This is a genomic window from Sporosarcina saromensis, assembly GCF_033253735.1.
Lineage (GTDB): Bacteria > Bacillota > Bacilli > Bacillales_A > Planococcaceae > Sporosarcina > Sporosarcina saromensis.
In genome coordinates, this window is record NZ_JAUBDI010000004.1 from 1 (window position 1) to 57,054 (window position 57,054).

The 57,054-nt window shown below is 41.3% G+C and carries 64 protein-coding genes, 1 riboswitch and 2 other annotated features (1 of these 67 only partly in view); of the genes, 39 read left to right on the forward strand and 25 right to left on the reverse strand.

The features are described 5' to 3' along the window. Window positions 1-214: 214 nt before the first annotated feature. Window positions 215-391 carry an IS66 family insertion sequence element accessory protein TnpB gene (tnpB, locus tag QT711_RS06015; protein WP_317943005.1) on the reverse strand — a complete coding sequence of 59 codons (177 nt, stop codon included), beginning with the start codon at window positions 389-391 and terminating at the stop codon, window positions 215-217. 10 nt (window positions 392-401) lie between these two features. After that, a complete protein-coding gene (locus QT711_RS06020) occupies window positions 402-584 on the reverse strand; it encodes a hypothetical protein (protein WP_317942626.1) in 183 nt (60 codons plus the stop codon). 221 nt (window positions 585-805) lie between these two features. On the opposite strand from QT711_RS06020, the gene QT711_RS06025 reads away from it, so the two are divergent. Further along, window positions 806-1,354, forward strand: coding sequence for a hypothetical protein (locus QT711_RS06025; RefSeq protein WP_317942627.1), 549 nt, complete (start codon window positions 806-808; stop codon window positions 1,352-1,354). A gap of 255 nt (window positions 1,355-1,609) precedes the next feature. Here QT711_RS06025 and thpR read toward each other — a convergent pair whose 3' ends face one another. Beyond that, window positions 1,610-2,146 (reverse strand): RNA 2',3'-cyclic phosphodiesterase, encoded by a 537-nt coding sequence (thpR, locus tag QT711_RS06030; protein WP_317942628.1) that lies wholly within the window; start codon window positions 2,144-2,146, stop codon window positions 1,610-1,612. A 136-nt stretch (window positions 2,147-2,282) separates the two neighbouring features. Here thpR and QT711_RS06035 point away from each other — a divergent pair, with 136 nt between their 5' ends. Both QT711_RS06035 and QT711_RS06040 read left to right on the forward strand, forming a co-directional pair. Continuing rightward, window positions 2,283-4,325, forward strand: coding sequence for a catalase (locus tag QT711_RS06035; protein WP_317942629.1), 2,043 nt, complete (start codon window positions 2,283-2,285; stop codon window positions 4,323-4,325). Window positions 4,326-4,393: 68 nt separating this feature from the next. Then, complete coding sequence (locus tag QT711_RS06040) at window positions 4,394-5,194, forward strand: HAD family hydrolase (protein ID WP_317942630.1); 801 nt, start codon at window positions 4,394-4,396, stop codon at window positions 5,192-5,194. 452 nt (window positions 5,195-5,646) lie between these two features. Here the strand turns inward: QT711_RS06040 and serA are convergent, their stop codons facing one another. Together serA and QT711_RS06050 are read right to left on the reverse strand one after the other, a co-directional pair. Further along, window positions 5,647-7,233 (reverse strand): phosphoglycerate dehydrogenase, encoded by a 1,587-nt coding sequence (gene serA / locus QT711_RS06045; RefSeq protein WP_317942631.1) that lies wholly within the window; start codon window positions 7,231-7,233, stop codon window positions 5,647-5,649. Next, window positions 7,233-8,393 (reverse strand): pyridoxal-phosphate-dependent aminotransferase family protein, encoded by a 1,161-nt coding sequence (locus QT711_RS06050; protein ID WP_317942632.1) that lies wholly within the window; start codon window positions 8,391-8,393, stop codon window positions 7,233-7,235. The genes serA and QT711_RS06050 overlap by 1 nt, the downstream gene beginning before the upstream one ends. 58 nt (window positions 8,394-8,451) lie before the next feature. Beyond that, window positions 8,452-8,677, reverse strand: a binding site (T-box leader). 206 nt (window positions 8,678-8,883) lie between these two features. Next, window positions 8,884-9,109: a binding site (T-box leader), on the reverse strand. A 167-nt stretch (window positions 9,110-9,276) separates the two neighbouring features. On the opposite strand from QT711_RS06050, the gene QT711_RS06055 reads away from it, so the two are divergent. Together QT711_RS06055 and QT711_RS06060 are read left to right on the forward strand one after the other, a co-directional pair. Next, entirely contained in the window at window positions 9,277-9,777 is a 501-nt protein-coding gene (locus QT711_RS06055) for a DUF3231 family protein (protein WP_317942633.1), read from the forward strand. Between the two features lie 98 nt (window positions 9,778-9,875). After that, a complete protein-coding gene (locus tag QT711_RS06060; RefSeq protein ID WP_317942634.1) occupies window positions 9,876-11,912 on the forward strand; it encodes a prolyl oligopeptidase family serine peptidase in 2,037 nt (678 codons plus the stop codon). A gap of 47 nt (window positions 11,913-11,959) precedes the next feature. Here QT711_RS06060 and QT711_RS06065 read toward each other — a convergent pair whose 3' ends face one another. Beyond that, window positions 11,960-12,934 carry a M23 family metallopeptidase gene (locus QT711_RS06065; protein WP_371389661.1) on the reverse strand — a complete coding sequence of 325 codons (975 nt, stop codon included), beginning with the start codon at window positions 12,932-12,934 and terminating at the stop codon, window positions 11,960-11,962. Between the two features lie 183 nt (window positions 12,935-13,117). Between QT711_RS06065 and QT711_RS06070 the strand changes: the two genes are divergently transcribed. After that, window positions 13,118-13,435 carry a thioredoxin family protein gene (locus tag QT711_RS06070; RefSeq protein WP_371389252.1) on the forward strand — a complete coding sequence of 106 codons (318 nt, stop codon included), beginning with the start codon at window positions 13,118-13,120 and terminating at the stop codon, window positions 13,433-13,435. A gap of 293 nt (window positions 13,436-13,728) precedes the next feature. Here the strand turns inward: QT711_RS06070 and QT711_RS06075 are convergent, their stop codons facing one another. Both QT711_RS06075 and QT711_RS06080 read right to left on the reverse strand, forming a co-directional pair. Beyond that, the gene (locus tag QT711_RS06075) at window positions 13,729-14,451 is read right to left on the reverse strand and encodes a glycerophosphodiester phosphodiesterase (protein ID WP_317942637.1); all 723 of its coding nucleotides are present in this window, start codon (window positions 14,449-14,451) and stop codon (window positions 13,729-13,731) included. A 146-nt stretch (window positions 14,452-14,597) separates the two neighbouring features. Beyond that, window positions 14,598-14,876: an AbrB/MazE/SpoVT family DNA-binding domain-containing protein gene (locus QT711_RS06080; RefSeq protein ID WP_317942638.1), complete on the reverse strand. Its 279-nt coding sequence runs from the start codon at window positions 14,874-14,876 to the stop codon at window positions 14,598-14,600. Between the two features lie 198 nt (window positions 14,877-15,074). Here QT711_RS06080 and QT711_RS06085 point away from each other — a divergent pair, with 198 nt between their 5' ends. From QT711_RS06085 to QT711_RS06095, 3 genes are all read left to right on the forward strand, one after another. Next, window positions 15,075-15,932: a YitT family protein gene (locus QT711_RS06085; RefSeq protein ID WP_317942639.1), complete on the forward strand. Its 858-nt coding sequence runs from the start codon at window positions 15,075-15,077 to the stop codon at window positions 15,930-15,932. Between the two features lie 53 nt (window positions 15,933-15,985). Further along, window positions 15,986-16,092, forward strand: a riboswitch (SAM riboswitch). Between the two features lie 70 nt (window positions 16,093-16,162). After that, window positions 16,163-17,071 (forward strand): homoserine O-acetyltransferase MetA, encoded by a 909-nt coding sequence (metA, locus tag QT711_RS06090; RefSeq protein ID WP_317942640.1) that lies wholly within the window; start codon window positions 16,163-16,165, stop codon window positions 17,069-17,071. A 204-nt stretch (window positions 17,072-17,275) separates the two neighbouring features. Beyond that, a complete protein-coding gene (locus QT711_RS06095; RefSeq protein WP_317942641.1) occupies window positions 17,276-17,986 on the forward strand; it encodes a DUF421 domain-containing protein in 711 nt (236 codons plus the stop codon). 1 nt (window position 17,987) lies between these two features. On the opposite strand, the gene QT711_RS06100 is transcribed toward QT711_RS06095, so the two are convergent. Continuing rightward, a complete protein-coding gene (locus QT711_RS06100; protein ID WP_317942642.1) occupies window positions 17,988-19,184 on the reverse strand; it encodes an NAD(P)-dependent malic enzyme in 1,197 nt (398 codons plus the stop codon). Between the two features lie 243 nt (window positions 19,185-19,427). Between QT711_RS06100 and QT711_RS06105 the strand changes: the two genes are divergently transcribed. From QT711_RS06105 to QT711_RS06115, 3 genes are all read left to right on the forward strand, one after another. Next, on the forward strand, window positions 19,428-20,003 hold the full coding sequence (locus QT711_RS06105; protein WP_317942644.1) for a TetR family transcriptional regulator: 576 nt from the start codon (window positions 19,428-19,430) through the stop codon (window positions 20,001-20,003). Window positions 20,004-20,108: 105 nt separating this feature from the next. After that, window positions 20,109-20,459: a DMT family transporter gene (locus QT711_RS06110; RefSeq protein WP_317942646.1), complete on the forward strand. Its 351-nt coding sequence runs from the start codon at window positions 20,109-20,111 to the stop codon at window positions 20,457-20,459. Continuing rightward, window positions 20,459-20,773, forward strand: a complete 315-nt coding sequence (locus tag QT711_RS06115) for a DMT family transporter (protein WP_317942648.1) — start codon at window positions 20,459-20,461, stop codon at window positions 20,771-20,773. Before QT711_RS06110 ends, QT711_RS06115 begins: the two co-directional genes overlap by 1 nt. 2 nt (window positions 20,774-20,775) lie before the next feature. Here QT711_RS06115 and QT711_RS06120 read toward each other — a convergent pair whose 3' ends face one another. Further along, complete coding sequence (locus tag QT711_RS06120; protein WP_317942650.1) at window positions 20,776-21,444, reverse strand: HAD family hydrolase; 669 nt, start codon at window positions 21,442-21,444, stop codon at window positions 20,776-20,778. A 107-nt stretch (window positions 21,445-21,551) separates the two neighbouring features. On the opposite strand from QT711_RS06120, the gene QT711_RS06125 reads away from it, so the two are divergent. Beyond that, a complete protein-coding gene (locus QT711_RS06125; protein ID WP_317942652.1) occupies window positions 21,552-22,451 on the forward strand; it encodes an RluA family pseudouridine synthase in 900 nt (299 codons plus the stop codon). 32 nt (window positions 22,452-22,483) lie between these two features. Here QT711_RS06125 and QT711_RS06130 read toward each other — a convergent pair whose 3' ends face one another. Beyond that, the gene (locus tag QT711_RS06130) at window positions 22,484-23,113 is read right to left on the reverse strand and encodes a spore coat protein (RefSeq protein ID WP_317942654.1); all 630 of its coding nucleotides are present in this window, start codon (window positions 23,111-23,113) and stop codon (window positions 22,484-22,486) included. A 154-nt stretch (window positions 23,114-23,267) separates the two neighbouring features. Between QT711_RS06130 and QT711_RS06135 the strand changes: the two genes are divergently transcribed. Next, the gene (locus QT711_RS06135) at window positions 23,268-24,551 is read left to right on the forward strand and encodes a LysM peptidoglycan-binding domain-containing protein (protein ID WP_317943007.1); all 1,284 of its coding nucleotides are present in this window, start codon (window positions 23,268-23,270) and stop codon (window positions 24,549-24,551) included. Between the two features lie 110 nt (window positions 24,552-24,661). Here QT711_RS06135 and QT711_RS06140 read toward each other — a convergent pair whose 3' ends face one another. Continuing rightward, entirely contained in the window at window positions 24,662-24,802 is a 141-nt protein-coding gene (locus QT711_RS06140; protein ID WP_317942656.1) for a hypothetical protein, read from the reverse strand. Between the two features lie 517 nt (window positions 24,803-25,319). Between QT711_RS06140 and gdhA the strand changes: the two genes are divergently transcribed. From gdhA to QT711_RS06155, 3 genes are all read left to right on the forward strand, one after another. Then, entirely contained in the window at window positions 25,320-26,690 is a 1,371-nt protein-coding gene (gdhA, locus tag QT711_RS06145; RefSeq protein WP_317943008.1) for an NADP-specific glutamate dehydrogenase, read from the forward strand. Between the two features lie 294 nt (window positions 26,691-26,984). Continuing rightward, complete coding sequence (locus tag QT711_RS06150) at window positions 26,985-28,199, forward strand: argininosuccinate synthase (RefSeq protein WP_317942657.1); 1,215 nt, start codon at window positions 26,985-26,987, stop codon at window positions 28,197-28,199. Window positions 28,200-28,400: 201 nt separating this feature from the next. Continuing rightward, window positions 28,401-28,982, forward strand: coding sequence for a YdcF family protein (locus QT711_RS06155; protein WP_317942659.1), 582 nt, complete (start codon window positions 28,401-28,403; stop codon window positions 28,980-28,982). Window positions 28,983-29,039: 57 nt separating this feature from the next. Here QT711_RS06155 and QT711_RS06160 read toward each other — a convergent pair whose 3' ends face one another. Beyond that, a complete protein-coding gene (locus tag QT711_RS06160; RefSeq protein ID WP_317942661.1) occupies window positions 29,040-29,825 on the reverse strand; it encodes a histidinol-phosphatase HisJ family protein in 786 nt (261 codons plus the stop codon). A gap of 102 nt (window positions 29,826-29,927) precedes the next feature. Between QT711_RS06160 and hisZ the strand changes: the two genes are divergently transcribed. The 10 genes from hisZ to rlmN all read left to right on the forward strand — a co-directional run bounded on the left by hisZ (window position 29,928) and on the right by rlmN (window position 38,238). Beyond that, entirely contained in the window at window positions 29,928-31,139 is a 1,212-nt protein-coding gene (gene hisZ, locus QT711_RS06165; protein ID WP_317942663.1) for an ATP phosphoribosyltransferase regulatory subunit, read from the forward strand. Beyond that, window positions 31,127-31,756, forward strand: coding sequence for an ATP phosphoribosyltransferase (gene hisG / locus QT711_RS06170; protein ID WP_317942664.1), 630 nt, complete (start codon window positions 31,127-31,129; stop codon window positions 31,754-31,756). The genes hisZ and hisG overlap by 13 nt, the downstream gene beginning before the upstream one ends. Then, a complete protein-coding gene (gene hisD, locus QT711_RS06175; RefSeq protein WP_317942665.1) occupies window positions 31,753-33,033 on the forward strand; it encodes a histidinol dehydrogenase in 1,281 nt (426 codons plus the stop codon). The genes hisG and hisD overlap by 4 nt, the downstream gene beginning before the upstream one ends. After that, complete coding sequence (gene hisB / locus QT711_RS06180; RefSeq protein WP_317942668.1) at window positions 33,030-33,614, forward strand: imidazoleglycerol-phosphate dehydratase HisB; 585 nt, start codon at window positions 33,030-33,032, stop codon at window positions 33,612-33,614. Before hisD ends, hisB begins: the two co-directional genes overlap by 4 nt. A gap of 13 nt (window positions 33,615-33,627) precedes the next feature. Continuing rightward, complete coding sequence (gene hisA, locus QT711_RS06185; protein ID WP_317942670.1) at window positions 33,628-34,344, forward strand: 1-(5-phosphoribosyl)-5-[(5-phosphoribosylamino)methylideneamino]imidazole-4-carboxamide isomerase; 717 nt, start codon at window positions 33,628-33,630, stop codon at window positions 34,342-34,344. Continuing rightward, window positions 34,341-35,102 (forward strand): imidazole glycerol phosphate synthase subunit HisF, encoded by a 762-nt coding sequence (gene hisF / locus QT711_RS06190; RefSeq protein ID WP_317942672.1) that lies wholly within the window; start codon window positions 34,341-34,343, stop codon window positions 35,100-35,102. The genes hisA and hisF overlap by 4 nt, the downstream gene beginning before the upstream one ends. Window positions 35,103-35,108: 6 nt before the next feature. Further along, on the forward strand, window positions 35,109-35,744 hold the full coding sequence (gene hisIE, locus QT711_RS06195; protein ID WP_317942676.1) for a bifunctional phosphoribosyl-AMP cyclohydrolase/phosphoribosyl-ATP diphosphatase HisIE: 636 nt from the start codon (window positions 35,109-35,111) through the stop codon (window positions 35,742-35,744). Further along, window positions 35,737-36,792, forward strand: a complete 1,056-nt coding sequence (gene hisC, locus QT711_RS06200; RefSeq protein WP_317942678.1) for a histidinol-phosphate transaminase — start codon at window positions 35,737-35,739, stop codon at window positions 36,790-36,792. Before hisIE ends, hisC begins: the two co-directional genes overlap by 8 nt. Window positions 36,793-36,868: 76 nt before the next feature. Next, window positions 36,869-37,060 (forward strand): hypothetical protein, encoded by a 192-nt coding sequence (locus QT711_RS06205; RefSeq protein WP_317942680.1) that lies wholly within the window; start codon window positions 36,869-36,871, stop codon window positions 37,058-37,060. A gap of 107 nt (window positions 37,061-37,167) precedes the next feature. Further along, on the forward strand, window positions 37,168-38,238 hold the full coding sequence (gene rlmN / locus QT711_RS06210) for a 23S rRNA (adenine(2503)-C(2))-methyltransferase RlmN (protein WP_317942682.1): 1,071 nt from the start codon (window positions 37,168-37,170) through the stop codon (window positions 38,236-38,238). Between the two features lie 397 nt (window positions 38,239-38,635). On the opposite strand, the gene QT711_RS06215 is transcribed toward rlmN, so the two are convergent. From QT711_RS06215 to QT711_RS06245, 7 genes are all read right to left on the reverse strand, one after another. Next, window positions 38,636-40,066: a tyrosine phenol-lyase gene (locus QT711_RS06215; protein ID WP_317942684.1), complete on the reverse strand. Its 1,431-nt coding sequence runs from the start codon at window positions 40,064-40,066 to the stop codon at window positions 38,636-38,638. A 249-nt stretch (window positions 40,067-40,315) separates the two neighbouring features. Next, complete coding sequence (locus QT711_RS06220; protein WP_317942685.1) at window positions 40,316-40,696, reverse strand: hypothetical protein; 381 nt, start codon at window positions 40,694-40,696, stop codon at window positions 40,316-40,318. A 112-nt stretch (window positions 40,697-40,808) separates the two neighbouring features. Beyond that, window positions 40,809-41,129, reverse strand: coding sequence for a general stress protein (locus QT711_RS06225; protein WP_317942686.1), 321 nt, complete (start codon window positions 41,127-41,129; stop codon window positions 40,809-40,811). Window positions 41,130-41,211: 82 nt separating this feature from the next. Beyond that, window positions 41,212-41,523 carry a hypothetical protein gene (locus QT711_RS06230; RefSeq protein ID WP_317942687.1) on the reverse strand — a complete coding sequence of 104 codons (312 nt, stop codon included), beginning with the start codon at window positions 41,521-41,523 and terminating at the stop codon, window positions 41,212-41,214. A gap of 69 nt (window positions 41,524-41,592) precedes the next feature. Then, on the reverse strand, window positions 41,593-42,162 hold the full coding sequence (locus QT711_RS06235) for an SCO family protein (RefSeq protein ID WP_317942689.1): 570 nt from the start codon (window positions 42,160-42,162) through the stop codon (window positions 41,593-41,595). Continuing rightward, window positions 42,155-43,468 carry a sensor histidine kinase gene (locus QT711_RS06240; RefSeq protein WP_317942691.1) on the reverse strand — a complete coding sequence of 438 codons (1,314 nt, stop codon included), beginning with the start codon at window positions 43,466-43,468 and terminating at the stop codon, window positions 42,155-42,157. Before QT711_RS06240 ends, QT711_RS06235 begins: the two co-directional genes overlap by 8 nt. A 110-nt stretch (window positions 43,469-43,578) precedes the next feature. After that, window positions 43,579-44,256: a response regulator transcription factor gene (locus tag QT711_RS06245; RefSeq protein ID WP_317942693.1), complete on the reverse strand. Its 678-nt coding sequence runs from the start codon at window positions 44,254-44,256 to the stop codon at window positions 43,579-43,581. Between the two features lie 160 nt (window positions 44,257-44,416). On the opposite strand from QT711_RS06245, the gene QT711_RS06250 reads away from it, so the two are divergent. The 4 genes from QT711_RS06250 (at window position 44,417) to QT711_RS06265 (ending at window position 47,126) form a co-directional block, all read left to right on the forward strand. Further along, the gene (locus tag QT711_RS06250; protein ID WP_317942695.1) at window positions 44,417-45,208 is read left to right on the forward strand and encodes a FixH family protein; all 792 of its coding nucleotides are present in this window, start codon (window positions 44,417-44,419) and stop codon (window positions 45,206-45,208) included. A gap of 163 nt (window positions 45,209-45,371) precedes the next feature. After that, the gene (locus tag QT711_RS06255) at window positions 45,372-45,704 is read left to right on the forward strand and encodes an ASCH domain-containing protein (RefSeq protein WP_317943009.1); all 333 of its coding nucleotides are present in this window, start codon (window positions 45,372-45,374) and stop codon (window positions 45,702-45,704) included. A gap of 8 nt (window positions 45,705-45,712) precedes the next feature. Further along, complete coding sequence (locus QT711_RS06260; protein ID WP_317942697.1) at window positions 45,713-46,153, forward strand: hypothetical protein; 441 nt, start codon at window positions 45,713-45,715, stop codon at window positions 46,151-46,153. Between the two features lie 121 nt (window positions 46,154-46,274). Further along, complete coding sequence (locus QT711_RS06265) at window positions 46,275-47,126, forward strand: GNAT family N-acetyltransferase (protein ID WP_317942698.1); 852 nt, start codon at window positions 46,275-46,277, stop codon at window positions 47,124-47,126. A gap of 246 nt (window positions 47,127-47,372) precedes the next feature. Here the strand turns inward: QT711_RS06265 and QT711_RS06270 are convergent, their stop codons facing one another. The 4 genes from QT711_RS06270 to QT711_RS06285 all read right to left on the reverse strand — a co-directional run bounded on the left by QT711_RS06270 (window position 47,373) and on the right by QT711_RS06285 (window position 51,781). Further along, window positions 47,373-48,551 (reverse strand): pyridoxal phosphate-dependent aminotransferase, encoded by a 1,179-nt coding sequence (locus QT711_RS06270; RefSeq protein ID WP_317942700.1) that lies wholly within the window; start codon window positions 48,549-48,551, stop codon window positions 47,373-47,375. A gap of 147 nt (window positions 48,552-48,698) precedes the next feature. Next, window positions 48,699-49,433, reverse strand: coding sequence for a hypothetical protein (locus QT711_RS06275; protein WP_317942701.1), 735 nt, complete (start codon window positions 49,431-49,433; stop codon window positions 48,699-48,701). Between the two features lie 135 nt (window positions 49,434-49,568). Further along, the gene (gene pepF, locus QT711_RS06280; RefSeq protein ID WP_317942702.1) at window positions 49,569-51,386 is read right to left on the reverse strand and encodes an oligoendopeptidase F; all 1,818 of its coding nucleotides are present in this window, start codon (window positions 51,384-51,386) and stop codon (window positions 49,569-49,571) included. Between the two features lie 89 nt (window positions 51,387-51,475). Next, complete coding sequence (locus QT711_RS06285) at window positions 51,476-51,781, reverse strand: hypothetical protein (protein ID WP_317942704.1); 306 nt, start codon at window positions 51,779-51,781, stop codon at window positions 51,476-51,478. 61 nt (window positions 51,782-51,842) lie between these two features. On the opposite strand from QT711_RS06285, the gene QT711_RS06290 reads away from it, so the two are divergent. After that, complete coding sequence (locus QT711_RS06290) at window positions 51,843-52,256, forward strand: NUDIX hydrolase (RefSeq protein ID WP_317942706.1); 414 nt, start codon at window positions 51,843-51,845, stop codon at window positions 52,254-52,256. 114 nt (window positions 52,257-52,370) lie between these two features. Then, complete coding sequence (locus QT711_RS06295; protein WP_317942708.1) at window positions 52,371-52,817, forward strand: NUDIX hydrolase; 447 nt, start codon at window positions 52,371-52,373, stop codon at window positions 52,815-52,817. A gap of 564 nt (window positions 52,818-53,381) precedes the next feature. Here the strand turns inward: QT711_RS06295 and QT711_RS06300 are convergent. Beyond that, the gene (locus QT711_RS06300) at window positions 53,382-53,825 is read right to left on the reverse strand and encodes a hypothetical protein (protein ID WP_317942709.1); all 444 of its coding nucleotides are present in this window, start codon (window positions 53,823-53,825) and stop codon (window positions 53,382-53,384) included. A gap of 228 nt (window positions 53,826-54,053) precedes the next feature. Between QT711_RS06300 and QT711_RS06305 the strand changes: the two genes are divergently transcribed. The 6 genes from QT711_RS06305 to QT711_RS06330 all read left to right on the forward strand — a co-directional run. Further along, window positions 54,054-54,536: a PaaI family thioesterase gene (locus QT711_RS06305; RefSeq protein ID WP_317942711.1), complete on the forward strand. Its 483-nt coding sequence runs from the start codon at window positions 54,054-54,056 to the stop codon at window positions 54,534-54,536. A 142-nt stretch (window positions 54,537-54,678) separates the two neighbouring features. After that, complete coding sequence (locus QT711_RS06310) at window positions 54,679-54,909, forward strand: hypothetical protein (RefSeq protein ID WP_317942713.1); 231 nt, start codon at window positions 54,679-54,681, stop codon at window positions 54,907-54,909. A gap of 17 nt (window positions 54,910-54,926) precedes the next feature. Next, a complete protein-coding gene (locus QT711_RS06315; RefSeq protein WP_317942714.1) occupies window positions 54,927-55,316 on the forward strand; it encodes a DnaJ family domain-containing protein in 390 nt (129 codons plus the stop codon). Window positions 55,317-55,411: 95 nt separating this feature from the next. Next, window positions 55,412-56,569, forward strand: coding sequence for a beta-N-acetylhexosaminidase (gene nagZ / locus QT711_RS06320; RefSeq protein WP_317942715.1), 1,158 nt, complete (start codon window positions 55,412-55,414; stop codon window positions 56,567-56,569). 56 nt (window positions 56,570-56,625) lie between these two features. Further along, on the forward strand, window positions 56,626-56,931 hold the full coding sequence (locus QT711_RS06325; RefSeq protein ID WP_317942717.1) for a DUF4870 domain-containing protein: 306 nt from the start codon (window positions 56,626-56,628) through the stop codon (window positions 56,929-56,931). Between the two features lie 24 nt (window positions 56,932-56,955). Next, a protein-coding gene (locus QT711_RS06330; protein WP_317942719.1) for a hypothetical protein crosses the window boundary here: on the forward strand, window positions 56,956-57,054 show its beginning. The gene runs 348 nt beyond the window's last position; only the first 99 of its 447 coding nucleotides appear in the window; its start codon is at window positions 56,956-56,958; the stop codon falls past the right edge of the window.

The window sequence follows — 57,054 nt, forward strand, 5'->3', positions numbered from 1 at the left end:
GGGTCTGAAAGACTTGAATCACTTGTATGAGCGTCGGTACTTAAGTTATTGAACCGCCGTATACCGAACGGTACGTACGGTGGTGTGAGAGGACGGGAGTTAATCACTCCCTCCTACTCGATTTATTTCTCATAATTTCCATAGTGAAAATCCTATAAAGGTAAGCCCGAAACGTTCGTTTCTTGTCCATTGTAGGGTTCCACTATCCAATCGCTTATAACATAGCAAAGCCATCACCATCGAAATAAAGACATTTATACCGGTCCTTTTTCAATCCTGCAAAAAGGAAAATGGAATCGCTGTACGGATTAAGCTCAAAAGAGTCTTGAATAAGCGTAGCTAGTCCGTCAATTCCTTTTCTCATATCTGTTTTCTCACAGATGATGCAGATGTCTCATCAATTAATCAGCTCCCCTTATGACAATCTGGATAAGGCGCGCTTCCACGCCATTCTGAAAAGTGACTTCGGCGCTTGCAATCTTGATGGAACAAGAGCCGGTGGGAGTAAAAGAAGCAGTGGGCAGATTGGTTTCGGATGGTGGATCTGAGCTTCCGGGGACAATCATCAATGCTTTTTGTGACATTAGAAAAGCACCTCCTTCAAGTTGATAAATCAATCGTACTAAGAGATGCTTTTTAAAAAAATGTGTTGTTTAATTGGGACTTACCTATAAAGTATCATTTCAAATTTATTTCAAACATAACAAAAACATGCCTTTCATTAAATACATATAATATTTTGATAAAAATCGCCTTTTTTATAGAATTGCCATTGTATACTATGTAAAAGTAGGTGATACATCTAATGATAGAGCGGTGGTTGAGTAGTAATCGACCTATACAGATTGAGCATGATGGGCGTTTTGTACGCGATGGAGAGAACGATGGACAATCGATTTCGACTGTTCGACAAGAACGTATCCAGGAAGAAGTAGAAGCGCAAATCGAAGTGAAACCATTAAAATTGCGTCAGTACTTTCTGCAGCAAGGAAACTTTCAAGATGCTGAGAAGGTGGAGCAAGTAGATGCAACCATCTTTCAAGGCAAGCGCGGTCGTATGCTTGCGGAAGTGAGTTTTGCCGGTACGAGTTTTTTAGAGGGATTTCTGAGTGTGTACGGCATGGAATTGGATCAAGCCGTGAAGCGTTATGAGGAGAAGTTGCAGTTGTTTGAAGTGGAGCAGCGAGAGAGGAAACAGAAAGCCATATTTATCGGTCGCGTCAGGAAAGGGGACCTTGAACAGCTTTCAGAAGGATTTCCAACCGTTCAAGAGGAGAAAAGGAAGTTGTCGAGTATGCAACAACAAAAAGAAAACGTTCCTCAACAATTCGTAGAAATGAAGCGAGAGGAATAGCAGATAGATAAATGAATAGTGAAAGTAGGTTTGTGTATGACAAAACAACACGTAAAAATGCGCTTCGCATTTGGTACAGCTTTGGCTCTTGTGATTTGTTTAGCAGTTACACCCGAAATCGTGTTTGCCTCTGCCGGACAAGTATGCCTATCCGGTCGTTCTCGCAGCAATGTTTGTCATTGCAATGATTGGGTGGTGTTTGGGTGGTGTTTACATATAAAGATAGGTTCCTAATTAATTTGAGTCAATGGACATTTATAATTCATACCGTTGAACCTCAGTATACTTTGGTGTTTGTGATGGATGAATTGAAAACAGTGAAAAATGTTTGACCTGTAAAGGAATCGAATCAAACGTTTCTTTAGGTATGATGATGGGATCTGTTGACTTCCTTTTCTTTGCGATTGTCATGTGTGGCGTGAAATGATTTGAACTTTGAATTCCTACATCTAATCCGCTTTCAGCAATTGCATTTTGTAAATGATCCAGTTCTTCGTTAGGTGATGTTGCTAAATAGACAACTCGCGGACCAGGTGGTGAACCGAAATAGGATATTCCGTTGATAAGCAATGTGAAGGGTTTGTGATGCTTAGCGATTTGCGTTAGCTGTTGTTGTAATGTGTGAAGTCTATGTTCAGGTATCGATCCGATGAACAGCAACGTAATATGCAAATCAGCTAATCCTGGTAAAACTTTATAATGATTTGCGAGTTGTAATTTGTCCCAGTAGTGATGTACCTGTTCATGTATCGTTTGTTGTGCTGGAATGCCAATGAAGTAATGTGTATTCATTCTCTGACTCCTTATGTGCTCTTTTAATGGTATTGTAGCCTATATTGTACAGGATAAAACGTCGTGTCAAGTACCCAATACACAAACCTAAGCATATAGTAATGTGGGGAACAACCAGAAGGCGAAAGGGGATTACGTGGACGAAACGACAAATCGAAAAATTCAGCAACTGAAACCGTATACAGTGAATAACTATGGAAAGAAAATGACGACCAATCAAGGGGTAAAGGTTTCGGATGATGAAAATTCATTAAAAGCCGGAGTACGTGGACCGACGTTAATCGAAGACTTCCATTTCCGTGAAAAAATGACGCATTTTGATCATGAGCGTATTCCAGAACGAGTTGTTCATGCAAGAGGCTTTGCGGCTCATGGAGAGTTTGAGTTGTATCATTCGATGAAAGAGTTTACAAGAGCAGCATTTCTTCAAGAACCAGGAACAAAAACACCAGTTTTCATCCGTTTTTCAACTGTGGCAGGAAGCAAAGGATCTGCTGAAACTGTTCGTGATGTACGAGGTTTTGCTGTAAAGTTTTACACAGAGGAAGGGAATTTTGACTTAGTCGGTAACAACATTCCTGTTTTCTTCATCCAAGATGCCATTAAATTTCCCGACTTTGTGCATGCCGTCAAACCAGAACCTCATAATGAAATACCGCAAGCCTCATCAGCGCATGATACGCTATGGGATTTCGTCGCTACGAATCAAGAAACAGCCCATATGATGATGTGGTTAATGTCAGACCGAGCAATTCCAAGGAGTTTCCGTATGATGGAAGGGTTTGGCGTCCACACGTTCAGATTCGTCAATGAAGCGGGCCAAGCGAAATTCATTAAGTTTCATATTAAACCTCGATTAGGTGTTCATTCACTTATTTGGGAAGAGGCTCAAATGATTGCAGGAGAAGATCCTGATTTTCACCGAAGGGATTTGTGGGAAACAATCGAGCATGGCAATGTCGTCGAATATGATTTAGGTGTACAAATGATTGATGAAAAAGATGAGTTCATGTTCGATTTTGATATTCTGGATGCGACAAAATTATGGCCAGAAGAAATCGTACCTGTGCGCCTCTTCGGGAAAATTACGCTGAATCAAAACGTGGAAAATGTGTTTGCGGAAACGGAGCAAGTAGCTTACCACCCAGGAAATGTTGTCCCAGGAATTGACTTTACAAATGATCCGTTATTGCAAGGAAGATTATTTTCCTACTTGGATACACAACTCCTTCGTTTGGGCGGACCGAACTTTACTGAAATACCGATCAATCGTCCGATTTGTCCGTTTCATAACAACCAACGTGACGGATTCAGCCGTCAACGAATCGACAAAGGGCAAGTCAGTTATCATAAGAATAGTTTGGCGAACAATACACCATCCACCTCCACTTGGAAAGAGGGAGGATTTGTCCATTATGCTGAAAAAGTCGAAGGACGTGTTATCCAAGCAAGAAGTGAATCTTTCAAAGATCATTTCTCACAAGCTCGATTATTTTGGAACAGTATGACGCCGGTTGAAAAGCAACATATCATGAACGCTTTCATTTTCGAAGTGAGTAAAGTGCAGTCTAAGAGTGTTAGGCAACAAGTCGTCGATATGTTCGTACATGTGGATAAGGAATTGGCAACGACACTTGCAGATGCTGTTGGAGTGAATCGACCAACGGGAGAGCAAGTGAATGTTACTGCTTCTTCACCTGCGCTCAGTCAAGAAAACACACCTAAGTATCCATATACGCTGAAAGTAGGTGTGTTAATCGGTGAAGGATTCAACGGCAGTGAAGTGAAATCAGTCGTCAATTCTTTACTGGATGCAGGTGTTACTGTCGATATTGTCGGCGAAAAGTTAGGGACATTAACAGGAGCAGATGGTATTCAAGTAGTAGTGAACCAATCTTTGGTATCCACAGCGCCTTCCCTGTTTGATTCATTATATATTGTGGGAGGCAAAGCGGATAATCAGAAGAAATTTGAGAGTCAGCTCATAAATTACATTAATGTCGCATACAGCCAATATAAACCGATTGGCGTCGCTTCAACTGGTATGCCGATTTTCAGTAAATCTGATGCAAAGCCAGGGCCAGGTATCGTCTTTGCAACAGAAAATGATTTCGCCGAGGATTATATTCAAGCAATCACGCAACAACGTTTTTGGGATCGCAATATATACATCACCTGAAAATTACCGCTCCATGCGTTTTTTGGAGCGGTTTTTGTGTATAATCAAACAAAAAGGAGTGACAGCAGATGATCCGCACAATCATATTTGACTTAGATGATACGCTCTTATGGGATGAAAAAAGTATCGCCACGGCATTTGCAAAAACGTGTCAATTTGCTGCAAAACAATATGACGTAAACCCGATGGAATTGGAGGCAGCTGTTCGTGAAGCAGCTCGCACTCTCTATGCTACTTATGAAACATATGCACATACTCAGCTAATTGGCATCAATCCATTTGAGGGGCTATGGGGTACTTTTGATGATGAAGGAGAAGCGTTTCAACGAATGAAAAAGCTCATACCATCCTATCAAAAAGATGCATGGACAAGAGGATTGCAAGTATGCGGAATACATAATGAGGAATACGGAAAAACATTAGCTGCAAGATTCATCGAAGAGCGAAAGAAAGCACCGTTTGTTTATGAAGAGACATTTTCCGTATTGGATCAGTTGAAAGGGAACTACAAACTGGTCTTGTTAACGAATGGAGCACCTTCATTGCAACAAACAAAGCTTGCAATAACGCCTGAGATCGCACCGTATTTTGATGAAATTGTCATTTCTGGTGCATTTGGAAAAGGAAAACCGGACCCGTCAATCTTTACGTACGTGCTAGAAAAAACATCTACTCCTGTAGAGCAAGCTCTAATGATTGGTGATAACTTGATGACAGACATATTAGGTTCCTCTCGAGTCGGCATGCGTTCCGTTTGGATTAATCGAGAAAACAAGCCGAAACATGATGAAATCCGACCTGACTTTGAAATAAGTCATTTAGATGAGTTATTTACAATATTAGGAGAGTTATCGGATCTGAATGAGTAGTATGCATTGGAGTAAAAACAGTGCTTAAATAGAAACACGTGCCGCAATCCACGAAGTTCTGTGCGACAAAGCCATGTTTTTTGAAAGATATATGGAAAGTGCGAAGGGACGATTTAGCGTGTCTTTACTGGTGTAAAGAAAACTGGTAAACGAAGGATAACACTCAGGGGCTTTAAAATGTCCATGGAGGAAACTTACTTTTTCTACCATGAATCTAAAGTAACTGGCCGATTAAACATGAAGAAAGCTGCCGTAATTATTGAAATGATGCATCTTTGTAAAGGGGGATGCAGTTGATTGGAGTGCAGAGCGGCGACTCCTGGGGGATCAGCGCAGCGTGAAGACCCCGCAGGAGCGAAGCGACGAGGAGGCTGAGGGCAAGCCCCCCGGAAAGCGTCCGCTCGGAACGGAAATCAACATTTTATCAGTCCATTAATAGCTAAGAAAGTGTTTTACAGATCAATCGCACGAACTTCGTAAATATCAGCCAGTTCAGTCAGATCTTCCATTTCTTCTTGCTCCACATGATTGTCAATCGTCAGCATCATGATTGCTTCACCGCCAATAGTTGTTCGGCCGACTTGCATCGTGGCGATATTAATATTCTTTTCTGCCAACAATGTACCGACACGGCCAATTGCGCCCGGTTGGTCTTTATGTTTAATGAACAATAAATGCCCTTCAGGCACAACGTCTACTACGTAATCATCGACTTTTACAATACGCGGGCCGAGTCCATTTAATAACGTACCCGCTACGCGATGAACAGAACCGGCAGTGTGCACTTCTACCGTGATTAAGTGGAGGAAACCTTTGCTCGTCGTTGTTTTATGTTCATTGACCTTTATGTCAAAACGCTCTGCGAGGTATTTTGCATTGACATCGTTGACGTGACTACCGAAATTCCGTTTTAAAATTCCTTTTACCGTATTGCGCGTTAACGCCCTGACATCATAATTCGCAAGTTCGCCTGCATACTTGATGTTCACTTCTACGATTGTTTCATCCGTTTTGCGAGAGAGGAATGTGCCTAATTTCTCTGCCAAATCGAAGAAAGGAGCAATCTTTGCAAGTACTTCCTTAGAAACGGAAGGTAAGTTGACGGGATTGCGTACAGCTTCGCCTTTGAAAAAGCTAACAACGTCATTACTTACATCTACTGCGACACTTTCTTGCGCTTCTACTGTACTCGCACCTAGGTGAGGTGTTGCAATCACTTCAGGTAACGTGAGCAACGGGTGATCGATAAATGGTTCGGTTTCAAAAACATCTAGGGCAGCACCGGCAACTTTTCCAGAAACAATCGCATTGTAGAGTGCATCTTCATCGATGATTCCGCCCCTTGCACAGTTGATGATCTGTACGCCATCTTTCATTTTGTAGAATGCTTCTTCGTTTAATAAATGACGCGTTTCTTTTAATAATGGTGTATGAACGGTAATGAAATCTGCTGCTTGAATGACATCATCAACCGTACCAAAGTCAATCCCCATCTTTTTCGCTTTCTCTTCCGTCAAGAACGGATCGTACGCAATGACATTCATGCGCTGTCCTTTCGCACGTGCTGCAACTTCTGCACCAATTCGACCGAGACCGATTACGCCGAGTGTCTTATTTTTCAACTCGACGCCAATATATGTTTTGCGATCCCAAACGCCATTTTTTAATGCATTGAATGCTTGTGGGATTTTTCGAGCCAACGCAGTCATCATCGCAATTGTATGCTCAGCGGCAGAATTCGTGTTGCCGTCGGGTGCATTGACGACGATAATGCCATTTTCCGTCGCGGCATCCAGGTCAATGTTATCCACACCGACACCAGCTCGACCGATAATTTTTAAGTTTTTACCTGCTTCAATCACTTCGCGTGTCACTTGTGTTTGGCTTCGGACGAGCAACGCGTCAACATCTTTTATTGTCTCAAGCAGAGCTTCCTTGGATAAATCGGTTGCAATGGTTATGGCTAAGTTTTCAGCTTGTCGTAATGGATAAATGCCTTCTTCACTAAGCGGATCAGTAATTAGAATATGGAATGTCATCAGTTTGTCGCTCCTTGTGCTACATAAATTTTTTGAGCTGCAGCCACGCCTTTTCCGATTTCTATTTGCTTACCGGATTTTACTAATCCGATTTCAATCATGGCGATGGTTTGAAGGACATCGGCAGGTGAACAATATCCCATATGCCCAACTCTGAAAATCTTGCCTTTTAGATGTTCCTGTCCACCCGCTACTGTTAAACCGAATTCGCTTTTAATCGTCTTTCTAAATAATTCGGCGTCAAAGTCTTCAGGGGAAACAGCTGTGACAGTGTCTGCAGCATCCTCATCAGTTGTCAGTAAAGGAATCGCCAATGCTTTAAAAGCAGCGCGCGTCATTTCTTTCATGAGTTTATGACGAGCATATACTTCATCGAGCCCTTCAGCTTCCATCATCTTTAGTGCTTCATGTAGTCCGAAAAGCAACGAAAGGGCAGGTGTAAAAGGTGTCGTATCTTTAGCTAAATTCGATTTATATTTCACTAAATCCAAGTAGAAACCACGATTTGAATTGTTTTCAATTCGGTTCCAAGCTTTCTCGCTTACGGCAATAAAAGTGAGTCCAGCTGGTAGCATGAATGCTTTTTGTGTACCCGTTACGATCACATCAATCCCCCAATCGTCCATTTTCGTTTCCACACCGCCAACGCAAGAGACTCCGTCGACGATGATAAGTGCGTCGGACACTTCTTTGACTGTCTGTGCAAGCAAATGAACAGGATTCATGACACCTGTTGAAGTTTCGCAATACGTTGCAAATACAGCTTTAATTGCTGGATTATTTTGCACGACTGCTTGCACATCTTTTACGTCAAATGCTTTGCCCCATTCGACCGTAAGCTGATGAACGACAATTCCATATGCTTCACAAATTTTTACAAAGCGTGCTCCAAACGCACCTGTTACAATCACAAGTACTTCATCCGCAGGATTAACTGTATTCACAACAGCTGCTTCAAGTCCTGATGTGCCACTGCCGGTTACAATGACAACATCCTGTGTTGTGCCAAATACTTTTCGTAGTCTTGGTTGAATGGTACGTAGCAATTCAGAAGTTTCACTTCCTCGATGCCCGATCATGGGTTGGCTCATTGCCCGTTGTACGCTCGGCGGAATCGGTGTTGGTCCTGGAATTCGTAAAAAGTGTTGGTCTGCTAACATGTAGATCTCCTCCTATTAATAAAAAATATAAAAAAGCCTTTCATCCCTTGCATGTACTGCAAGGGGCGAAAAGCTTTTACGCTACGCGGTGCCACCCTTTTTCGCTGTCCAAAATAGACAGCCTTCATTGTTTGCGTAACGTGCATCATACGGATAATCCTACGACATAAGTTTCAGATCACCAATTCCAGAGTGCTACTTTACGACTGAACCACTGATTCTCACCAACCATCAGCTCTCTTAAGATTCGAGTACGTAAAACATGTCTCCATCGACATTGTTCGTTTAGGTATTTAATTATTGAACATCATATCACGTGAAAAAAGAATGTCAACCAATTAATTCGTGTTTAGATCTATATTTTATATGATTTTCGTAATTTGGATTAAAATAATCGGTTAAACGCGTACTAAAATAAATTTAAATCAATTATTGTTCGTGTTTTATCATTGTGAATAAAAAGCTTTCCACTCTCCTTTACACCTACATGTAAAGGGGCGAAAAGCTTACAATTTACGCGGTACCACCCTTGTTCACTGTCAAAGACAGTCTTCATTGCATGCGGTAACGAGCATGAAACGTACGTACCTACTAAAAAGTTGTTCGGTACATCTATTCAGGAGTGCTACAACAGACATGTCAACGCTGATTTTCAGCAAATCATCAGCTCTCTTTAGATGCCATCATCTATCGCGTATCTCCATCGCAATATTATCGAAAAATTTAATTACTGAATATCATATCAGTATCTAAAAAAATGTCAACCTTTTTTTGAATGAACAATAAAATGCCTTTTAACGAGTGTATAAAATCGCATTCTTATCACATCATAATACCAAATCCATGAATTCAATGGAAAAGTTCAAGAAAAGAGGGAAAACAATTGGGTATTTTAAGCGGAAATTCAAAAGAAGAACCGATGCATTATGGTGAAGTATTAGGATGTTGGGCATATGTAGGGGCAAATAAAGGACTCATTAGCGGATATCAAGGCTTCATTAACCATGCGGGAGATGACGGTCTTAAAAAACTGTTGGACGAAGCTGTGCAAATGATGAAAAAAGAAAATGAGCAAGTGGAAACACTATTGAAAGAACATGGAGTCACGCCACCTCCTACATTACCTGATCGTCCAATTGCCAACCAAGAAGAAATTCCTGCTGGCGCACGCTTCATGGATCCTGAAATTAGTGGCGCAATCTCGATAAACGTTGGGCAAGCCCTCGTATCGTGCAGCCAAGTGATTGGGCAATGCTTACGGGAAGACGTCGCGATGATGTTCAGTAAATTCCATGCTGAGCGTTTACTATTCGGCATGAAATTATTAAAGATGAATAAAGAAAAGGGTTGGATTATTCCACCACCAATTCACGTTCCTCATTAACAAAAGGAGCAGCTGGCAAACGTCAGCTGCTTCTTTTGTGCTTTATTTCAGAAAAATATGGTAAAATGATGGAGATGATTTTTAAAGGGGGAAATTACGTGTCGATTCAAACGAAAAGGGAAGTAGTTGTAGACAATTACCATGGAACAAAAATTGAAGATCCCTACAGATGGTTGGAGAATCCGAAAGATCCAGAAGTTCAGCATTGGGTAGATGAACAAAATAAACAAACACATGATTTTGTCAGTACATTTGCAGATCGTGAATTGTTAAAAACGAAATTGACGAAAGCGATGGATTATGAAAAGTATTCAGTTCCTCGAAAAGAAGGGGACTATTATTATTTTCATAAAAATGACGGCCTACAAAACCAAGCAGTCTTCTATCGGACAACAAATCTTGATTCGGATAAATTGGAAGTGGTCTTAGATCCGAATACGATGAATGAACAAGGGACTGCTGCAATTACCAACCTTTCTTTCACGAAAGATGGTAAGCGACTAGCGTATGGGGTATCGTTAAACGGCAGTGACTGGCAGGAAATCCGGGTACGGAACTTGGAAACGCTTCAAGATGAGGGGGATTTGTTGCAGTGGTGCAAGTTTTGTAGCATCGCATGGGATGAAGGAGGCACCGGATTTTATTATAACCGTTTCCCAGATCCTTCAACGATTCCAGCTGAGGATGAAAGCTATTATAACAAAGTGTATTGGCATAAAATCGGTACAGCGCAAGAAGATGATGTGCTCATCTATGAGGATTTGGACAATAAAGAGTTCTCCTTTGACCCCGTTTTTTCGGATGACTACAACTATTTGTTGTTGAATGTGTGGAAAGGGACAGAAAATAAAAGCCGGATTTATATGAAAGACGTTGCCAATGATTCTGGATTTGTGAAACTATTCGCAGAGGGTGATGCTCGCTATACATTCATTGGAAATGAAGGCAAGTTATTTTACTTTGTGACCAATTCGGATGCACCGAAAGAGCGTGTAATTGCTGTTAACGTGGAAAGTCCAAGTAAGGAAAATTGGACGGAAATTATACCTGAGCAAGAGGATGTATTGTCATTTGCGAAAATCGTCAACCACCAAATCGTTGCATGTACGTTACATAATGCACATTACAAAGTGAAGATTTATGACATGCATGGAAAGTTTGTAAGTGATGTCCCTCTTCCGGATTTCATATCGTTAACAGGAATGACAGGTGAGAAGAAAGATACGAGCATGTTCATTGGTTATACGTCTTACTTATCCTCTGGCACAATTGTTGAATATGATTTTTCAGCTGCTACATATAGAGAGATCTTTCGTCGTTCACATGATGAAAAAATGAATGATTTTGTAACAACACAAGTTTTTTATCCGTCAAAAGATGGCACCCAAATTCCGATGTTCATCACACATCGCAGTGGAATTGCGTTAGATGGGAATCATCAGGTGCTGTTGTATGGATATGGAGGTTTTAATGTAAGTCTCACGCCGGGTTTTTCACCAGCAGTGCAAGTTTTGCTGGAAGAAGGCGGTGTGTATGCTGTTGCGAACTTACGTGGTGGTGGAGAATTCGGGGAAGAGTGGTACAAGGCAGGAACATTAGAACACAAACAAAATGTCTTTGACGATTTTATCGCAGCAGGCGAGTGGCTAATTGAAAAAGGCTATACAAAGTCGGAAAAGCTGGCGATCATGGGCGGTAGTAACGGTGGGTTACTCGTCGGAGCATGTATTACGCAACGGCCAGACCTATTTGGCGCAGCAGTTTGTCAAGTTCCGGTTATTGATATGCTAAGGTACCATAAGTTCACAGTCGGTCGCTATTGGGTGACAGACTACGGCAATGCGGAAGAGAGTGCTGACGACTTTACTTTTATGATCAAGTATTCTCCACTTCATAATGTGCATTCTGGAGTTGAATATCCAGCCACCTTAATTACTACGGCGGATACGGATGATCGGGTCGTACCTCTTCATGCGAAGAAATTTGCTGCTACGTTACAAGCAGCTCAATCCGGTCCTAATCCAATTTTATTACGCGTAGAAAAAAATGCAGGACATGGATTAGGTAAACCAACAGCAAAAATTATTGAAGAACAAACCGATATTTATTCATTTTTAAAATTGGTCTTGAAATAAATAAAATCAGGCGCCCATTTGTCATTTGTACTGACGGGCCCTGATTTTTATTTTTGTCGTTCCCAATTTCGTAACGCTGGGAATGGATCAAAAGCCCATTCTGTCTTTCCGTTATATTTGTATACACCATAGTGAAGGTGCGGGGGGAACTTGCCTGAAGTACCTTCTTTGCCGTAACCCGAACTACCAACAAATCCGAGCAATGTGCCAGGCTCGACGATATCGCCTTCTTGAATGCCCTTATCAAAATACGCTAAATGGGCAAAGTAATGGTATGTGTTATGGTTATCACGGATGCCGATGCGCCAACCTCCGAACTGGTTCCATCCCATCACTTCGATGACACCGTATGATGTTGCCACGACAGGGACACCATAACTTGCAAAAATGTCTGTACCTTCATGAATTCGCCTTCCACCCCAACCGCGGCTTGACCCCCATGTACTTCGATAACTGTAATGATGAGCTTTTGGGATAGGAAAGGTGTGTTCATCCAGTTCGACTGTTCCAAAATGCTTGTACAACTTGGCAATCGTCAGTACTTGGTTAACAGTTGCTTCTTTTTTGTAATAATGCCATAACGCTGCTTTGTAATCCTCTTCACGTGGACCATACAAAGCGAGATGATTAGCCATCGTCACAAGAATATCAGCTGGGTTTTGCAAATCGGCAAGGCCGTCTTCATCTCCATCATCTCCGTTTCCACCGAAGAAAGCAATGGAATCCAGAACAGTATCTGAAGCTTCAGGATTTAACATGCCAACCCAGTACGGAGTAGGATATTGAATGGAAATCGGACCTTGCATTTTTTCCAGGTCCGGACGCACTTGTTGGATATTTCGTTCATATTGATCAATCGCGGCTAAATAATACCAAGGGACAAGCTCGCTTGAAAACTGATAATAATACTTCATCCGTTCTTCAATTGTTGCTTCCTCGGTTTGTATGTTTGCAGCCATCGTTTTCACAAAAGGAAATGCAGTGAGTAACAAAAAGCAAAACGGAATGCTCATTAAGTGAATACGCAAATGGGATTCCTCCTTTATTCACTTTATAGCTTTCCCGAAGTGACGTTTTTCATGAGGAATTTGGATTGTTAGATGGTGGAGAAATGTGAATGTTCTTCTCAAAGGAAGCGTTACGGTAGATCGTGTAGTTGTGCTATACTCAACAAGAGAATGGACCTACAGAAGGAGATGGATAGGATGGAAAAATTAACGTCAGTTGAGCAGTTTGAACAATTAAAAAATGAGGAACGCACAGTTTTCATGTTTTCAGCAGATTGGTGCCCTGATTGCCGAATCATCGAACCGCTTCTCCCTGGAATTGAAGCAGATTATCCTGAATACCAATTCATCTATGTCGATCGCGATGAATTCATAGATATTTGCCAGCAACTCGACATTTTTGGCATACCAAGCTTCGTTGCTTTCCATAGTGGAGAAGAGGCAGGTCGTTTTGTCAGCAAAGACCGCAAATCGAGAGAAGAAATTGAAGCCTTTTTAAACGAATTAGGAAACTAACGCCAATTTTTGATGTGTTAACTAATGAAAAGGTGGAAATATGGCTATTCATTTCCATCTTTTCTTTATTGTAAGAATCGCGTAAGTAGAAAATGTCTACTTGCATCAGATCGTTTTCAGCACCTACATACTCAATTGCCAGACTCACGTATCATCTCCCGTTCCCAAAGCGACCCTCCAGTATACAATAAAGACAACCCCAAGCCCGAAGCCAAGTCTTAACTCCCGCTCGAATGAATAAACCGCAACAAGCCAACCGATAACGGGACTTGTTGCGGTTCATTTCGTTCAGATTATTGCTCCGCAAATAATGTATACATTTTTTCAGGATAATCTGTGAAAATTGCTTGCACACCTACTTGTTGCATGTACTTTGCATACTGTTCATCATTCACTGTAAACGTCCTTACTGGAATTCCACTTTCGAAAACTTCTCGCATGGAAGGACGAACAGCAGCTGGAAAAAGGATATGTAAGTCATCTGCTGGGACGCTTCGTATATAGTTGACAGGGTTCACGAGTACTTCCATGAACAACGTTGCGGTTCTAATAGCTGGTGCAAGTTGTTTGCTTAATTGAATAGCACCATGGTCAAACGACGAAAGGATGACGCGAGCTGTCAACTGATATTCTTCAATTAGTTCAATTACTTGTTGAACCATTCCATCATAGGGAAAGATGTCCGACTTCAATTCAATATTTATCACGTGTTCTGTTGATTGAAAGACTTCAAGCACTTCTCGTAATGTAGGAATGGTCGTTCCTTTAAATTCGGGAGCGAACCAGCTTCCGAAATCGAATGTGCGCAATTCTTCTAAAGTGAGGTCTTTTACATAGCCCTTACCATTTGATGTTCGATTAATCTTTTCATCATGGATGACAACCAATTCATGATCTGCTGTCATATGAACGTCAAATTCCACTCCATGAATTGGTAGGGAAGCTGCTTCTTTAAATGCGGGGATTGTATTTTCGGGAAATGTCCCGGAAGCTCCTCTGTGGGCAAAAATGTCCATTGTATTTTCCTCCGACGCTACAGTCGAGTAGCAAGTGTAATATAGATAAAGATTTCAAAGCATCTAAATGGTTGTTCGTTTATGCAATTGAGAAAGGGCGGCGGTTAGTCCGCAGCCCGCTTAGTATGCATGTAGTCTGTGTTGAATCAGTTCCAATTATTGTTGTTTTCAATTTCCTTCTTGAGCAGTTCCGCACCTCTAGGGCTGATGAACATGCCATTAGACAAACGTTTATTCTCAGAAGTGATATCACCAGTTACAATACACGCCTCATCGACAACATATTTTCGTAGAATAATCATATCGTCGTCTACAAAAATTTCCATCGGTGCACCTTTCTCCAATTGTAAGGTACTCCTAAGTTCTTTTGGAATCACAATTCTTCCGAGATGATCAACTTTCCGTACGATACCTAAACTACGCATAATATCCTCCCTGACTTCGTGATAGTTATTATACCAGTATGGATGAGTATACCAGTAAAATAGAAAAAATACAAAAATATGAATATACTTTCTTATCTTTACTTACTTCTACTATTCCACATCTGGAAACTTTAAAACTGTTCTATACATCGATTTCTGTTAAAATAGGAAACGTTGTAAAGAAAGGAGAACGATTGTATGTCTGTTTTATTGAAGAAATCGGTGTTTTTTGATTATGTTCAAATTATTATTGGGGCGACTTTTGTCGGCCTTGCATTTAATATATTTTTGTTGCCATCTCGTATTGCAGCGGGCGGGATTTCTGGGGTAAGTACGATATTGTACGAGCTATTCAACTATAATCCGGCTGTCGTCCAATGGATCATTAATATCCCACTAATTGTACTTGGACTCTTACTTGCAGGAAAAGAATTTAGTGTGAAAACGATTGTTGGTACGTTTTTTGTCCCGTTTGTCATCTTTTTAACGCATGATATTAACTTGTCCGTTGACAACCCTCTACTCAGTTCTATTTATGGTGGGATCATGCTTGGTATTGGGTTAGGAATTGTGTACCGTGGGAATGGCTCGACTGGCGGCACCGCTTTAATTGCACAATTGTTGAAAAAGTATACAGGCATTTCAAGCGGTTTCTCACAATTGATTGTCGATGGAATTGTCGTTGTCACTTCTGCATTTGTATTTAATTTTGAACTCGCTTTATACGCACTCATGGCTATTTATGTTACAAGCAAGGTGATTGACTTCGTGCAATTGCAAACTTCCCCGACGAAGTTAGTGCTCATTATTACCGAACATGAAGATAAAATCCAAGCGGTCATTCAAAATGAGATCGACCGTGGTTTGACGAAAGTAAAATCAACAGGTGGGTTTTCAAACAATGACAAGACGATGATTTTCTGTGTAGTGGAACAATCAGAAGCCGTTTATTTGAAAAAGTTGTTACAAACTGCTGAACCGAGCGCTTTTGTCATATTCCTGAATGCTTCTGAAATTTTGGGGACAGGATTTTCGAGAGCGAAAGTAAGACTGTAAGAAATAAGTATACAATTCTGTATAAAATGATATAATGGACAACAAATGAATATTTCTTATCAAGAGAAGCTGAGGGATTTGGCCCTGAGAAGCTTCAGCAACCTCTGTTCCGGCAGGAAGGTGCTACCTCCAACAAGATGTTAATCTTGAGAGATAAGAGCGGAGACCGTTAAAAATCCTCGTTCCTATCTTAGGAATGAGGATTTTTTACATGAAGAGGGGGAATTTACATGCCGATTAATATACCTGAACAATTGCCGGCAAGAGAAATGTTGAAAGAAGAAAAAATATTTGTGATGGATGAAGGGAGAGCTACTTCTCAAGATATCCGTCCATTAAACATCATCATTCTCAATTTAATGCCTGAAAAAGAGAAAACTGAACTGCAACTATTGCGGTTATTAGGAAACACACCCTTACAAGTAAATGTATCTTTTTTGAACACCGCTACATATGAATCGAAAAACGTCAGTAAAACGCATTTAGATGCATTTTATACGACGTTTGAGCATGTTAAAAACCGCCGTTATGACGGGCTAATCATCACAGGTGCACCAATTGAGCATCTTGCATTCGAAGACGTAACGTATTGGGATGAACTGCAACAAATCATGGATTGGTCCAACACGAATGTCACATCCGTTTTGCACATATGTTGGGGCGCTCAAGCAGCTCTTTATCACCATTATGGCATTAATAAATTTGAACTCCCAAAGAAGTTGTCGGGTGTATATGAACATACATTGACGGATCCGACGGTAGAGCTTGCGCGTGGCTTCAACGATTTGTTCACCGCTCCTCATTCTCGTTACACATCCGTATCCATTGAAGAAATTGAGCAGGACAATCGCCTTCAATTGTTGGCTATATCTGAAGAAGCGGGAGCTTTCATCATACTTTCAAAAGATGGCAAACATATTATGGTGACAGGGCATTTGGAGTATGATGCATGTACGCTTGGTGAAGAGTATGCGCGTGATATTGCAAAAGGCATTGCAATTGATGTTCCGGAAAATTATTTCCCGCACGATGATCCAACGAAGCAACCGTTGAATACATGGCGCTCGCATACGCATTTGTTGTTCTCCAACTGGCTGAACTATTATGTGTATCAAGAGACACCATTTGAATGGAAATAAAAGTAAAGCTAGCATTGGCACATGTTGCTGATGCTGGCTTTTTTGGCTTCAATGAGTTTTTCGAGTCAATAAAAACAGCAATCAAATTAAGATAAAAAGCTTTCAAATTTCTCTACAACTTGCATTCCTATTCGATTACGTATTTCTCTTCTGAATAAGTCCCTCTTTCTGCTGCAAACTAGTGTACAGAGGAGGTAAGAGAACATGGAATTAGATGGGTTACTGGAATTGAAGTTTTGGGAAATGCTTTTGCGGACGACAACTGCTTTTATCATCTTGCTCATTCTTGCGAGGATTATGGGGAAGAAACAAATCTCACAGTTGACGTTTTTCCATTATGTGACGGGTATCACCATTGGATCGATTGCAGCAGAGATTTCAGTAAATGCGGAAACGCATTTTTATAATGGAAGTATATCCTTAATTTGGTGGGCTTTATTGACGGTTTTCGTGAACTTCTTGACAATCAAGTCAAAAAAATTACGAAAGTTGTTAGATGATCAGCCGACAATCCTTATTTTAAAGGGGAAAATTAGTGAACAAGGTATGAAGAAAGCTCGTTTTACGTTGAATGACCTGAATATGATGCTTCGGGAACAGGGCATCTTTACAGTTACGGATGTCAATTATGCGATACTTGAAACGAATGGGGAACTGAGTGTATTAAAAAAAGCGAGCCAGGAGCCAGCCACACGAAAAGATGTGAATGCTCCTAGCCCTGAACCAAAATATCTTCCGACTGAGATTATTTCTGATGGGAAGTTAATGAAAGAAAACTTAACCGAACTTCATTTGACGGAAGAATGGGTGTATCTCCAGTTGAAGAAAAAGGGTATTGGCAATGTTGAACAAGTTTTTTATGCTGAAATACTGGGCGATGGCACACTACATGTCGATGAGCGAACCGGTCAATAAATTACGCAGTCGGCATGACTTGTAACGTGGCAACTCCAGTAGTAATTGCAGCTTCACTAACAGCTTGTGCAACGGCACTTGCGACACGATCATCAAAAGGATCTGGAATAATATAGTCTTCGTGCAAGTCTTTCTCGTCAATTAAAGATGCAATTGCCACGGTCGCAGCCATTTTCATCTGCTCATTAATGTCCGTTGCACGAACGTCCAACGCTCCACGGAAAATTCCTGGAAAGGCAAGAACGTTATTTACTTGGTTAGGGAAATCGGATCTGCCTGTTGCAATAATCCGTGCACCATATTGTTTAGCGCGTGCTGGCATGATTTCAGGATTTGGATTCGCAAGTGCGAAAAGGACTGGCCCTTCATTCATGGAAGCAATCATTTCTTCTGTTAGCAAGTCTGCAACAGAGACACCGATGAAGACATCAGAACCAGCAAGAGCATCCGCCAAACTGCCTTTAACAGCAGTTGGGTTTGTCAGTGCTGCCATCTCATTCTTTATCGGATTCATGCCGTTTGTCCGACCTTCGTAAATTGTTCCTTTTGAATCACATAAAATGATGTCCTTGCAACCGATTGTCAAAAGATGTTTGACGATTGCGATTCCTGCTGCGCCTGCACCGTTCACGACGATTTTGGCAGTTTTTAAGTCTTTACCTGTCAGTTTGAATGCATTAATCAGTCCCGCTGCAACGACAATTGCGGTTCCATGCTGATCATCATGAAAGACAGGGATTTCACATTCTTGACGTAAACGTTGTTCAATTTCAAAACAACGTGGTGCAGAAATGTCTTCTAAATTGATGCCACCGAATGTTGGGCTCATCAGTTTAACGGTTTGAATAATTTCTTCTACATCTTTTGTTGCGAGGCAAATCGGAAACGCATCCACATCGGCAAAACGTTTAAGTAGAAGCGCTTTGCCTTCCATTACAGGTAATGCAGCTTCTGGTCCGATATCTCCGAGACCTAATACGGCTGTTCCATCTGTAATGACTGCAACGAGATTCCCTTTAATCGTATAATCGTACACAGTTGTCGGTTCTTTTGCGATTTCCAAACAAGGCTCAGCAACGCCAGGGGAATAGGCTAAGCTCAAATCCTTCGTATTGTCTAGGGAGACTTTTGAAACAACTTCCATTTTCCCTTTGTGAAGTCCATGCATCGCTAATGCGGAATGATATTCTTTCGTCATCTAGTTCGCTCCGTTCTATTTGTTTTATGGGTAATTAAAATTATTAACAGCATCAAACAGTAAATGCAAGTGGTGAAAATCTGTTTAATCCAATGATTATGTGAATGATAACGCTTACACGATGATTCGATATATATTTAGTATGTGAAAAAAATATTTTATTAGTAGCACTGGAAATGCATACTATTTATATGATAAAATGAATGACAGTCATTCATATCGTTCGTTAAGGAGGATGAACAAATGGACAAACGTGAGCGAATCGTCTCTGCAGCTATTGAGGTCTTTAGTGAACAGGGGATCGAGAAGACTAAAATTTCGGATATTGTGAAAAGAGCAGGGATCGCCCAAGGAACGTTTTATTTATACTTTCCTTCCAAGTTGTCGCTGATGCCTGCAATTGCAGAAGTGATGGTCGAGAAAACACTGGAGATTGTTCAGGCTAAAGTTTCAAAATCAGCTCCTTTTCCAGTCAGACTCGATCAATTAGTCGATGCAATTTTTGAAGTGAGTGAAGAGTATCACGAAATGCAAGCGCTCATCTATTCCGGTCTCGCATCTACCGAGCATTTAAAAAAATGGGAGACGGTCTATGCACCGTTTTACGAATGGATCAGCGAGAGTTTGGAACAAGCAATTGAAGATGAAGTCATTAGAGATTCTGTTGATCCTGCACGCACTGCAAAATTAGTGATAGGTCTTGTTGAATCAGCTGCGGAACAGATTTACTTGTATGATGCAAACAAAGAGGACGAGGCTGCCGTACAAAAAAGAGAGGTCAAGCAGTTTTTACGTTTTGCTTTGTCCATTCATGACTAATTGCACAGCTGGAGAGCGATTTCTTCCGTTCTCCAGCAGGGTGAAATTTTATCGTTTGTTATTAAATGAATGACAGTCAGTCATAATATAACGGAGGAAATAGAAATGAATAAATCATGGCTTTATGTAGCATTGACCAGTTTTTTTGAATTGGTCTGGATTTTTGGATTTAACGTAGCAAGTGAATGGTGGCATTGGCTACCGATCGTGTTTTTTATTTTTGTTGATTTTCATTATTTGGCGAAGGCTTGTGAAAATTTACCGACGGGTACGGTGTATGCCATCTTTGCTGCCGTTGGAACTGTCGGGACGGCGCTAATGGATGTTTTCTTCTTTGGAGAAAGTTTAAGTGCCGGTAAAATATTTTTCATGTTTATTTTAGTTGTCGGGGTTGTCGGGTTGAAACTTGCGGATGACTTGGAAGATAAGAAAGCGAAGAAAGGGATTGTTCAGTAATGGGTTGGTTTTTTGTTTTATTAGCGGCAGCGTGTGAATTTGCTGGTGTTGTCGGTTTAAATAAATATAACGAGCAAAAAAGCTTTCAAAATGTGTTGTTATTTGGAGGAGGATTTGGCGCAGCATTTGCGTTTCTTTACATGTCATTCAACTACTTACAAGTGAGCACGGCCTATGCTGTATGGATTGGCATTGGAACAGCAGGAGCCGTACTCATTAATATGATTTTCTTTGGAGAATCTAAAAGTATCGGTCGAGTGATGAGTGTGTTATTAATTGTTATCGGTGTTGTTGGATTAAAGGCATTGTCATAAGTTTAGATGATTTCCCAATCTCGTTCGTTTGCAATTTGTGCAAGCCTTTTTTTCGGTTTTACTGCGACTGGTGAACCGACTAATTCAAGTACGGATAAATCAGAATAACTGTCTCCATACGCATAGCTGTTTGTCCAATCGATGTCCTTGGATTGAAGGGCTTCCATGATTTTTTCATTTTTGCGTTTCCCTTGAATGTGGTAAATGCTCTTTTGTCGGTCTAATTGCTGGTCTATCGTGTAAGGGACTTCAGTGCCGATGATTGCATCAAAAGGAAGTCCTTCTGTCACAGCGTGCAGTAAAGGCGTATATGCACCTGACACGAGCATTGTGAAAATCCCTTCCGTATGGTGTTGGTGGATACGGGAAACAACTTCATGATTGAAATCATTTTGCATACTGGCTTTTAATTCAGCGAAATAATGTTGTAGCTCGTTTTGGTTTAACGAGCCAAGTGCATTTACATATAACTGCATTGATCGTTCTTTCATCGTCGCCTCAGATACAATTTTTGTCTTGTAACCGATGTACAAAGGGAGGATTTGTCTGTAAAAAGTCCGATAGTTTGAATGATAGGTGGGATGGTGTTTTAAGTGTTCCATTAATACCTTAAAAGTTTCATTCGCATAAACAGTGCCGTCGAAGTCGAAAATTGCAATTCTCAAGAACATTCCCCTTTTCTTTATGCACACACAGGAGCTTTTACTTATGATGATACAGTGTTTGTAATCCAAGGGCAATTTCCGCATAATAAAGAGAGAGAGTGAGGAGACGAGTTATGCAAAAAAATCATCAAAAGAGAAGAGAACATTCAACCTTATTTACCGTAACGGAAAAGGCTGAACTATTACCTTTTTTATTAGAGAACATGAAACAAAATAGCCGAAATTCGGTGAAATCGATGTTGACAAGAGGGCAAGTGGAAGTAGATGGACAACCGGTGACGAAACACAATCATCCGTTATCGATTGGACAAAAAGTAGAAATCCAAAAAAATAAGGCAGCGAAAAGCGAAAGTATGCTGACGGGATTGACAATTATTTATGAAGATGAATCGATCATTGTCATCGACAAAGAGGAAGGCCTATTATCAATGGCTGCAAAAGATAAAAATGAAAAAACAGCTTTCAGTGAAGTTTCTTATTATGTAAAGAAACAAAACCCTCGTCAACGGGTTTTCATCGTCCATCGTTTAGATCGAGATACATCTGGGGTTCTTTTATTCGCAAAAAGCGAAGAAGTAAAAATGACGTTGCAAACGAATTGGGACGAGATGGCGAAAGAACGTGTTTATACTGCGCTTGTAGAAGGCAACGTTAAAAAGGAACAGGGTACGATTAAATCGTGGTTAAAAGAAACACGCACCTACAAAGTGTACTCGAATCCTACTGATAACGGTGGACAGCTCGCCATTACGCATTATAAAAAAATAAAATCAAATCGCCAGTATTCCCTATTGGAAGTGCGTTTGGATACAGGTAGGAAAAATCAGATCCGTGTACACATGGAGGAACTTGGCTATCCGGTTGTAGGAGATAAAAAATACGGATCCACTGTGAATCCACTGAAGAGACTCGGTTTGCATGCTACGTCATTAACGGTTGTCCATCCAGTCACTAAAAAGGTGATGAAGTTTGAAACGGATCTACCGACGAGTTTCCTTCGTAAAGTCCAATAAGAAAAGCGGCCCCATAGCGGGACCGCTTTTTCTTATTGCATAGGCATGCCGGGTTGACCTTGTGCGCCTGCAAACGAGTTCATCATTTCTTGCATGTCGTGATCTGAAAGTTGAGGGATTTGGTAGTAATGGTGTTTGTTTTGGTAAATGGAAAGTTCATACGCCATTTCAATGCAATTCGCAATGGAATCAGCGAGCACTCTCCTGACAACTGGATGTGTCACTTCTATTGCGGAAGTCGTTTTGAGGGAAGCGATGTTCTTCATTGCTCCTAACATGAATCCAGAAATCATTTCATCATTTAATTCGTTGGCACTTTGCATCGGCTTTTTCGGTTGAGAGGGTTTCGTGCCATAGACGAAGTCGTTCTCTTGCTTCATGTTGTAGCTGCCTGTCGGATGGGAAGGATCCGTACCTGATTTGAAGCATTCCACTGTTATGTTGTATTCATCAAGCATAAAACGATACTGACGATCCATAATATCCAGCAACTCGGGATCTTTTACGTGTGGTCGAAAAAGTGTCGCTTGGTTTAGTGTAGCTAGGACGCTCCCTAGTACATCTTTTATCCCAATCATACCATTCGCGCCGTGATTCATTTTTGTTGAGACTGGACCGGTTTGCATATTTTCGTGCATTTCATGGAATTCATTGTGTGTCATTACATATCCTCCTTGTAAGGTTTTAAAAATCATTTGTAGTATGGCTTCAATCAAAAAGGATATGTATAAAGAAGTGGAAATCACGCATATTCTGCTCATTTTGACAATAGCATGGAGTAGTGGACAATTTGTCAATGAAAGGCAGAGGAGCATTATGCAAATTCATGTTGTACAGGCAGGTCAAAGCTTGTATGGGATTGGACAAGCTTATGGGATTGCATGGGAAGAGATAGCAAAAGCGAATGAATTGATGGAACCATCAAAAATTGTTGTTGGGCAAGCGCTAGTCATTCCTGTAACAGGAAGTTATCATTGGGTACAACCGGGACAATCCCTTTACATCATTTCAAGGTTATATGGAACGACAGTAGCAGAACTTGCGCGGATCAACGGAATAGCTCAAAACGCCATTTTGCTTGTCGGTCAACGCTTGTCGATTCCTCAAAGGACAAAGAGGGCAATTGAAGTGTTGTTGTATGTTGAACCTCGGGAGCAGAATTTGACAGAAATTACTGCTGAAGTAAAAGAACGCGTTGACGATTTGACGTATTTGGCAATGTTCAGTTATGAGGCACAACGAGATGGCTCATTAAAATCGCCACCAATCGGAGAGATACCTCAAATTGCGACGGATGCGGGCGTGCTGAATGCTATGGTCATCAGTAACTTAGAGAACTTTGCATTTAGTTCAGAATTGGCTCATGTTTTATTCACAGACATGACCGTACAAAACCGTTTGTTTGAAAAAATTGTACGGACAGCTAAAAGGGTCGGGTACAAGGACATTCATTTTGATTTTGAGTTTCTAAGACCGGCGGATCGAGAATTATACAATTCGTTTTTACGAAATGCGAAAGCGCGTTTTAAACCAGCAGGCTTGACGATCTCGACCGCGTTAGCTCCGAAAACAAGCGCAAATGTTACGGGTATTTACGGGGCAATTGATTACAAAGCACACGGTGAAATTTGTGACTTCGTTACGTTAATGACGTACGAGTGGGGCTATTCGTACAGTGCGCCCCAAGCTGTTAGCCCTATCAACCAAGTTCGGCGAGTAGTGGAGTTTGCAGTGAGCCAAATTCCAAGAGAGAAAATTTTTCTAGGACAAAACTTGTATGGATATGATTGGAAGTATCCATATCCACCTGAAACGGGTGTTGCAGCGAGGGCATTAAGCCCACAACAAGCGGTTAACTTAGCGATTCGTCAAAATGCCAACATTCAATATGATCCTGTTGCACAAGCGCCCTTCTTCCTCTATTGGGATAATGACGGTGTCAGACACGACGTGTGGTTTGAAGATGCACGCAGTATTCAAGCGAAATTCAATTTGCTGAAAGAATTTAACTTGCGCGGCATGATGTATTGGAAGTTAGGATTAGCATTCCCGCAAAATTGGTTGTTACTCAATGATAACTTTACAATCATTAAACGGTAAAAATGTTCTGCTGCATTTGTATACGAGCTGTGAATGATAGTGTGACAAAAAGTAGAAGTAAAAAGGAACCCATGGCGAACATACGCCATACGGTTCCTTTTCTTCATCGATCAGTCTTTCGAAATGTAATTGAGTACGCTTTGGAAAATTTCAACATCAGGGTTGATGAGCAGAGCAGGTAGGAATGCAAATGCCATCAGTATCGCTAGGTTGGCTCCGATAACAGTACGTACAATCTTGGTGAATTTCATATAGCATCTCCTCTTTCTCTTCTTAGTAGTTTTCCAATTTACTCATTTTCGAGATTTGGATGTACTAATAATAGTCTATGTTTAGAGTGTTGTAAATGTTTTTATTTGCCTGTTAATATTGTCGTCAATATTCGCGGGCAATTTGGCATGTTGGGTAAGAATGCGTCGTTTTGGGCAAGTATGCGGCGTTTTGGTGAGAAATGCGGCGTTTGAGAAAGTTATGCCGCAAATGCCGTTTTTATGAGCCGTTTTGGATAAGTATGTCGCGTTTTGGCGAAATATGCCGTGTTTGAGCAATTCATGCGGTGTTTTAAGAGATCGTTAATTCTAGTTTGTAATGAAGTTTTTCCCGCTACACAAAATGAATAAACATGAAAAAAATGTTGTACTTATTCACGTTTTCGGTAATACTAGTAAAAACGAAGAATAGATTTTGAAATACTAATTTTCAAACTATGGTAAAATGAATGTCTAGGCTTTTATGATGATTGAGAAAGGGATGAGGCGATTGACAAATATGGAAACGATTCAAGAACATCGTAATCGAGCGAATGATTACGTGCACGAAGTATATGAGCTTGTAAAAAAGAGAAATCCGGACGAAAAAGAGTTTTTGCAAGCGACTAGGGAAATATTTGATTCGCTTCGTCCGGTCTTTGCCAAACACCCGGAGTACATACGGAACGGGATCCTTGAGCGAATTACAGAGCCGGAGCGCATCATCTCGTTCAGAGTTGCTTGGGAAGACGACAAAGGAAAAGTACATGTAAACCGTGGATTCCGCGTACAATTCAACAGCGACCTCGGCCCCTATAAAGGGGGCATCCGATTTCATCCATCTGTTAACAACAGCATTATGAAATTCCTCGCGTTCGAACAAATTTTCAAAAATGCATTGACCGGTCAACCGATCGGAGCGGGAAAAGGAGGTTCCGATTTTGATCCAAAAGGGAAGTCGGAACGTGAAATCATGCGTTTTACGCAAAGCTTCATGACGGAATTGAGTAAACATATTGGTCCTGATGTCGATGTACCTGCTGGTGATATCGGCGTGGGAAAACGGGAAATTGGCTATATGTTCGGTCAGTATAATCGTCTAAAAGGTGGTTATGAAGCGGGCGTACTCACCGGGAAAGATCCAAATCACGGTGGTTCACTCGGTCGAAAAGAAGCAACAGGATATGGAACAGTGTATTTTGTCGATGAAATGCTAAAAGAAAACGGCTTGTCTTTTAAAGGACTTAAAGTAGTTGTTTCTGGATCAGGCAACGTATCCACTTATGCAATCGAAAAAGCGCAGCAACTAGGTGCAATTGTCATTGCGTGCAGTGATTCAGGTGGTTTCATTTATGACAAGAAAGGCATCAATGTAGAGACAATCAAACGATTAAAAGAAGTTGAAAACAAACGGATTTGGGAATACACAAAAGAGCATCCTGAAGCAGAATACCACGAAGATTGCTCTCGCATTTGGTCGATTCCATGTGACATTGCATTGCCGTGTGCGACACAAAATGAGATTGATGAAATTGCTGCGCACATCTTAATTGCCAACGGTCTGAAAGCAATTGGAGAAGGAGCAAACATGCCCTGCAATAATGAAGCGATTAACATCTTCATCGAAAATGGGGTCCTTTTCGCACCTGCCAAAGCTGCAAATGCTGGTGGTGTTGCGGTATCTGCAATGGAAATGTCGCAAAACAGCATGCGTCTCGGTTGGACAGCAGAAGAAGTCGATGAACGGTTAAAAACTGTCATGATCAGCATTTACAACAGTTGTAAAGATGCCGCTGAGCGTTTCGGCAAACCTGGCAACCTTGCAATGGGTGCAAACATCGCTGGCTTCTTGAAAGTAGCCGACGCCATGGTAGCGCACGGCATCCGATAACTTGAAACTATCTCAGCCATTGAGATAGTTTTTGTTTTGGTATCGTGTTGAATCGCGTCACTTTTGATAGGCCGTCAGTGCAATGTTTTGGCCTCGTCTACAGTGAAGCGCTCCGCACACAAACCTGACCGTCCTATACACAAAATGGAGCATCCCACGTTCAAAGTACACCTAATTTAACATCCCTTGAAAAGTTTTTAGTCAAATCTATTGAAAATCCAAACATCTATGTTATTATAAAAATACGTAATGGTGAATAAAAATACATAAACGTGTATAAGGAGGACGATAGATATGAACAAGATGAAAGTGGTTTTAGCTTACTCAGGTGGCCTTGATACGTCGGTAGCGGTGCAATGGTTAACCGATAAAGGGTACGATGTTGTTGCTTGTTGTTTGGATGTTGGAGAGGGTAAAGACTTGAATTTTATTCAACAAAAAGCGTTGCAAGTTGGGGCGGTCAATAGTTATGTCATTGATGCGAAAGAAGAGTTCGCGCAGGAGTATGCATTGCTCGCTTTACAAGCGCGAACGTATTATGAAGATAAATATCCACTTGTTTCGGCTCTGTCTCGTCCTTTGATTTCTAAGAAACTTGTAGAAGTCGCACACCAGGAAAATGCGACGGCTGTTGCCCATGGTTGCACTGGAAAAGGGAATGACCAAGTTCGTTTTGAAGTGGCAATTAAAGCACTCGATCCTTCACTAGAGGTCATTGCGCCTGTTCGTGAGTGGAGTTGGTCGCGTGAGGAAGAGATTGCGTATGCTAAAGAAAAAAACATTCCGATACCTATCAATCTTGACAGTCCGTATTCGATCGACCAAAACTTGTGGGGGCGCAGCAATGAATGTGGAATTTTAGAGGATCCTTGGGCAGCTCCACCTGAAGAGGCATATGGCCTTACTTCATCCATTGAACATGCACCTGACCAACCAGATATCATCGAGATTGCATTCGAAAAAGGAGTTCCAGTAAGTATCGATGGTAAGCACTATCCATTAAGTGAACTCATTTTAACTTTGAATGAGATCGCAGGGAAACATGGTGTCGGCAGAATCGATCATGTGGAAAACCGTCTTGTCGGCATTAAATCACGTGAAGTGTATGAATGTCCGGGTGCTATTACTTTGTTAAAGGCGCATAAAGAACTGGAAGACATTACGCTTGTGAAAGATGTCGCCCATTTCAAGCCACTTGTTTCTCAGAAGTTAAGCGAGCTCATCTATAATGGGTTATGGTTTTCTCCGTTACGCAACGCATTGGAGGCATTTATTAAAGACACTCAACAATATGTCAATGGAGTTGTCCGTGTTAAACTTTTCAAAGGCCATGCAATTGTGGAAGGAAGAAAGTCGACTAATTCGCTTTATGATGAAAAGCTGGCAACCTATACGTCAGATGATCAATTCGACCAGTCAGCGGCTATCGGATTCATCCAGCTATGGGGCTTGCCGACAGAAGTGCATAGTACGGTGAATAAACAACAAACGGTTAAAAGCAGCTTATAAAACAAAAATGCATGAAGGTCAACTCGCCTCCATGCATTTTTTCATGTTTCTATTCTCTTTCAAAATTGTCTACGTCTTCTTCTATCCAAAGGAAACCTTACTCATTTCTAAAACGTCTAACTTGCAAGTTAGTTTGATGAGGGGATTTTTCAATTTAGCGAATCTCCGACATATACTCATCTACATGGAGCAGGTGACGCGTTGAAAAATAAGAAAAAGTTGGGGATATTCATCGGTATGGTCGTTACGATTTCGGGGCTTGTCTTTTGGTTATGGCCAGGGAAGTTAATGGTAGATGCGTTGAAACCAGAAGCGGACGGTTCAAAACCTTACGCCATTATACTAGGGGCAAAAGTGAATGGGACGACACCTTCACTTTCTTTACGGTATCGATTAGAATCTGCAGTTGCTTATGCTAATGCGCATCCTCACGTGACATTCATCCTGTCAGGTGGACAAGGACCTGATGAAGACATCAGTGAAGCCAAAGCAATGTGGAATTACATGGTCGAGCATGGAATAGACGAGGAGCGATTAGTACTCGAATCGACATCGACTTCCACGTATGAGAATCTAGTGAATTCCAAGAAGTTGTTGCCGGAAGGTGTTCAGGAAGTGACAATCATTACGAGTGATTATCATATAGCCCGCGCTCGAATGATTGCTAAAAAACTAGATCTAGAAACAGACATCGTTGCAGCAAAAACGCCGGCATCCGTAAAAGCACAACAGCAGTTCCGTGAACGATTGGCGTTGATTAAAACAAAAATAGTTGGGAAATGAGGAGAACCGCATGACACCCATTTAGGTGCTATGCGGTTCGTTTGTTTAGAAACATCTTCAGATTGCGTGGAAAGTCGGCTGTAACTTATCAAAAGTTGTAACATAGCGAAAACCAATCGACTTCAACAATTCGCGTGATTCTTGGAATTGAAAACCGATGTCATCTGGTTTATGCGCATCTGATCCAAGTGTGATCATTTCACCGCCGCATTCTTTATAGAGCTTTAGTATGTCATCACTTGGTAATCCGTTTGGCAAGCCATACCGGACACCTGACGTATTTAATTCAATCCCTTTGCCCGCAGGAATGATTAGTTGAAAGATTTCTCGTAATACATCATGGAAATTATTTTGCACGAGTTGAGGCGCATACCGTTTAATTAAATCAATATGCCCTAAAATAGAGTAATTCTCAAAGTGCTTCACACAATGTAGCAACTCGTCATAATACAGTTGCGATGCTTCCTCAACGGTGCGCCCTTCAAAAATCTCTCCGAAATGTAATCCTTTTCTTTGGACGGTATGTAATGAACAGATGATGAAATCAAATGTTTCCTCTTTTACCAATTCATTGTATTGATCTAAAATATGAGGTTGGACACCGAATTCCACGCCTTTTTTAAGTCGAATTTGATTTGCATATTTATGTTGTAACGTATCAATGCGTTCAGCATATTTTTTTTTATCAAAGTCAAACACAAAATTTTCATCAGGGTAATCGTAATCGATATGCTCCGTAAAACAAATCTCCGAAAGCCCTTTTGCAATTGCCCCTTTCACCATTTCTTCCATCTCCACAGTACAATCTGCAGAAAAAGAGCTATGCATATGGTAATCAAACATAAAAAATTCCTCCTATCAGTTGACAAACAATCATAATAGTCTTATAGTACTTTATAACTTTAGTTAAGTAAAGTGATGAAGTGACAAAGCGGGGTGCTGAAATTGAACACTTTTTTACAACGAAATCAGCAATTTACACAAGTCATCGATGTGTTAAGCAAACGATTTGCGACATACGGTTATGCACGCATGAAAACAGCTGCATTTGAAAAATACGATTTGTATTCACATGTGACGAGCTCGGTAAAACGGCAAGAAATGGTGAAAGTCATTGACACGAATGGGGAAGTTCTTGTCCTAAGACCTGACGTGACAATTCCACTTACACAGGAATTGTCTCATGACCGAAACGAACTCACAAGAGAATACCGTTTCTTTTATATTCAGGAAGTGTTTAGACAGCAAGTTGGACAATCGATGAAAACTGAGCGTACACAAGCCGGTGTTGAGTATTTTAGTAAATGCTCTCCAGAAGCTGATGCCGAAGTAATTGCATTGGCTATTCAGACGATGCAGGACTTAGGATGGCAGAACATAACAATTGAACTTGGCCATGCAGCTATTTTAAACGGTTTGATTGAAGGGCTTGGGTTTGACGAGAACAATCAGAATTCCTTAAAGTCGTTGATTCAAGCGAAAAATATAGTAGAACTACGACCGTTTCTTGCTTCTCTTTCGGTAGACAAGACAATGATACATGCTGTAGAACAAATTCCGACTTTCTATGGCAAACCACACGACGTGTTGCAACGTGCGAAGCAGATTTTAACTGCACCTGACATGCAACAGACAATCGCATATATCGAAGAGGTTTACAGAATATTAGTACTCTATGGCTTAGAAGACTACCTCGTCATAGACTTTGGATTAATTAATGATATGGACTATTATTCTGGGGTTCTCTTTCAAGGTTATGTTGAACGGGTTGGTAAACCGGTCTTAATGGGCGGACGCTACGATGATCTTGGCAAAGCATTCGGGGCTGAACTACCTGCTATCGGTTTCGCATGTGATATCGAATCCATTGTGGACGCACTGTATGCAAATCATGCACCACAATCTTTAAATGACGTAACGATCTTTTATGAACCCGATGAGTTAGCACAAGCAATCGAACTGGCATCTGCTTTGCGCAATCGACAATTCAAAGTCGTTTCGGTTCCTTATACGAAAGAACGGTTACAAGCAGAAAACAGTACGTTCACCATTCATATGCGGGAAGGGAAGAAGACGATTCACAAAAATGGGAGCGTGGAACAATTTACAAGCATCGAGGATTTTGTGCGAAAAGGAGTGTTTCTGTGGAACAGTTAACGGTTGCTATGGCAAAAGGACGCACTGCAACGAAGGCGATGAAGCTTTTTGAACAAGCAGGCATCTACTTTTCGAGTTTACAGGATGATAGTCGGAAATTAGTGTTGACCGATGATTCTGGTCAAGTGAAATTGATTTTTGTGAAGGCTGTAGACGTTCCGACATACGTGGAGAAGGGTGCAGCTGACATCGGGATTATCGGGAAAGATGTCCTGCTCGAAGATCCAAAAGACGTGTATGAGATGGTAGATTTGCGGATATCTGCTTGTAAACTTGTCGTTGCAGGTTTTCCAGGACCGTATCCAAACACACAACTGACAGTCGCTTCAAAATATCCACATGTAGCTAAGACGTTTTTTACGAATAAAGGGATTCGCACAGATGTCATAACGTTGAATGGATCTGTCGAACTGGCACCATTGATTGGAATGGCAGATGTCATCGTTGATATTGTAGAAACTGGAAAGACGTTAAAAGAGAATGGATTAGTTGTTCTTGAAGAAATTGCCGATAGCAGCGCAAGACTCATTGTGAATAAAGCAAGCTTTGCGATTAAAACGGCTGTAATTCAACAACTAATTGGGAGTGTGAAAGAAGGAATGGGGGTGAGCACGTGAAGATACTACGTGCTTCGGAATTTTTGACAGAGTGGCGGATTCGCAATCTACAATCTGTGGATCTTGCAATTGATCAACAGGTACTAGCAATCCTTCAAGAAGTCCGTAAAAATGGGGACGCTGCGCTAAAAGCATATACAAAACAGTTTGATGGGATAGATATCGGATCTTTCATCGTTACGAAAGAAGAAATTGATGCGGCCTATGCAAATGTGTCAGATGCGTTTCTATCATCTCTCGTTCAAGCGAAACAGCGGATAGCTACCTACCATGCAGAACAGAAAGAACGCTCTTGGTTCATTCAACAACCAAAAGGTGTGATGCTTGGCCAACAGGTGACGCCGATTGAACGAGTTGGTGTCTATGTACCAGGGGGGAAAGCGGCTTATCCATCTACCGTACTGATGAATGTGATTCCGGCGAAAATTGCTGGTGTTCAGCATATTGCCATTACGACGCCACCTCAAGCAGACGGCTCTGTCAACCCTGCTGTATTAGTGGCAGCACGTGAAGCTGGAGCGGATATTGTGTACAAAGTCGGTGGAGCGCAAGCAATTGCGGCGCTAGCGTACGGCACGGAGACCATTGAGAAAGTACATAAAATTACTGGGCCCGGAAATGCGTATGTGGCGCGCGCGAAGAAATGGGTATTCGGGGATGTCGGGATTGATATGATCGCAGGTCCAAGTGAAATTTGTATTTTGGCAGATGAAACGGCAAATCCGGTATATGTCGCTGCGGATTTATTATCTCAAGCGGAACATGACGAGCAAGCTGCGGCTATTTGTGTCACGACAGATAAAGTGTTTGCTGACAAGTTAGCGGTTGAAGTGCAAAAACAAGTAAAGCAGATGGATCGCGTACAAATCGCAACTAAATCGATAGAAGATGCAGGTCGTATTGTCGTCGTCGAATCAGTACAAGAAGCGATCGATGTTGTGAATGAAATCGCTTCTGAACATTTGCAAATCATGGTGCAAAACCCGATGGAAATACTTCCGTTCATTCGAAATGCAGGGGCAATTTTTCTAGGTGACTATTCTCCTGAAGCGTTAGGTGATTACGTCGCAGGACCGAATCATACGTTGCCGACAAGTGGTACGGCAGTTTTTGCTTCACCGTTAGGCGTTTATGATTTCATGAAAAAATCTAGCATCATTCATTATACAAAAGAGGCGTTTGAGGAAGTTGCCGACGATATCATCGTATTGGCAGAAACGGAAAGGTTAAGCGGTCATGCACAATCGATACGCGTGCGGAAGGGGGAGCAGAAATGAGACGTAAAAAGATTACACGTCGAACGGCAGAAACGACGATTGACTTGGACTTTGCAATTGATGGTACAGGCAAAACCAATTTGGAGACGGGTGTTGGTTTTTTTGACCATATGCTGACATTGTTCGCAAGTCACGGCAGATTCGACTTGACTGTGAAATGTGAAGGGGACCTTGTTGTCGATCAACACCATTCAGTAGAAGATGTAGGCATTGTCCTAGGGCAAGCTTTCCAAGCGAGTATCGGTTCAAAAGAAGGCATTGAACGTTATGCAACGGTATCGACTCCGATGGATGAAGCGTTAGCGACCGTTTCTCTCGATATTAGTGGGCGCTCATTCCTTGTTTATAACGTGGAAGGCTTAAAAGAAAAAGTGGGCGAATTTGATACGGAACTCGTCGAGGAATTTTTCTTGGCGTTCACTCGACATGCAGGAGTTACGTTGCATATTAATTTGGCATATGGTAAAAACAGCCATCATATCATCGAGTCGATTTTTAAAAGTTTTGGTAGAGCGATGCGTTTAGCGAGTGCAATCAATCCAGACATTAAAGGGATTCCTTCCACGAAAGGGACATTATAAGGGGGCGTAATGAATGATTTTATTTCCAGCGATTGATATTCGGGACGGCAAATGTGTCCGTCTAGTCCAAGGTGATTACGGTAAGGAGATGATCTATCATGACTCCCCAGCTGAAATGGCCAAGCAATGGGAACGACAAGGTGCCACCTATATACATGTCGTTGATCTCGACGGTGCGAAAACAGGGAATTCATTGAATGAAAAAGCGATTGCGGAAATCGTGCAAACTGTATCAGTTCCCATACAAGTTGGTGGCGGAATTAGAACGATGGACCAGGTCGATGCGTATTGTGATCTAGGCGTCAGCCGCATCATCATTGGTACAGCGGCCATCGAGAATCCGACATTCGTCAAAGAGGCAGTTGCAACGTATGGAGAAAAAATCGCTGTGTCAATCGATGCAAGGAATGGATTTGTGGCGACAAATGGCTGGACTGAAACGAGCGCTGTAAAAGCTGTTGACCTTCTAAAAGAACTTGCGGTGATGGGCATTAAAACCGTTGTCTATACGGACATTTTGAAAGATGGGATGTTGCAAGGACCGAACTTTGAGGAACTGCAATTGATGCATGAAGCATCACATATCTACATTATTGCATCAGGTGGCGTATCGACGGAACAGGAAATTGCAAAGTTAAGAGACATGCAACTGTACGGAGCGATTATCGGAAAAGCATTGTATGAAGGAAACATATCATTAGAAACCGTGATGGAGGCGAATAGCATATGACAAAGCGTATTATTCCGTGTATGGATGTCGACAATCGAAAAGTCGTCAAAGGGAAGAAATTTCTAGATGTACAAGAAGTGGCAGATCCTCTTACATTAGCGAAAAAATATGTCGCGGATGGTGCAGATGAACTCGTATTCTATGATATTTCTGCTTCTACGAAAAATCGTGGAATGTTTCTGGACCTAATCGAAGAGATTGCGAAAGAAGTACCCATTCCTTTCATCGTCGGCGGAGGTATTCGTACCATTGAAGATGTAGAGAAAATCTTCTCACTAGGTGGCAATAAAGTATCCATAAACAGTGCCGCACTAACAAATCCGTCTTTAATTCAACAAGTGGCTGAGCGGTTCGGCTCGGAGAAAGTCATGCTATCGATGGACGTGCGGAAAACGGGGCCAGGCAAATGGACAGTGTTTGCAAAAGGCGGTATGGAAGAGACCGCAATCGATGCAATTGAGTGGGCGAAAAAAGGCGAACAACTCGGTGCAGGAGAGCTCGTTGTCAACAGCATTGATGAAGACGGTGTAAAAGACGGTTATGACATCGAGTTGAACAAAGCGATGGCCGAGGCAGTAAACATTCCAATTGTTGCAAGTGGCGGTGCAGGGAAGCTCGAACACTTTGCTGAAGTGCTTACTGAAGGTAAAGCAGACGCTGCACTTGCTGCATCCGTCTTTCACTTTGAAGAAGTCAATATTGGTGAATTAAAAGCCTATTTACAACAACAAAATCTCCTTGTCGGACAAAAAGGATGAGCGACTATGGATATCAATACACTTTCATTTAACGAAAACGGATTACTTCCTGCGATTGTGCAAGACGAGCAAACAGGTGAAGTGCTTATGCTTGCATACATGAACAAAGAAGCGATTGAACGGACGCTTGAAACAGGAGAGGCTTGGTTTTATAGTCGTTCCAGACAACAATTGTGGCATAAAGGCGCGACATCCGGCAATCGCCAACTCGTCAAACGCATTTCATTGGATTGCGATAACGATACTCTACTTTTACAAGTGGAGCCCATTGGTCCGGCCTGTCATACAGGGGAACAATCCTGTTTCTTTCAGACAATCCAAGAAGAACAGCCTTCGGTTAACAGCGTTGTCGGTGAAGTTGTCCGTGAAATTAAAGAACGACGAGACAATGCTGTAAAGGGCTCCTATACGTCGTATTTATTCCAAGAAGGCGTCGATAAAATCTTGAAAAAAATTGGTGAAGAAACGACTGAAGTGGTCATCGCAGCGAAAAATCGTGACAAAGATGAACTGGCGAATGAGTTGGCAGACTTAACGTATCATACACTTGTTTTGATGGAGTTGTTAGAAGTGTCAGTGGAGGACGTGAAAAAAGTGCTTCGGGATCGAAGGCCGAAGAAAGAAGTGTTGCGTGTTGAGTAACTATTGGAGTGACATGGTGAAACGGACAGAGCCGTATGTGCCCGGCGAGCAACTGAATCGATCGGACATTATTAAATTGAATACAAATGAAAACCCGTATCCTCCAAGCCCACGTGTGAAAGAAGCAATCTTACGTGAAATGGATGGACAGTTACAGAAGTATCCTTCACCAAGTGCAACCCCGCTGCGTTCCGTCATTGCAAGCCACTTCGGTGTTACAGAGCAAGAAGTGTTTGTCGGTAACGGTTCGGATGAAGTGCTCGCGTTTTCATTCATGGCTTTTTTTCACCAACATAGGAAGATTAGATTTCCAGAAGTAACGTATAGTTTTTATCCAGTCTATGCAAAGTTGTTTGCAATTCCGTATGAAACGGTACCATTGAATGCCGACTTTACATTGGATGTCGATGCTTTTTTTCATTCCGAAGGCGGTGTCATCCTTCCAAATCCAAATGCACCGACTAGTCTCTATGAGGACATATCGTCCATCGAACAGATTCTTCAAAAGAATCCTGAGACAGTCGTAATCGTTGACGAGGCTTACATCGACTTCGGGGGAACTTCCGCGATTGAACTAACTAGCCGTTACGACAATCTTCTCGTCGTCCAGACGACTTCAAAGTCCAGATCCTTAGCAGGAATGCGTGTTGGCTATGCAATCGGCAATCCGGTATTGATTGACGCATTAATGCGTATTAAAGACTCATTTAATTCCTACACGGTAGATCGATTAGCAATGGTGGCGGCTACTGCTGCAATTGATGACGATGCATATTTCAAAAGGACAACTGAAAAAATTGTACAGACACGAGAGTTAGCAATATCCGCGCTTCAACAAGTTGGATTCACCGTTTTGCCATCGAAGACAAACTTTGTTTTTGCAACACATGCATCTGTTCAAGCAGAGACGTTGTATAAGCAGTTAAAGGAAAATAACATCCTCGTCCGTCATTTCAATGCGCCTTTCATTGACAACTATTTACGCATTTCAATTGGTACCGATGAACAAATGGAAATGCTCCTTACAACTTTACGGAAAATACTGTAGATAAAAAATTTGTTGTCGAAGAATTGTGATAGACTGTTATACTATTAGTAAAGGGAAATTGTCCTGGAGAAGGTAGGTGTCTATCATGAATATGCCTAAATATATTGACGTTGCACTGATCATTTTTTTAAGTTATTTTGCCTTTGATCGTTTCACAACTGGACAAACAGGTATCGGCATAATGTTTTCAGTGCTTGCATTGTTGAATGTGTTCGTCCTCACAGTCAAAATCAAGCAGGATAAAAAACAAGCGAATGAACCAAAATAAGAGAAGAACCAAAAGCTGCGATTCAAGAAATCCAGCTTTTTTTCTTCGGTTTTCATACTAAATATGTTATACTTACTGAATGCGAACTTTAGAAGTGAGGAATTGACATGAAAAAATCAATTTACGGGTTAACGTTGGAACAGCTAACAACTTGGTTAGTGGACAATGGACAAAAGAAATTCCGTGCTGCACAAGTATGGGACTGGCTATACAAAAAGCGGATCAGCAGTTTTGCAGACATGAAAAATATAAATAAAGACTGTCTTCAATTGTTAGAGGAGAACTTTGCGATTCAAACATTGGAGCAAGCGGTCAAACAAGTATCCGATGACGGAACGATTAAATTCCTTTTCAAAATGCAAGACGGGAATCTAATCGAAACGGTACTGATGAAATTCCCATATGGTCAATCGGTCTGCGTAACGACACAAGTCGGTTGCAACATCGGCTGTAGTTTTTGTGCAAGTGGATTATTGAAAAAGAACCGCGATTTGGATGCAGGCGAAATTGTTGGCCAAATTATGATGGTGCAGGCACATTTAGATGAACTTGGCGAAGATGAACGCGTCAGTCATATTGTTGTCATGGGAATCGGAGAACCGTTCGATAACTATACGAACTTGATGAGCTTCCTACGGGTTGTCAATGACCAACAAGGTCTTTCAATCGGTGCACGTCACATTACGGTTTCCACAAGTGGATTAACACCTAAAATCCGTGATTTTGCGGACGAAAACATTCAAATCAACTTGGCCGTCTCTTTGCACGCACCGAATAATGATTTGCGAACAAGCATAATGAAAATCAACAAAGCATATCCAATCGAAAAACTGATGGATGCAATTGACTACTATTTGGAGACGACAAATCGTCGAATTACATTTGAATACATCTTGCTAAATGATGTCAATGACCACGTAGCAGAAGCTGAACAATTGGCGAAACTACTTTATAAAAAACGCCACTTGTCCTATGTCAACTTGATTCCATACAATCCAGTCGACGAACACGGACAATACCAACGCAGTACACCTGAAGCGATTAAAGCGTTTTATGAAACACTAAAGAAACGTGGCATTAACTGCGGTGTCCGTCTTGAACACGGAACAGACATCGATGCAGCATGCGGTCAGCTTCGCAGTAAGCAAATTAAGAAAGACAAAGAAAAAGCAAAATGATAAAAAAGTAGAGGAAGGAATGAATAATTCCTACTCTACTTTTTTTGCTTACAATAAAAATTACTGGTTTTTTACATTTCTTGCGTTTTAACACACATTTTCTTTCGGTAAATGACAGCAATGTCCTTAAGCTTAGTTCATGTTGAATCATCTTGATTGTCAATGAAGCCGTCTGGAAAACCGTTATACTGTCTGTCATAAACGCTGCACATTAAATGAAACACTAGTTTGTTAAAAGCATTTGGCGCGATAGTGAACTTTCATGTCAAAGAACTCCGCGCGTGTCAGATCGTTCTTCATTTCAATCCTCAGAAAGAGAAATTATCCTATAACGGCTCATAATCTCCCAGAACGCCGCATATCTCTCCGAAACGCCGCATTCCTCCCAAAAATCCACTCAAGAAATCTGCTTTACTTTGTTCTCTTCATCGATTAGTTTCCCGCTTTCTGCCAACGGTGCAAAGCGTGCATTGAAGAACCGTAATGTCGGTGGCTCATACACCATCTTTAATCCGCAAATCCAATCCCGCTTTTCGTACAATGACAAAATCGAATCCACAACGACATCCATATGATTATTCGTATACACACGTCGTGGAATCGTCAACCTCACTAATTCTAAGTTCGGCTTTATATGCTCCCCAGTTTGAATATCTCGACCAGCAGACACAATGCCACGCTCCATGCTCCGTACACCCGAATCTACATACAATGCCGCCGCAAGCGCCTGAGCAGGAAATTTTTCTTGGGCTAGGTGAGGGAGGAAAGCTTTAGCGTCCAGGAATACCGCGTGACCACCAATCGGTTGGACAATTGGAATGCCTGCATCCAACAATTGTTGCCCTAAATGGCGCACTTGGCCGATCCGGTGTTCAATGTAATGATCATCGACAGCTTCACGTATCCCGATCGCCATTGCTTCCATATCACGTCCTGCCATCCCACCATAAGAAGGCATCCCTTCATAGACGACGACAAGTTCACGTGACCGAATATAAAGTTCCTCATCATTCATCGCTAGGAATCCACCAATATTCACAAGACAATCTTTCTTTCCACTCATCGTACAGCCGTCCGAATAGGAAAGCATCTCCTTCAAAATGCTCGCAATCGTTCGATCCCCATACCCATCTTCTCGCTCCTTAATAAAGTAAGCGTTTTCAACACAACGCGTGGCATCGAGCATGACGTCAATCGAATAAGATTGGCACAGTTCATAGACATCCTTCATATTTTGCATACTGACTGGCTGTCCGCCAGCTAGATTCACAGTGACTGCAAGACAAACATAAGGAATTTTGTTAGCACCAACTCTATCAATTAACGCTTGTAGTTTTGTTAGATCAACATTCCCTTTAAAAGGTAGGTTGATCGAAGGATCGTGTGCTTCGTCAATGATAATATCGACAAATGTAGCGCCATTCATTTCTTGGTGAGCACGAGTCGTCGTGAAATACATATTACCAGGAACAAAATCGCCTTCTTTGATTTTTAACTGCGATAAAATATTCTCTGCTCCACGTCCTTGATGTGTCGGTAACACATATTCATACCCATATACGTCGCGCACTGCCTGCTCTAACTGTTTCCAGCTCTTGCTGCCAGCATACGCTTCGTCTCCCGTCATGAGCGCTCCCCATTGCGCATCACTCATGGCTGTTGTTCCACTATCGGTTAGTAAATCAATATACACATCTTGCGAATCAATGAGAAACGTATTAAATCCAGCACGCTTCAATGATTCTTCACGTTCCGTACGCGACAACATCGATAACGTTTCCACGCTTTTAATCTTGTACGGTTCTGCTGTTCTACGTTTGATATTCATCAACCCCTTTTTTATTTTCTCCCCCCTCATACTATAGCGAGTACCGCTTTAATGTTCAATCTATTAAAAGTAGTTCGACAATAGTAGTGTGAATACGACAAATTTTGAATGAATGATTCTCTATGAATATGCTGTAAAATTGCTGAATAAAATTAAGGCAGCCTTGGTGAATGTTTGCTCCTAACGCTACGCTTTTACTCACGACAAAAAAACAACCCACTTAAAAGAGTAAGTAGGTTGCTTAGACAATTAAGATTCTTTCCCCTTCATCTTACGAATCGCAATCACAATAAATTGAACAATGATCGCTACACCAAAACCGAATGAAGTGATCATATATAACGATAAAACACCAATGACGTCGCCAAATCCGTCTGTATTCATAAGGAAGCTTCTAAAAAACTCTGCAAAGGCAAGTACAAGCGCTACCATGAAAACCCTGTAAGCGATTTTCATGTTGTAAAAGAGCATGACAGCCGCAATGATGCCAACGGTCAAGCTAAATACGCCGAATGCTAAATAATTTTTAAATGTCAATTCTGTTCCTAAAATCGTCCGTATACCCAAAATGAGTAGAACGAAGGAAGTCAGCCCTGTAAAAAAGCCGATTTTCCATAATTTACTGTCCATAACTTCGCACCCTCTCTCCGTACATATCATACAAGAAAACGAGGGAGGAGGGTAGGGAAATGTAAAACAGCTCACACTTAGAAGTCTAGTGCGAGCTGTCGAACAATCATTATTATTTACGAGCAATCAATACAAGTTTACCGTGATCAAGTTCACGTTCCGCATCAGCAGCATCTTCTGCTGTCAAACCAGCTGCTTCCATCTTGTTACGTAACTCGTCACCGCGTGAAGAAAACATGTTTTTCATACTATCGAGGAAGCCTTGTTCCTGCATCCCGACAGATTCTGTATCAAGTGCGTCTGTAATATCATCAGATCGTTTTTTATCGTGCGCGAAGATATAGATGTCGTCATGTGTAAAACCTTGGCGCGTCAATTCTTCAATCTCACTTTTTGCTTGTACGGCATTTTCTACAATTCTCTTAACTGTCATGTCAACATTACCTCCATATCGTATTTGTTGTATATATACCTCAATACGCTATTTTTAAACAAGGAACGTTTACAAAGTCCAGTTAGTATTCGATCGAATTGCCTTTTAATCTACGATAGGCGCTCATGAATTCTTTCGGATCCGTTTGGACGCCGTATGTGAACACACCTTGGTTTGTATGGAGATAAAAGAGGCCAGTGCCGTTGGAAAAAGGGCGATAGGACATATCCAGAACAGTTTCCAACGAAAAGGTACGCTCTGACGTTGTTACCATCTCTACATGCAACGTCATGCTGTTTGCTTGTTGTTCCTGTTTCTGTTGAAACCATTCAATCGACCGCTCGATTGTAAAGTAGGTCAATGTTGAAATAGGGGCATTGTTCGGTTCAGTCAAGTGGATTCCTCCCGGGCAAGTCTTGTTCTTATGCTATCAGATTTTTACTCCCGTTCCAAAGAATCACCATCATTGTAGATAACGTTTCACTTCTTTTAGCAACTTTTCTTCAAAATCATCTTCTGCATAGTTAAATTCATTTACAATAAAACCTTCTGGATTGATCAAATAAAAGTTTGTCCCATGAATGACTTGGTCGGACGTTTTAGGTTTTTGAACGATAGTTTGAAACTGTTCTAACGCTAGGTTTTTGATGGCTTCTTGAGAGTAGCCCGTCAAAAGATGCCAATTCGAATCATCTTCCGTAAATTGTGTCACATATGCTTTGAGTTTTTCAGGTGTATCAACCATCGGATCAACCGTAAAAGAAACGAATTGAACGTCCAACTCTTGCTCGCTAGCCATTTGTTGAAGTTCTGCCATTTCAAACGTCATTGGAGGACAGACTGTTTCACATTCAGTGAAAATAAAATTGGCAACCCAAACCTCACCTTTTAAATCATCTGTACCAAAAGATTCTCCATCTTGATCCGTAAATGAAAAGGATGCGATTTGCCTACCAGACTGTTGAGGCGAACTACAAGCTGCTAACAGTACCAGCGTCAGAAGGAGCAAGTGAATGAATTTGCGATTATTCATTAGACATCCCATCTTTCTGTTCAGTCGGTGTACGATTGATGCGTATATTCACAGTCGTTCCTGTAACAGGATCGCTTGTAATTGTGAATGTGCCACCATGTAATCGAACGATTTCTTTAACAATAGATAGTCCGAGACCCGAGCCGCCTGTTGTTCGATTCCGTGCTTTATCGGTTCTGAAAAAACGTTCTCCGAGTCGTTGTAAATCCTCCGTTGCAATGGATATTCCTTCATTCGTCACTATGAATTCAACAAATTGTCCATCTTCTTTCAAGTGAACAAGTAGCTTTCCACTCTTCGTTGAATACTTTACGGCATTATCAAGAACGTTGTAGAAAACTTGTTGAATCCGTTGTGCATCACCGATGATGACAATGTCTTCTTCAATTATTGTTTCTAAATGTAACCCTTTTTCAGCGATTCGCACGTGGAATAAATGAAGTGTATCCAATACGATTTGTGCTAATGCTATCGGTTCGCGCTTTAAAACGTATAAGTCACCTTGCAAATGATTGAGCTCCACTAAATCATTGATGAGTTTGTTTAAACGACCCGTCTCTTTTTCAATCGTGCTTAAATAGCTTTCTGCTTCTTCAGGTGAAGAGTAGATTTTGTCTTTTAACGCTTGTGTATACCCACCGATATACGTCAACGGCGTCCGTAATTCATGGACAATGTTTGACGTGAATTCTTTCTTACGTTCCTCTTGTTGCTTCAAGGATTCACTCATCGAGTTAAAAGCGTTCGCCAGTTGTCCGATCTCATCTTCACGTTCTACGGCAATTCGATTCTGATAGTTGCCTTTTGACACTTCCGTTGAAAATTGCTGCAACTGACGTAACGGATTGAACAACGATCGCCAAGCGCGATTAATGATTAGAAAAAGAATGAAAAAGAACAGCGATCCGACAATGAGCAACAAGGGAATGCTTTCTCGAAAAACATCTTGAATGGCAGCGAGCGGTACATAAATATAAATGAAGCCGATTAGACCGTCCTCGCCTTTAATTGGAAAGATGGCACCAAGTATTTCACGATCCAATTCCTCCACATAGCCTTCTTTTAAGACGTAAGAACCTTTTTCAAGCTTGGCATAGTCAGAAGCATTCACTAAATCCTTTGTGTTGATTTTATACGGGAAGTATGAAGTTAACTCTTCCAATTCATCCACTACAATGATTTCATATTCAGAAACAATGTTGTACCATTGAATCTTTTCAATAATCTCTTCACTTAATTCGCCATAATGATAGTGCGAAGTGGTCCGCTTTCCTTGATAGATAATGGATTCCTCAATGCTCGACAAATACAAGTTGGAATAAAGGAAGTGGAGAAAGAAAAAAGAAAAAAGGATCGTAAAAGCAATACTCGCAAGAAGTATGGCTAATATTTTTTTGCTCAAGGTGAGCCTTTTCATCATTTCACCTCAAATTTATAGCCGATGCCCCATACTGTTTCGATCAAATCACCCGATTCACCCATTTTGAGTCGGAGTGTTTTTATATGTGTATCAACTGTACGATCGGTACTTTGGTGTTGGTCTCCCCATACAAGTTCCAATAATTGCTCTCTCGTATAGACACGGCCAGCGTTTTTTGCTAACGTTTCCAGGATGCCGAATTCCTTTAACGTCAACGATAAAGGTTGATTGTTTAATTGAACCGTATGCGCCATATGATCAATGACGAGTGGACCAATCCTCAAAATATGTGAGGTGGTGTTTTGCTGATACGTTCTTCGCAAGACCGATTCGATGCGTGCAAGTAATTCACCCGGCATGAACGGTTTGACGACATAATCGTCACCACCAAGTTTCAGTCCCTCGATTTTATCCCATTCTTCCCCTTTAGCCGACAAAAATAGTAGAGGGATGTTTGTTGTCCGTTTCATCTCTTTTGCAAAAGCAAACCCATCCATATAAGGCATCATCACATCAACAATACATAAATGCGGTTGCATTTTATACACCTTCGCCAAGGCATCTACACCGTCTGTCGCTTCCTCGACTGTATAACCGTCTCGTTCTAAAAACGTGCGAATAAGTTTCCTCATTTGTGGTTCATCATCTATGATTAATATTGAATAAGGTTTCATACACGACCCTCTTTTCAGCTTCATGATTGTGGTAAATAATAGCTGGAATATATGAAATACTTGTGAAGTGAGTGACTTCATAGTAATTTCTTATTTACTTGATACTATCATACTGAACAAAAAATGTTTGTGTAAATAAATGAATGTGGAGGTCTTTTGAATGAAGAAAAAATTGAGTGCAATCGGACTACTGGTAGGATTGCTCGTATTGGCAGCATGCGGAAAAGCCGAAGAGGCAGATCAGGGGTCTTCTACAGAAGTGCTCCCATTAGACGTGGAACTCACTGTTACGGAACAAGCTGAAATTGGCGAAACGGTTACGATGGAAGCGGTTGTCACTTATGGGGATGAAAAAGTAGAAGATGCCGACAAAGTTGTATTTGAAGTGTGGGAAGAAGGGAAAAAAGAAGATTCTATTATGATCGATGCTGTAAATGAAAAGGATGGTTCATACACAGCTGAAACGACGTTTGACCATGATGGCTTGTTTCATATCCAATCCCACGTTGATGCAAAACAATTGCATTCGATGCCTGTGAAAAAAGTGACAATCGGCCATGGGGCTTCTGCAGAAGAGACGCATGAGGAAGGGCACGATGATGACCACGGTGAGGGACATGAAGAAGGACACGGCGCGCATGAACATGGGCATACGGATGGTTTTGCCCTTCATTTTGTAAATCCCGAAAACTCAACAACGACTGCTGGAACTGAACTGATGACACACTTACAAATTGACGGTAAACCACTTGAACAAGCAGATGTACGGTATGAAATTTCTAGTGAAGTACTTGGCGATAAGCATTTATGGGTAGATGCATCGGAAACCGTAGCTGGTGAATATACAGCAACTCACACTTTTGAAAAAGCGGGCTCTTACGTTGTGAAAATACATGTGAAAAACGATGATGGATTGCATGAGCATGAAGAGTACACAGTTGAAGTGAAGTAAAGTAACGATTTCTTCAGCTGAATTTCAATTGAATGATGTAGCAACTGACAAGAGTCTCAACGGCTCTTGTTTTTTAGTGGCATAATGAATGGGAATAAAAAAATGGATATAATTACGTCTTCCATATAAAATAGAACTACTAGAAAAGGAGCGGTGATTGTTTATGATTGAATATCCAGAAAAAACGTGTTCAGTGGAGCGGCTTGTAACCGTGCCAGCAGATGTTGAAAGAGTGTTAAAAGGAGAGAAAACAGCTACCCGAAGAAATGGTGTCTATGCTTATCCAGATGAGATTATGGAATTGGATGGGAAACAATTCAAAGTCGATAAATTATATCGTCAACAACTTGGCGAAATGACGGATGAACACGCAAAGCAAGAAGGGTATCCTTCGTTGGAAGACTATAAACAATCCATTCTTGCCTTGCACCCAAAGATGCCTTGGCTGCCGACAATGAAGGTGTGGGTCCACGAGTTCAGCCCAGTAGAAAAGTAAGCTAACCGATGAACTATTTTTATGGTGCACTCGTCTATGCCCATGTAGTATCCGCTGTCCTCGCAATCGGACCATTATTTCTGCTGTTGCCAATCATTAAGCGGTTACGGAGAAGTGAACTTCCATACGAAAGTGCCTATTTGTCCATTATTTATGTAACGGTTCGTTTGGTCATGCACGCTGGTCACGTTCTTGTGGGCACTGGCGTTCTACTTGTACTTCTTGGGCCTTGGCCATGGTATACATCCTGGGTCATTGCAACGCTTATCGTCTTGCTCATTTCCGGATTTTTCCTAGCGACTGGCTTTTCGAAAGTACTAAAAAACTATTATTTATCCTCAAACAACAAGGAAGTCATTTTGACAAGGCTACAACGGACATGTTGGATCTATATCGTGCTAATGTTAGTCATGCTGTGGCTAATGGTTCAAAAACCGGTATTATGGTGATTTTATATGCATCATGTACTGGAAGGGATGTGCATAAATGGTGCACATCCTTTTTATGTGCAAAGGTGACAATTCAAACCTTTCAAGCTATAATGCATAGAAAAGAAATGGGGAAACGATTATGCAATGGACGCGCTATCATGATGCAGAGAAGTTTGCTAGCATTGCTGAACCGATTGTCATGAAACAAGAAGACGTGTTCAGCCTATTTTTAGGAGTTCTTCAGGCAATTAAACAAGGAAAATATAAAAACCCTTTTCTTGCTACTGTAGAGGAAGGCAATGACATTTTAGCTATTGTGCAAATGACACCGCCGCACCCTTTGAACGTAGTCATCGTGAATGAAAGTCGAATGGAAGAAGTGATTGCCTTCCTAATCCATAACTTGGTCGCCAGCAATGTGGAGGTTCCGGGTGTCATTAGTTTGAAACCGTGGGCGTCCCTCTTTGCGAGTGAATGGTGTACAACAACTGGTCAGCAGCAGAAGTTGCTGATGGATCAAGGACTTTATCGATTAGATGAAGTCGATGACTCGTTACAATTGAGTCCTGGGGAATGGCGGTTTGCCACTGAAGAGGACAGTCCGTTAATTGAAGAGTGGATTACACTTTTTGAAGAGGATACACATCTACCTAAAAGTCCACAATCTACAGTTAAAGAACGTGCCGCTACTTTCATTGCAGCAAGGGAAATATTTCTTTGGGTCAACGGTGGAGAAGTTGTTTCCATGATGAAGAAAGCGAGACCAACAGAAAATAGTGTCACAATTTCCTTAGTGTTCACACCGAAAGCGGAACGGAAAAAAGGGTATGCAAGAACAATGGTCCTGGAAGGTTCCAAGGAATTGTTAAAGGACTATCAATTCTGTGTTTTGTATACAGACATGTTAAATCCGACTTCGAATAAAATTTATCAAGAAATTGGCTATAAGCGAATTGCGGATTCGGTCCATATTGGGTTTACAGAGTGCTAAAGTCACAAACTGAAGCCTTTCCTTAGGGAGAGGTTTTTTTATGTGAATAAAAATCTGGGTTTTTGCGTTGAAATAGGAGAAACTCCTCTAATAATCTATCTATTCAACATTTTTATCGTTCTATCGTTCACTTTTTCCATTCTATCAATTACTTTCACAATTCTACCGATCATTTTAGGTCTTTACTCTCACAATGCACTCAAAAAAAAGGACGTCGCAACCCGTCCTTCCGTTTTCTACAAAAGCTCAAACACAACTATTCGAAAATATCCCTAACTTCTCAATCCGTCCAACCGCTTCTTTTATCCGCTCTTCGCTCGCCAACAAACCAACGCGAACGTATCCTTCACCGTGTTTCCCGAAACCATGACCTGGTGCAACGACGACACCTGCTTTTTCAAGTAAAATATCGGCAAACGTCTCACTTGTATAGCCTTCTGGAACGGGAAGCCAAGCGAAGAAGGAAGCTTTCGGTGCATCGACTGCCCATCCGATCCGTCTGCATTCATCAATTAACATATTCCGTCGTCCTTCATATAATGCGGTCAACTCTTTCACGCATGTCTGGTCTTCGGCTAACGCTGCAATGGCCGCATGTTGAATAGCAGGGAAGATACTGATGAATAAATAATTTTGGATTTGATTAATCGCTTCGATCATTTCCGCATTGCCCACTGCGAATGCAACACGCCAGCCGGCCATGTTATACGTTTTGGACAATGTATACATTTCAATGCCAACTTCTTTTGCTCCTTCAGCTTGTAAGAAACTAACCGGTTTTTGACCGTCAAATCCAATACCACCGTACGCCATATCATGGAGGACGAAAATCGCATTTTCTTTGGCAAAAGAGACTGTTTCGTTAAAAAACGGTATGGTTGCCACCGCGCTCGTCGGGTTGTTCGGGTAATTCAGATACATCATTTTTGCCTGTCTTCGCGTTTCATCTGACAAGGAGTTGAAATTCGGTAAGAAACCATTCTGTTCAAGAAGGGGCATCGTCTCATAGCGGATATTCGCCAAGCTGACGCCTGATAAATAATCCGGATATCCGGGATCTGGTAATAAGAGCAGCTCGCCTTCATTCATCATTGCGAGTGGCAATTCCACGAGCCCGATTTTGGAACCACCGATGATGGCAACTTCTGTTTCAGGATCTACTTCGACGTTATATTCCCGTTTGTAGAAATCTGCCACAGCTTGTCTAAATTGTGGAATCCCTTTAAACGGTGAATAACCATGGGTATCTGGGCGCTCGGCTGCTTGTTGTAGTGCTGTAATGATATGCGGGGGTGTCGGTTGGTCTGGATTACCTCTGCCAAGATTAATAATGTCCATTCCTGCTGCTTTGGCAGCCTCTACTTTCTTTACTAATGTAGAAAAAAAATGGGGTGGCATGTTCTTCACACGGTTCGAAATCAGCATGTAACAACCTCTTTTTCGTATTTTTTTAACTTGTCTGACTAGGTGTTGCTTTCATTCTACTATATGCTTGATAGGAAACTCAACATGAACATGAACTCGACAGAAAAAGCTGCTAATCCTTTAACAGTCAAGGATAGCAGCTTATGATTATTTTTGATTCATGACAAAAGTCAATAATGAAATCCAATGTTCGGCGTCTTGTTTTACTGATGTATAGCTTGCTGATTTGCGTTTTAACCGTTTATCAAGATTGGAGTAAAACCGGACAATGCGATAAGGCTTTTCCTCATCATCAAGCAGTACTTTCATTTCCAACGTTGCCACTTTACGATAAATGACCTTTCGGATTAAGGTGGACTTGTTCGTAATGATTTGCTCGACGGATTGACCAAGTTCCTCAATTCTTTCGATCGTTTTTGGTGCTTCATTCACGACAGTTTGTTGCCTTGTCCCGTTTTCAAACAATTCAACAGCTAATAGTTGTTGGTATGTATACGATTTAACCGTATAAGGCATATGTAAATACGCTTTTGTAAGCGGTTTTCCATCACTTGTTTCAGGTTCCCAAAAGTAAATGCGGCGATTTTTTTCATCCACAGCTATTTTGGACAATAAATCATAGGAGACAAATGCGTGTGATTCGTTGTATTTGGGTGAAGTAGGCTTAAATGAATTCAAATAATCGAGCTGTTTCTGCTTCACTTTTTGTTCTGCTCTACTTGACAAATTTAAGAACAATACACCGAACCCAAAGAACAGCGCAAAGAAAGTGAAGCCAGGAATGATGGCATCCGTATTTAACAAGTAGACTAACAAGCCAATTCCTATTATTGGTGCAAGACACCCAAAACGTATATACCAATTGGATTGCGCGGAAGGCAAGAAGAATCCCTCTTTTCAAAAATGGTTTTTGTACACTAGCTATCATATCGAACTATTTAATCCGTGACAACATTGAGAAAGCTGCCAATTTACCGAAGTTACGATAATTGGCAGCTAAGCAATGAAAGACCGTTGTTAAATTGTGACTCCCTCAATTTCTTCTGTCAATTCTACGAGTTGGTCAATCAAATCACCGATATACGCGATTGTATCTTTCAATGGTTGTTCAGTCGTAATATCGACACCAGCCATTTTTGACAGTTCGGCAGGAGGTTTCGTCCCACCAGCTTGTAACACTTTTAACCAATCTTCAACAGCAGGTTGTCCTTCAGATAGGATTCGCTTGGAAACTTGTGTTGAAATGGTTAAGCCTGCACTATACGTATAAGGATACAAGCCCATATAGTAATGAGGTTGGCGCATCCAAGTTAACTCTGCACCTTCATTGATTTTGACATCATCGCCCCAGAACTCTTCTAATACGCCACGTTTCAAATTGTTCAAGACGTTTGCATTCACGCTACCGCCTGCATCAATACGCTCGTATACTTTTCTTTGGTACGCCGCTTCCAATAAATGCGTTACAAAGTTGTGGTAATACGTACGTGCTACAATTGATGAAATGACCCAACGCTTGAATTTCGGATCGTCTGAATTTGATAACAAATGGTTGGCAACAAGCATTTCATTCATCGTAGATGGTGCTTCTATGAAGTAAGTGGACGGTCGTGAATTAAAATAGTTTTGGTGTTGATGCGCATTGTAAAAATGTCCAGCATGTCCAAGTTCATGAGCAAGTACGAATACATCTTCCATACTACCTGTCCAAGAGATTAATATATACGGATGGGTTCCATATGGGCTTGAACAGAAAGCACCCGTTGATTTCCCAACGTTTTGTGCAAAATCCGTCCAACGTTCATCATACGAGCGGTTCACCATGTCCATATAGTCGTCACCCATGATGGCAAGGGATTCTTTAATGTATTTCTTTGATTCTTCAATTGTAATTTTAGGCTCGTAATTCGGATCTAACGGCACTTTTAAATCTGAAAAAGTCATTTCATCCAGACAATGGACTTTTTGAAGGAGCTTCGCGTATTTACGCATATGTGGTGCGAGCTCATTCATGATCAAATCAATTTGGCGGTCATACATGGATCGGTCGACTTCTTGATTGAACAAAAGGGAGTCAAACACTGTATCATAACCACGTAGATCTGAAATGGTCTTTTCTTTTTGCAATTGCATATCATACGTCTTCGCTTGTGTATGTTGGTACTCTTTCAGCTTCGCATGGAACGCATCATATGCGGCTCTTCGCTTTTCAGTATCAGGTTCTTGTTCCCAGCCACCTTCAAAAGAGATATAGCTGAGTGGGAACTTCTCTCCATGCACTTCAAAATCATCAAATTTCATATCGACTAATTTTGTCGTATCGTATAATCCGTAAGGTGCGTTTAATACCGATGATAGGGCCGCTAACGTACGCTCAACTTCCGGATGTAGTTTATAAGGTTTTTGGCGAATCAATTCTTCCAAGTAATTTTTGTATTCGGCGGATTGTTCCATCGCTTTTTCCAATAACTCAATCGGTAATTCTGAAATCTCACTTGAGAAGAAAGCCAGTTGACTACCCAATTTTGAAGCAATTGAACCGAATTTGCTTGCACGCATTTGTGCTTCATCGTTCGTTTGATCGACGCTGAGTGCCAAGTTCGTATAAGCTCCGATTGGCACCAATTTACCCATAATCGCAGCGTATCCGTCAATCGCTTCGATAACGGAAGAGTCATCCGTCATGTTGCCTTTGAAGCGTTCAGCAAAAGCAGCGACTGTAGCTTGTACATCTTTAATCGCTTCGTTATAAGCATCTTCTGTTTTAAATAAATCCTCTAGATTCCATGTTTCTTCAACTGCTACTGCTGAACGTGGTGGTAAGCTTTTAACCATTCTCATCTCTCCCTTATTACGGTATTCGAACTAATTACAGTATATAGTAGTATGCTAGAAAAGGGAAATGAATGTGAACATTCAGGCACTCAATTTTTTCGTGTAGACAACCGGGCAATTTCATCCGCAACGACAAATGCCAAGTCTTCATTTCCAAATAGCTGAAGAACGTCAAGCATTGTTTCATTGTCAATGAACAACTCGTCAACAGAAGCGTCTGCTTCCACAATTTCCTTCAAACGCTCGTTTTGTTGTTGGTGAGGATAAGCTGTTTTGTAAAGCGTTTGTGCATCTAACTTGTGATTGTTGCACCACTGTACAAACAGACGAATCATCAGTGTCTCATCTTCTTGATATTTTTGAATAACACGTTCGTCAATATTTTCAAACTTCATTGTTTTCGCCTCCAAGGATAAGCTATGATTCTTAGTATATATGAAAAGGGGGATGAAATTCGTGAATCGTGTCGATGTTGTTTACGTATTGATTGTAAAAGAAGGAAAAGTGCTAATGGTGAAGAATAAGAAGTATACGAATTGGACGTTACCAGGTGGTGGTGTTGAAAAAGGTGAAACGTTGGAGCAAGCTGCCATTCGAGAAGTATGGGAGGAAACGGGATTAACCGTAACGCTCGGAAAGCTTCTTGCTGTCAATGAAACATTCAGACGACAAGAAAATAATCATGTGCTGTTTTTCACTTTTATAGGTGAAGCGACTGAAGGCGAAGTTGCAGTTCAAGACCAGGCTGGCATTTTGGAAGCTGCATGGATGGAGTTAGATATTGCGAATAGAGAATTACCTTATTACGAAGGGGGAATTGAAGAACTATTGAAGGCATCAATTCCTTATTGTTATCAAGGGGTGCAGTAACCTGTGAAATTCCACCGAATGAATGGCGCAGTATGGAAGTTGTGCATATAGATTGATGTAAGACTAAAATTTATATCATCGGAGATACCACAGTTTATCGGAAGGGGGAATGAGTTGGATTATATTAAAGATTTACGAGCAATAGTAGGTAATCGCCCGCTTCTCTTAACTGGCGTAGGAGTAGGTGTGTTTAACTCGAAAGGTGAAATTCTTTTACAGAAAAATGCGGATGGACGTTGGGGAATTCCTGGGGGGTTCATGGAACTAGGTGAATCAGCTGAAGAAACAGGTAGACGGGAAGTTTTTGAAGAGACAGGAATCCACATTGGTGAATTGAAACTAGTAACCGTCGTATCGGGATCAAAAACACATACAGTCTTAAAAAATGGACACGAGTATTATTCAGTCACCATCATTTATGCAACTACAGACATTCGTGGCGGAGAATTGCGCGCAGATGGCGTCGAAACAACAGAAGTCGGATATTTTCCACTGACTAATATGCCTGAAACGCTAAATCCTAGAGTACGGGAGATGATTCTCCAATATGCGATGCGATAGTAAATTAAAGATTGAAGAGCGTATAAGCGAAAGAATGGAGCATACATGGAACCGAGTACAAAACCTTGGTACCATGTGTTTTTTGTATTTTGTCGATTTCCAGCAATTTTTCCACTTCAAACATACTGAAACCTTAGCGAGGCTCGCGGCGCATCACAATACTCCCGTCGCGTCACAACATAACTGGCTCGCATCACAACGTAACCAGCCCGTAACACAACATAACCCGCTCGCGTCGCAACGCTCCGTTCGTAACACAACGTAATGAGCTCGCATCGCAACGTAACGTGCTCGTATCACAACGTAACCTGCTCGTATCACAACGCTCCGTTCGTAACACAACGTAATGAGTTCGCATCGCAACGTAATGAGCTCGCATCGCAACGTAACCTGCTCGTATCACAACGCTCCGTTCGTAACACAACGTAATGAGCTCGCATCACAACGTAAGCTGCCCGTATCACAACATAACCCGCTCGCAACGCAACACTCCCACGCGATAACATCACAAAAACCTTCTCTCCAAACAAGAGGGAAGGTTTGCTCACTACACGCTATCCACATTCATGATTTGTTGCTGACAATAAATCGCACGATCCAATCGACATCGAGTGGTCCGTCTACGATTTCATAGTAAAGCTCGGAGTTTTGAATAATCATGTTTTCCGCAATGACAATTGTGAGGCTGTTCCCATCTCGATCTTGGAGTGTTATACGAAGTTCGTCGATATTGTCGTCAGGGTCAATTTCCTCGGGTTTGAGTTTCTGAATCGTATAGTTTTGCAAAAAATCAAGGAGTTCATTCACTTCTTTTTCATCATCTACGACCCATGTTTCTGCTGGTGCGCCGAACATGGGAGGTTTTGAGAAGACGAGTGTATGAAATTCTGAGTGTGTTGTCTCCACGAGTTCACTAAACTTTTTCTGTTGGTACTCATTAAATGATTGGAGCATTGCATATGCTCCTCCAATTAGAAGGGCGGTCAGCAATAGGGCTCGCATTTTCATCCAATCAATCCCTCCTCGTCTGTCGTTTGTATAGTATACGCAGAGAAAATATTGCGGATTAGTACTCATGGTATATATGCGTGTCGATAATGTTTAATGCGTGCGGAGGGATGTTTAGTAGTAGTTTTAGTATGTAATGGATTTTTTCAATACTGCATCTGCAGAGATTTTAGAAGATTAATGTTATACTATTTTTCAAAGGAATGAAAATATGGAGGGGTGAAGAGGATGAAAAAGTATGTTGAGCATGCGATTCAAGATGGGTATGCGGATGATTTTGCTTGGTGTTATGGGTGTGGACGATTAAATGACGAGGGGCATCATTTTCGAACAGGATGGGATGGCGAGAAAACGGTTACATATTATGAGCCATCAGACAAACATACTGCGATTCCTGGATTTGTATATGGTGGTGTAATTGCATCTCTAGTGGACTGTCATGGAACAGGGTCCTGTGCGTTAGCACTTTATCGGAAAAATGGTCATGAACCAGGCGATGAAGCTGATGTACCGCGGTTTGTGACAGCTTCTTTACATGTTGATTACTTAAAACCTACGCCACAAGGGGTTTCATTAAAAGCGGTCGGCACGGTGGAAGAGATTCATCCGAAAAAATGGAAAGTCACAGTAGAAGTGTTTGCAGAAGATGTCGTATGTGCAAAAGGTGAAGTCGTCGGCGTTGTAATGCCTAAAACGTTCACTGCGAAATGATAACTGAATCAGTACAAGTGAAAGTAGTCTTTCTTGCCAATTGTCATATTATCATGTTAGCGAGACTATGTTGGACAAATCATGTGAAAGATACTCATGCAATCCGTTGTATGAAGTTTTTGGTGGAAGGACGGGAAATGGAATGATAGGGTTTGCAATTGTCGCGGTCGTCATGTGTGTACCAATTACAGCAATCATTACAGAGCATCAACGAAAAATGATGAAGATTAAAGCTGATATGCTGAAAGAAGAGTTGGAACTGGAGCGATTGAAGCAGCAGAATTTCATTATGGAAACAGAAAAGTTGAAGCTTGAACTTGAGCAGATGAAGCTGGATTATTCAAGTGGTAAGAATGATCTTATAAAACTTTAAACGAAGGTGTGATGGAGATGTCTGATGGGAATTCGATGCCGCCGTACAATGACTTGATTGGAGATATTTTAAAGAGCCATGCAAAAGAAGGGGGAATGGAAAACCTGAAAGGACAAGGAAAGCCATTGCCAAAAGAATACTTTTCGGGGGATACGTATCAACATTTTCAACGAATAGCAAAAGATGCAGGGTATAAACCGCATTGGCTGAAGCTTCAACATGAAATAAGAGATGAATTACATGCCATTTCAAGGTTACAAGCCGAGAACATTGGAGTAGATTTACAAAATCGTGTCATTGGATTAAACCAAAAGATTGACGAGCATAACAAACATTGTCCACCACCTATGCTGAAAGGTCGTGTGACAGTTGAATCCATTGAAAGAGCGAAAGAATTTTGGAAGTGACAGAAAGGCAATGGAATCCAAATATGTGCATACGTCTAGTTTACGTCCTTGCATGCCTTTTTCTACTTTTAACGGCTTGCTCACAACCGTCAACGATGCAAGATGAACAGACGATTCCTACGTTTTCGGAAAGAGAACAAGTGGCACCAATAGCTGATATGCCGGTATCCTACATTGATGAACAATTGGAAAAGATGTCTCTTGATGAGAAAATCGGTCAATTGATCATCGTAGGTATGAAAGGAAAGACATATGACGATGAACTCGACCGCCTCATTCGCCACTATCATGTAGGTGGCATCATTGTCTTAGGGAAGAACGTATCTACACCTACTGGCATTGTCCAGTTACTAAATGAAGCGAAAGTTGCTAACAAAGACTATTCCATTCCTTTATTCCTTTCGGTTGATGAAGAAGGTGGACGTGTATCGCGATTGCCAGCAGGTATGAAAAAACTACCTGCAGCTGCTTCAATTGGACAAAAAGAGGATGTAGCACTCGCTTACAAAAGTGGGGTATACCTTGCCGAGTTGCTCCATGCATTTGGATACAATACGAATTATGCACCTGTCCTGGATGTGAATAGTAATCCGAAAAATCCAGTCATCGGCGATCGTTCCTATTCGTCAAACCCGCAAATAGTAACACAACATGCACTTTCCGTTCGAAAGGGCATGGTTGATAATGGCGTTATTTCGATTGTGAAACATTTTCCCGGACATGGGGATACACACATTGATTCACATAAATCATTGCCCGTCATCGATAAAAATATCGACGAATTAATTGCAACGGAACTTGTACCATTCCAGCAAGCTATTGCTCAAGAAGTTGATGGCATCATGATTGCACACATCTTGTTTCCTGCACTAGATGTCACAAATCCGTCCTCGTTATCTAAGAAGGTCATAACCGATTTTCTCCGTGAAGAACTAGGTTACGAAGGGGTTGTGGTAACCGATGATTTAACGATGGGCGCAATAACGAATGCGTACACCGTTCCTGAAGCGGGCTTGCAAGCGTTCATTGCTGGAAGTGATCTTTTACTTATTGCTGGAGACTATGCCAATCAAGTCAAAACGATTGAAACTTTAAAAGATGCCGTATTTACAGGGACTATTTCTGAAGAACGCATTGACGAAAGTGTAAGAAGGATCTTAGAGCTGAAGCATCGTTACAATTTAGCAGACGACATTGTGGGGCAGATTGACGTAAATGCTTTGAACAAACAAGCGAAAGAAGCGCTACGTTGAATGAAACTTTTGCTATCACCTTCCGTATATAAAGGTAGATAGAGGGGGTTTAACTCATGGAAAAAACAGGTCTTAAGATATTGGTTCATGCAAGTGCATTTTTTGCACCATGCCTCGTGCCGTTTATATTGTATCTTGTCATTGATGATTTAGAAGTTAAGAGATTATCGATTCAGGCGTTATTGTTTCAATTAGTAATGGGGGCATTGATTTTTATTTCCGCTATTTTAGTCATTTTTCTGATTGGGATTCCGATGCTCATCGTATTTAGTTTGATGACCATTATTGTTCCAATTATCGGCATTGTGAAAGCAGTACAAGATGAACCGTATCAATACCCAATTGTCGGAAGATGGTTTTAAAGCAGTGTAGCAAAGGGGATATTCATGCGAAAATTTCCGATCGTCTTATTATTGATGTTTTTTCTTGCTTCTTCAGCGCATGCATTAGAATGGGCATACCCCTTTGTCGTTTGGAATGGGGAT

Excerpts from the sequence above, each read along its gene's own strand:
- thpR (WP_317942628.1), bottom strand. The coding sequence starts at position 2,146 with ATGAATACACATTACTTCATTGGCATTCCAGCACAACAAACGATACAT.
- QT711_RS06300 (WP_317942709.1), bottom strand. The coding sequence starts at position 53,825 with ATGAAAATGCGAGCCCTATTGCTGACCGCCCTTCTAATTGGAGGAGCA.
- hisB (WP_317942668.1), top strand. The coding sequence starts at position 33,030 with ATGAGACGTAAAAAGATTACACGTCGAACGGCAGAAACGACGATTGAC.
- QT711_RS06265 (WP_317942698.1), top strand. The coding sequence starts at position 46,275 with ATGCAATGGACGCGCTATCATGATGCAGAGAAGTTTGCTAGCATTGCT.
- QT711_RS06220 (WP_317942685.1), bottom strand. The coding sequence starts at position 40,696 with ATGGACAGTAAATTATGGAAAATCGGCTTTTTTACAGGGCTGACTTCC.
- metA (WP_317942640.1), top strand. The coding sequence starts at position 16,163 with ATGCCGATTAATATACCTGAACAATTGCCGGCAAGAGAAATGTTGAAA.
- serA (WP_317942631.1), bottom strand. The coding sequence starts at position 7,233 with ATGACATTCCATATTCTAATTACTGATCCGCTTAGTGAAGAAGGCATT.
- QT711_RS06020 (WP_317942626.1), bottom strand. The coding sequence starts at position 584 with ATGTCACAAAAAGCATTGATGATTGTCCCCGGAAGCTCAGATCCACCA.
- QT711_RS06080 (WP_317942638.1), bottom strand. The coding sequence starts at position 14,876 with ATGCGTAGTTTAGGTATCGTACGGAAAGTTGATCATCTCGGAAGAATT.
- QT711_RS06140 (WP_317942656.1), bottom strand. The coding sequence starts at position 24,802 with ATGAAATTCACCAAGATTGTACGTACTGTTATCGGAGCCAACCTAGCG.
- QT711_RS06085 (WP_317942639.1), top strand. The coding sequence starts at position 15,075 with ATGTCTGTTTTATTGAAGAAATCGGTGTTTTTTGATTATGTTCAAATT.
- QT711_RS06125 (WP_317942652.1), top strand. The coding sequence starts at position 21,552 with ATGCAAAAAAATCATCAAAAGAGAAGAGAACATTCAACCTTATTTACC.
- QT711_RS06135 (WP_317943007.1), top strand. The coding sequence starts at position 23,268 with ATGCAAATTCATGTTGTACAGGCAGGTCAAAGCTTGTATGGGATTGGA.
- QT711_RS06040 (WP_317942630.1), top strand. The coding sequence starts at position 4,394 with ATGATCCGCACAATCATATTTGACTTAGATGATACGCTCTTATGGGAT.
- QT711_RS06050 (WP_317942632.1), bottom strand. The coding sequence starts at position 8,393 with ATGTTAGCAGACCAACACTTTTTACGAATTCCAGGACCAACACCGATT.
- QT711_RS06150 (WP_317942657.1), top strand. The coding sequence starts at position 26,985 with ATGAACAAGATGAAAGTGGTTTTAGCTTACTCAGGTGGCCTTGATACG.
- QT711_RS06305 (WP_317942711.1), top strand. The coding sequence starts at position 54,054 with ATGAAAAAGTATGTTGAGCATGCGATTCAAGATGGGTATGCGGATGAT.
- QT711_RS06130 (WP_317942654.1), bottom strand. The coding sequence starts at position 23,113 with ATGACACACAATGAATTCCATGAAATGCACGAAAATATGCAAACCGGT.
- QT711_RS06225 (WP_317942686.1), bottom strand. The coding sequence starts at position 41,129 with ATGACAGTTAAGAGAATTGTAGAAAATGCCGTACAAGCAAAAAGTGAG.
- gdhA (WP_317943008.1), top strand. The coding sequence starts at position 25,320 with ATGGAAACGATTCAAGAACATCGTAATCGAGCGAATGATTACGTGCAC.
- QT711_RS06250 (WP_317942695.1), top strand. The coding sequence starts at position 44,417 with ATGAAGAAAAAATTGAGTGCAATCGGACTACTGGTAGGATTGCTCGTA.
- pepF (WP_317942702.1), bottom strand. The coding sequence starts at position 51,386 with ATGGTTAAAAGCTTACCACCACGTTCAGCAGTAGCAGTTGAAGAAACA.
- QT711_RS06075 (WP_317942637.1), bottom strand. The coding sequence starts at position 14,451 with ATGGACATTTTTGCCCACAGAGGAGCTTCCGGGACATTTCCCGAAAAT.
- QT711_RS06025 (WP_317942627.1), top strand. The coding sequence starts at position 806 with ATGATAGAGCGGTGGTTGAGTAGTAATCGACCTATACAGATTGAGCAT.
- QT711_RS06105 (WP_317942644.1), top strand. The coding sequence starts at position 19,428 with ATGGACAAACGTGAGCGAATCGTCTCTGCAGCTATTGAGGTCTTTAGT.
- QT711_RS06245 (WP_317942693.1), bottom strand. The coding sequence starts at position 44,256 with ATGAAACCTTATTCAATATTAATCATAGATGATGAACCACAAATGAGG.
- QT711_RS06310 (WP_317942713.1), top strand. The coding sequence starts at position 54,679 with ATGATAGGGTTTGCAATTGTCGCGGTCGTCATGTGTGTACCAATTACA.
- QT711_RS06095 (WP_317942641.1), top strand. The coding sequence starts at position 17,276 with ATGGAATTAGATGGGTTACTGGAATTGAAGTTTTGGGAAATGCTTTTG.
- nagZ (WP_317942715.1), top strand. The coding sequence starts at position 55,412 with ATGCAAGATGAACAGACGATTCCTACGTTTTCGGAAAGAGAACAAGTG.
- QT711_RS06100 (WP_317942642.1), bottom strand. The coding sequence starts at position 19,184 with ATGACGAAAGAATATCATTCCGCATTAGCGATGCATGGACTTCACAAA.
- rlmN (WP_317942682.1), top strand. The coding sequence starts at position 37,168 with ATGAAAAAATCAATTTACGGGTTAACGTTGGAACAGCTAACAACTTGG.
- QT711_RS06260 (WP_317942697.1), top strand. The coding sequence starts at position 45,713 with ATGAACTATTTTTATGGTGCACTCGTCTATGCCCATGTAGTATCCGCT.
- QT711_RS06070 (WP_371389252.1), top strand. The coding sequence starts at position 13,118 with ATGGAAAAATTAACGTCAGTTGAGCAGTTTGAACAATTAAAAAATGAG.
- QT711_RS06285 (WP_317942704.1), bottom strand. The coding sequence starts at position 51,781 with ATGAAGTTTGAAAATATTGACGAACGTGTTATTCAAAAATATCAAGAA.
- QT711_RS06270 (WP_317942700.1), bottom strand. The coding sequence starts at position 48,551 with ATGCTGATTTCGAACCGTGTGAAGAACATGCCACCCCATTTTTTTTCT.
- QT711_RS06120 (WP_317942650.1), bottom strand. The coding sequence starts at position 21,444 with ATGTTCTTGAGAATTGCAATTTTCGACTTCGACGGCACTGTTTATGCG.
- QT711_RS06235 (WP_317942689.1), bottom strand. The coding sequence starts at position 42,162 with ATGAATAATCGCAAATTCATTCACTTGCTCCTTCTGACGCTGGTACTG.
- hisF (WP_317942672.1), top strand. The coding sequence starts at position 34,341 with ATGACAAAGCGTATTATTCCGTGTATGGATGTCGACAATCGAAAAGTC.
- QT711_RS06215 (WP_317942684.1), bottom strand. The coding sequence starts at position 40,066 with ATGAATATCAAACGTAGAACAGCAGAACCGTACAAGATTAAAAGCGTG.
- hisIE (WP_317942676.1), top strand. The coding sequence starts at position 35,109 with ATGGATATCAATACACTTTCATTTAACGAAAACGGATTACTTCCTGCG.
- QT711_RS06325 (WP_317942717.1), top strand. The coding sequence starts at position 56,626 with ATGGAAAAAACAGGTCTTAAGATATTGGTTCATGCAAGTGCATTTTTT.
- QT711_RS06315 (WP_317942714.1), top strand. The coding sequence starts at position 54,927 with ATGTCTGATGGGAATTCGATGCCGCCGTACAATGACTTGATTGGAGAT.
- QT711_RS06255 (WP_317943009.1), top strand. The coding sequence starts at position 45,372 with ATGATTGAATATCCAGAAAAAACGTGTTCAGTGGAGCGGCTTGTAACC.
- QT711_RS06110 (WP_317942646.1), top strand. The coding sequence starts at position 20,109 with ATGAATAAATCATGGCTTTATGTAGCATTGACCAGTTTTTTTGAATTG.
- hisA (WP_317942670.1), top strand. The coding sequence starts at position 33,628 with ATGATTTTATTTCCAGCGATTGATATTCGGGACGGCAAATGTGTCCGT.
- QT711_RS06115 (WP_317942648.1), top strand. The coding sequence starts at position 20,459 with ATGGGTTGGTTTTTTGTTTTATTAGCGGCAGCGTGTGAATTTGCTGGT.
- QT711_RS06160 (WP_317942661.1), bottom strand. The coding sequence starts at position 29,825 with ATGTTTGATTACCATATGCATAGCTCTTTTTCTGCAGATTGTACTGTG.